The organism is Prauserella flavalba, from assembly GCF_003202235.1.
In the GTDB taxonomy this organism is placed as follows: Bacteria; Actinomycetota; Actinomycetes; order Mycobacteriales; family Pseudonocardiaceae; genus Prauserella_A; species Prauserella_A flavalba.
Genome location: NZ_MASU01000013.1, coordinates 680953 through 735710 on the forward strand (window position 1 = coordinate 680953; position 54758 = coordinate 735710).

General features: G+C 72.3%; 59 protein-coding genes (2 of these 59 only partly in view). 28 read left to right on the plus strand and 31 right to left on the minus strand.

Annotation, left to right across the window (positions count from 1 at the left end):
- Positions 1-669 carry the 3' portion of a sugar phosphate isomerase/epimerase family protein gene (locus tag BA062_RS30505; RefSeq protein WP_110342518.1) on the plus strand. 219 nt of this gene lie to the left of the window's left edge, so 669 of the gene's 888 nt are visible here — the last part of the coding sequence; the start codon falls outside the window, past its left edge; its stop codon occupies positions 667-669.
- A gap of 114 nt (positions 670-783) precedes the next feature.
- On the opposite strand, the gene BA062_RS30510 is transcribed toward BA062_RS30505, so the two are convergent.
- The 12 genes from BA062_RS30510 to BA062_RS30565 all read right to left on the minus strand — a co-directional run bounded on the left by BA062_RS30510 (position 784) and on the right by BA062_RS30565 (position 12780).
- A complete protein-coding gene (locus BA062_RS30510) occupies positions 784-1686 on the minus strand; it encodes a prenyltransferase/squalene oxidase repeat-containing protein (RefSeq protein WP_245960074.1) in 903 nt (300 codons plus the stop codon).
- A 92-nt stretch (positions 1687-1778) separates the two neighbouring features.
- Positions 1779-2207, minus strand: coding sequence for a hypothetical protein (locus tag BA062_RS30515; RefSeq protein ID WP_110342519.1), 429 nt, complete (start codon positions 2205-2207; stop codon positions 1779-1781).
- Positions 2208-2248: 41 nt separating this feature from the next.
- Positions 2249-2620 carry an STAS domain-containing protein gene (locus BA062_RS30520; RefSeq protein ID WP_110342520.1) on the minus strand — a complete coding sequence of 124 codons (372 nt, stop codon included), beginning with the start codon at positions 2618-2620 and terminating at the stop codon, positions 2249-2251.
- A gap of 167 nt (positions 2621-2787) precedes the next feature.
- On the minus strand, positions 2788-4074 hold the full coding sequence (locus BA062_RS30525) for a UDP-glucose dehydrogenase family protein (protein ID WP_110342521.1): 1287 nt from the start codon (positions 4072-4074) through the stop codon (positions 2788-2790).
- The gene (locus tag BA062_RS30530) at positions 4067-4999 is read right to left on the minus strand and encodes a glycosyltransferase family 9 protein (RefSeq protein WP_110342522.1); all 933 of its coding nucleotides are present in this window, start codon (positions 4997-4999) and stop codon (positions 4067-4069) included. Before BA062_RS30530 ends, BA062_RS30525 begins: the two co-directional genes overlap by 8 nt.
- Positions 4990-5664 (minus strand): SDR family oxidoreductase, encoded by a 675-nt coding sequence (locus BA062_RS30535; protein ID WP_110342523.1) that lies wholly within the window; start codon positions 5662-5664, stop codon positions 4990-4992. Before BA062_RS30535 ends, BA062_RS30530 begins: the two co-directional genes overlap by 10 nt.
- On the minus strand, positions 5661-7022 hold the full coding sequence (locus BA062_RS30540) for a PfkB family carbohydrate kinase (protein ID WP_110342524.1): 1362 nt from the start codon (positions 7020-7022) through the stop codon (positions 5661-5663). Before BA062_RS30540 ends, BA062_RS30535 begins: the two co-directional genes overlap by 4 nt.
- Positions 7019-7582, minus strand: coding sequence for a D-sedoheptulose-7-phosphate isomerase (locus tag BA062_RS30545; RefSeq protein ID WP_110342525.1), 564 nt, complete (start codon positions 7580-7582; stop codon positions 7019-7021). The genes BA062_RS30540 and BA062_RS30545 overlap by 4 nt, the downstream gene beginning before the upstream one ends.
- Positions 7579-8586 (minus strand): glycosyltransferase family 9 protein, encoded by a 1008-nt coding sequence (locus BA062_RS30550; RefSeq protein WP_110342526.1) that lies wholly within the window; start codon positions 8584-8586, stop codon positions 7579-7581. Before BA062_RS30550 ends, BA062_RS30545 begins: the two co-directional genes overlap by 4 nt.
- Positions 8583-10070 (minus strand): HAD-IIIA family hydrolase, encoded by a 1488-nt coding sequence (locus tag BA062_RS30555; RefSeq protein WP_110342527.1) that lies wholly within the window; start codon positions 10068-10070, stop codon positions 8583-8585. Before BA062_RS30555 ends, BA062_RS30550 begins: the two co-directional genes overlap by 4 nt.
- Complete coding sequence (locus BA062_RS30560; RefSeq protein WP_110342528.1) at positions 10070-11701, minus strand: carbamoyltransferase family protein; 1632 nt, start codon at positions 11699-11701, stop codon at positions 10070-10072. The genes BA062_RS30555 and BA062_RS30560 overlap by 1 nt, the downstream gene beginning before the upstream one ends.
- Positions 11702-11823: 122 nt before the next feature.
- A complete protein-coding gene (locus BA062_RS30565; protein WP_110342529.1) occupies positions 11824-12780 on the minus strand; it encodes a UDP-glucuronic acid decarboxylase family protein in 957 nt (318 codons plus the stop codon).
- A 60-nt stretch (positions 12781-12840) separates the two neighbouring features.
- Between BA062_RS30565 and BA062_RS30570 the strand changes: the two genes are divergently transcribed.
- The 4 genes from BA062_RS30570 (at position 12841) to BA062_RS30585 (ending at position 18018) form a co-directional block, all read left to right on the plus strand.
- Positions 12841-13707 (plus strand): polysaccharide pyruvyl transferase family protein, encoded by an 867-nt coding sequence (locus BA062_RS30570; RefSeq protein ID WP_110342530.1) that lies wholly within the window; start codon positions 12841-12843, stop codon positions 13705-13707.
- Positions 13704-14534: a glycosyltransferase family 2 protein gene (locus BA062_RS30575; protein WP_110342531.1), complete on the plus strand. Its 831-nt coding sequence runs from the start codon at positions 13704-13706 to the stop codon at positions 14532-14534. The genes BA062_RS30570 and BA062_RS30575 overlap by 4 nt, the downstream gene beginning before the upstream one ends.
- A complete protein-coding gene (locus BA062_RS30580) occupies positions 14531-15421 on the plus strand; it encodes a glycosyltransferase family 2 protein (RefSeq protein WP_110342532.1) in 891 nt (296 codons plus the stop codon). The genes BA062_RS30575 and BA062_RS30580 overlap by 4 nt, the downstream gene beginning before the upstream one ends.
- A 65-nt stretch (positions 15422-15486) precedes the next feature.
- The gene (locus BA062_RS30585; RefSeq protein WP_110342533.1) at positions 15487-18018 is read left to right on the plus strand and encodes an ATP-dependent Clp protease ATP-binding subunit; all 2532 of its coding nucleotides are present in this window, start codon (positions 15487-15489) and stop codon (positions 18016-18018) included.
- Between the two features lie 281 nt (positions 18019-18299).
- Here the strand turns inward: BA062_RS30585 and BA062_RS30590 are convergent, their stop codons facing one another.
- From BA062_RS30590 to BA062_RS30610, 5 genes are read right to left on the minus strand one after another with little or no spacing between them, the layout of a single operon-like run.
- Positions 18300-19508 carry a glycosyltransferase gene (locus tag BA062_RS30590; protein ID WP_110342534.1) on the minus strand — a complete coding sequence of 403 codons (1209 nt, stop codon included), beginning with the start codon at positions 19506-19508 and terminating at the stop codon, positions 18300-18302.
- A 17-nt stretch (positions 19509-19525) separates the two neighbouring features.
- Positions 19526-20470, minus strand: coding sequence for a glycosyltransferase (locus BA062_RS30595; RefSeq protein ID WP_110342535.1), 945 nt, complete (start codon positions 20468-20470; stop codon positions 19526-19528).
- A 36-nt stretch (positions 20471-20506) separates the two neighbouring features.
- On the minus strand, positions 20507-20938 hold the full coding sequence (locus tag BA062_RS30600; RefSeq protein WP_110342536.1) for a DUF4383 domain-containing protein: 432 nt from the start codon (positions 20936-20938) through the stop codon (positions 20507-20509).
- Positions 20935-21759 (minus strand): SDR family oxidoreductase, encoded by an 825-nt coding sequence (locus BA062_RS30605; RefSeq protein ID WP_110342537.1) that lies wholly within the window; start codon positions 21757-21759, stop codon positions 20935-20937. Before BA062_RS30605 ends, BA062_RS30600 begins: the two co-directional genes overlap by 4 nt.
- A gap of 42 nt (positions 21760-21801) precedes the next feature.
- A complete protein-coding gene (locus BA062_RS30610) occupies positions 21802-22245 on the minus strand; it encodes an ATP-binding protein (RefSeq protein WP_110342538.1) in 444 nt (147 codons plus the stop codon).
- A 126-nt stretch (positions 22246-22371) separates the two neighbouring features.
- On the opposite strand from BA062_RS30610, the gene BA062_RS30615 reads away from it, so the two are divergent.
- The 5 genes from BA062_RS30615 to BA062_RS30635 are packed head-to-tail and all read left to right on the plus strand — an operon-like array spanning position 22372 to position 24241.
- Positions 22372-22788, plus strand: coding sequence for a phage holin family protein (locus BA062_RS30615; RefSeq protein WP_110342539.1), 417 nt, complete (start codon positions 22372-22374; stop codon positions 22786-22788).
- A complete protein-coding gene (locus BA062_RS30620; RefSeq protein ID WP_110342540.1) occupies positions 22785-23141 on the plus strand; it encodes a DUF3618 domain-containing protein in 357 nt (118 codons plus the stop codon). The genes BA062_RS30615 and BA062_RS30620 overlap by 4 nt, the downstream gene beginning before the upstream one ends.
- A complete protein-coding gene (locus tag BA062_RS30625; RefSeq protein ID WP_110342541.1) occupies positions 23141-23404 on the plus strand; it encodes a DUF4235 domain-containing protein in 264 nt (87 codons plus the stop codon). Before BA062_RS30620 ends, BA062_RS30625 begins: the two co-directional genes overlap by 1 nt.
- Before the next feature lie 5 nt (positions 23405-23409).
- A complete protein-coding gene (locus BA062_RS30630; RefSeq protein ID WP_110342542.1) occupies positions 23410-24060 on the plus strand; it encodes a HemK2/MTQ2 family protein methyltransferase in 651 nt (216 codons plus the stop codon).
- Positions 24029-24241 (plus strand): CDGSH iron-sulfur domain-containing protein, encoded by a 213-nt coding sequence (locus BA062_RS30635; protein ID WP_110342543.1) that lies wholly within the window; start codon positions 24029-24031, stop codon positions 24239-24241. The genes BA062_RS30630 and BA062_RS30635 overlap by 32 nt, the downstream gene beginning before the upstream one ends.
- Positions 24242-24330: 89 nt before the next feature.
- Here the strand turns inward: BA062_RS30635 and BA062_RS30640 are convergent, their stop codons facing one another.
- Both BA062_RS30640 and BA062_RS30645 read right to left on the minus strand, forming a co-directional pair.
- Complete coding sequence (locus tag BA062_RS30640) at positions 24331-24804, minus strand: carboxymuconolactone decarboxylase family protein (RefSeq protein WP_110342544.1); 474 nt, start codon at positions 24802-24804, stop codon at positions 24331-24333.
- Positions 24805-24904: 100 nt separating this feature from the next.
- A complete protein-coding gene (locus tag BA062_RS30645) occupies positions 24905-25906 on the minus strand; it encodes an iron-containing redox enzyme family protein (protein WP_110342545.1) in 1002 nt (333 codons plus the stop codon).
- A gap of 114 nt (positions 25907-26020) precedes the next feature.
- Here BA062_RS30645 and BA062_RS30650 point away from each other — a divergent pair, with 114 nt between their 5' ends.
- From BA062_RS30650 to BA062_RS30670, 5 genes are all read left to right on the plus strand, one after another.
- Positions 26021-26905: an RNA polymerase sigma-70 factor gene (locus BA062_RS30650; RefSeq protein WP_110342546.1), complete on the plus strand. Its 885-nt coding sequence runs from the start codon at positions 26021-26023 to the stop codon at positions 26903-26905.
- Between the two features lie 83 nt (positions 26906-26988).
- Positions 26989-28119 (plus strand): NAD(P)/FAD-dependent oxidoreductase, encoded by a 1131-nt coding sequence (locus BA062_RS30655; RefSeq protein WP_210407035.1) that lies wholly within the window; start codon positions 26989-26991, stop codon positions 28117-28119.
- A 41-nt stretch (positions 28120-28160) separates the two neighbouring features.
- Positions 28161-29690, plus strand: a complete 1530-nt coding sequence (locus BA062_RS30660; protein WP_110342547.1) for a phytoene desaturase family protein — start codon at positions 28161-28163, stop codon at positions 29688-29690.
- Positions 29691-29704: 14 nt separating this feature from the next.
- Positions 29705-30478, plus strand: a complete 774-nt coding sequence (locus BA062_RS30665; protein ID WP_110342548.1) for a cyclase family protein — start codon at positions 29705-29707, stop codon at positions 30476-30478.
- Complete coding sequence (locus BA062_RS30670) at positions 30475-32106, plus strand: thiamine pyrophosphate-binding protein (protein WP_110342549.1); 1632 nt, start codon at positions 30475-30477, stop codon at positions 32104-32106. Before BA062_RS30665 ends, BA062_RS30670 begins: the two co-directional genes overlap by 4 nt.
- Positions 32107-32110: 4 nt before the next feature.
- Here BA062_RS30670 and BA062_RS30675 read toward each other — a convergent pair whose 3' ends face one another.
- Both BA062_RS30675 and BA062_RS30680 read right to left on the minus strand, forming a co-directional pair.
- Positions 32111-32638, minus strand: coding sequence for a hypothetical protein (locus tag BA062_RS30675; RefSeq protein ID WP_110342550.1), 528 nt, complete (start codon positions 32636-32638; stop codon positions 32111-32113).
- A 221-nt stretch (positions 32639-32859) separates the two neighbouring features.
- The gene (locus BA062_RS30680; protein WP_110342551.1) at positions 32860-33666 is read right to left on the minus strand and encodes an alpha/beta fold hydrolase; all 807 of its coding nucleotides are present in this window, start codon (positions 33664-33666) and stop codon (positions 32860-32862) included.
- A gap of 69 nt (positions 33667-33735) precedes the next feature.
- Here BA062_RS30680 and BA062_RS30685 point away from each other — a divergent pair, with 69 nt between their 5' ends.
- The 3 genes from BA062_RS30685 to BA062_RS30695 all read left to right on the plus strand — a co-directional run bounded on the left by BA062_RS30685 (position 33736) and on the right by BA062_RS30695 (position 35917).
- Entirely contained in the window at positions 33736-35061 is a 1326-nt protein-coding gene (locus BA062_RS30685) for an aminotransferase-like domain-containing protein (RefSeq protein ID WP_110342552.1), read from the plus strand.
- 51 nt (positions 35062-35112) lie between these two features.
- Positions 35113-35433 carry a DUF2795 domain-containing protein gene (locus tag BA062_RS30690; RefSeq protein ID WP_110342553.1) on the plus strand — a complete coding sequence of 107 codons (321 nt, stop codon included), beginning with the start codon at positions 35113-35115 and terminating at the stop codon, positions 35431-35433.
- Positions 35434-35521: 88 nt separating this feature from the next.
- Entirely contained in the window at positions 35522-35917 is a 396-nt protein-coding gene (locus BA062_RS30695; protein WP_110342554.1) for a hypothetical protein, read from the plus strand.
- 11 nt (positions 35918-35928) lie between these two features.
- On the opposite strand, the gene BA062_RS30700 is transcribed toward BA062_RS30695, so the two are convergent.
- The 3 genes from BA062_RS30700 to BA062_RS30710 form a co-directional block, all read right to left on the minus strand.
- Positions 35929-36996, minus strand: coding sequence for an NAD-dependent epimerase/dehydratase family protein (locus BA062_RS30700; protein ID WP_210407036.1), 1068 nt, complete (start codon positions 36994-36996; stop codon positions 35929-35931).
- Positions 36993-37427 (minus strand): SRPBCC family protein, encoded by a 435-nt coding sequence (locus BA062_RS30705; protein ID WP_110342555.1) that lies wholly within the window; start codon positions 37425-37427, stop codon positions 36993-36995. Before BA062_RS30705 ends, BA062_RS30700 begins: the two co-directional genes overlap by 4 nt.
- A 155-nt stretch (positions 37428-37582) precedes the next feature.
- A complete protein-coding gene (locus tag BA062_RS30710; RefSeq protein WP_110342556.1) occupies positions 37583-38017 on the minus strand; it encodes an Hsp20/alpha crystallin family protein in 435 nt (144 codons plus the stop codon).
- A gap of 151 nt (positions 38018-38168) precedes the next feature.
- Here BA062_RS30710 and BA062_RS30715 point away from each other — a divergent pair, with 151 nt between their 5' ends.
- Positions 38169-38786: a DinB family protein gene (locus BA062_RS30715; RefSeq protein WP_146240104.1), complete on the plus strand. Its 618-nt coding sequence runs from the start codon at positions 38169-38171 to the stop codon at positions 38784-38786.
- Between the two features lie 55 nt (positions 38787-38841).
- Here BA062_RS30715 and BA062_RS30720 read toward each other — a convergent pair whose 3' ends face one another.
- The 6 genes from BA062_RS30720 to BA062_RS30745 are packed head-to-tail and all read right to left on the minus strand — an operon-like array spanning position 38842 to position 45494.
- Positions 38842-39807 (minus strand): ABC transporter substrate-binding protein, encoded by a 966-nt coding sequence (locus tag BA062_RS30720; protein ID WP_110342558.1) that lies wholly within the window; start codon positions 39805-39807, stop codon positions 38842-38844.
- 40 nt (positions 39808-39847) lie between these two features.
- On the minus strand, positions 39848-40855 hold the full coding sequence (locus tag BA062_RS30725) for an ABC transporter permease (RefSeq protein ID WP_110342559.1): 1008 nt from the start codon (positions 40853-40855) through the stop codon (positions 39848-39850).
- Positions 40852-42426, minus strand: coding sequence for a sugar ABC transporter ATP-binding protein (locus tag BA062_RS30730; RefSeq protein WP_110342560.1), 1575 nt, complete (start codon positions 42424-42426; stop codon positions 40852-40854). Before BA062_RS30730 ends, BA062_RS30725 begins: the two co-directional genes overlap by 4 nt.
- On the minus strand, positions 42423-43271 hold the full coding sequence (locus BA062_RS30735) for an amidohydrolase family protein (protein WP_110342561.1): 849 nt from the start codon (positions 43269-43271) through the stop codon (positions 42423-42425). Before BA062_RS30735 ends, BA062_RS30730 begins: the two co-directional genes overlap by 4 nt.
- Positions 43268-44224: an aldo/keto reductase gene (locus BA062_RS30740; protein ID WP_110342562.1), complete on the minus strand. Its 957-nt coding sequence runs from the start codon at positions 44222-44224 to the stop codon at positions 43268-43270. The genes BA062_RS30735 and BA062_RS30740 overlap by 4 nt, the downstream gene beginning before the upstream one ends.
- The gene (locus BA062_RS30745; RefSeq protein WP_110342563.1) at positions 44217-45494 is read right to left on the minus strand and encodes an enolase C-terminal domain-like protein; all 1278 of its coding nucleotides are present in this window, start codon (positions 45492-45494) and stop codon (positions 44217-44219) included. The genes BA062_RS30740 and BA062_RS30745 overlap by 8 nt, the downstream gene beginning before the upstream one ends.
- Before the next feature lie 178 nt (positions 45495-45672).
- On the opposite strand from BA062_RS30745, the gene BA062_RS30750 reads away from it, so the two are divergent.
- Positions 45673-46521: a fumarylacetoacetate hydrolase family protein gene (locus BA062_RS30750; protein ID WP_110342564.1), complete on the plus strand. Its 849-nt coding sequence runs from the start codon at positions 45673-45675 to the stop codon at positions 46519-46521.
- 23 nt (positions 46522-46544) lie between these two features.
- Positions 46545-47297 (plus strand): SDR family NAD(P)-dependent oxidoreductase, encoded by a 753-nt coding sequence (locus tag BA062_RS30755; protein WP_110342565.1) that lies wholly within the window; start codon positions 46545-46547, stop codon positions 47295-47297.
- Positions 47298-47368: 71 nt separating this feature from the next.
- Here the strand turns inward: BA062_RS30755 and BA062_RS30760 are convergent, their stop codons facing one another.
- Entirely contained in the window at positions 47369-48049 is a 681-nt protein-coding gene (locus BA062_RS30760; protein ID WP_110342566.1) for a FadR/GntR family transcriptional regulator, read from the minus strand.
- 116 nt (positions 48050-48165) lie between these two features.
- Here BA062_RS30760 and BA062_RS30765 point away from each other — a divergent pair, with 116 nt between their 5' ends.
- From BA062_RS30765 to BA062_RS30795, 7 genes are all read left to right on the plus strand, one after another.
- A complete protein-coding gene (locus BA062_RS30765) occupies positions 48166-48777 on the plus strand; it encodes a TetR/AcrR family transcriptional regulator (protein WP_110342567.1) in 612 nt (203 codons plus the stop codon).
- Between the two features lie 115 nt (positions 48778-48892).
- Positions 48893-49174: a metal-sensitive transcriptional regulator gene (locus BA062_RS30770; RefSeq protein WP_110342568.1), complete on the plus strand. Its 282-nt coding sequence runs from the start codon at positions 48893-48895 to the stop codon at positions 49172-49174.
- A gap of 36 nt (positions 49175-49210) precedes the next feature.
- Positions 49211-49417 (plus strand): heavy-metal-associated domain-containing protein, encoded by a 207-nt coding sequence (locus BA062_RS30775; protein ID WP_110342569.1) that lies wholly within the window; start codon positions 49211-49213, stop codon positions 49415-49417.
- A 31-nt stretch (positions 49418-49448) separates the two neighbouring features.
- Complete coding sequence (locus BA062_RS30780) at positions 49449-50330, plus strand: hypothetical protein (protein WP_110342570.1); 882 nt, start codon at positions 49449-49451, stop codon at positions 50328-50330.
- Positions 50327-52570 carry a heavy metal translocating P-type ATPase gene (locus tag BA062_RS30785; RefSeq protein WP_110342571.1) on the plus strand — a complete coding sequence of 748 codons (2244 nt, stop codon included), beginning with the start codon at positions 50327-50329 and terminating at the stop codon, positions 52568-52570. Before BA062_RS30780 ends, BA062_RS30785 begins: the two co-directional genes overlap by 4 nt.
- A 184-nt stretch (positions 52571-52754) precedes the next feature.
- On the plus strand, positions 52755-53867 hold the full coding sequence (locus tag BA062_RS30790) for a heme/hemin ABC transporter substrate-binding protein (RefSeq protein WP_245960075.1): 1113 nt from the start codon (positions 52755-52757) through the stop codon (positions 53865-53867).
- A protein-coding gene (locus BA062_RS30795) for a FecCD family ABC transporter permease (RefSeq protein WP_245960076.1) crosses the window boundary here: on the plus strand, positions 53864-54758 show its 5' portion. Its footprint extends 203 nt past the window's final position; the window shows 895 of its 1098 coding nt (coding positions 1-895); the start codon lies at positions 53864-53866; the stop codon falls past the right edge of the window. The genes BA062_RS30790 and BA062_RS30795 overlap by 4 nt, the downstream gene beginning before the upstream one ends.

The following is a 54758-nucleotide window of genomic DNA, read 5'->3' on the forward strand; positions in this document are numbered from 1 at the left end:
GGCACGCTCGGGGCGCTGTCCGACATCGGCTACCGCAACGTCGAGCTGGCCGGAACCTACGGGCGGAGCGCGAAGGAGTTCCGCGGGCTGCTCGACAGGTACCGGCTGAGGGCGGTCTCGGCGCACGTCGACTTCCGGGGCGCGGACGTCGACCAGCTCATCGACGACGCGAGGATCCTCGGCTACCACGTGGCCGACTGCGCGTACGCCAACTTCGGGACGATCGCCGAATGGGCCTCCTTCGCGCAGGACCTGGAGGCGGCGGGCAAGGCGTTCCGCAAGGCCGGGATCGCCTACGGCTACCACAACCACGCGCACGAGTTCCAGGCGATCGACGGCGTCCGGCCGTTCGACGTCATCGCGCGCACCACCACCCGCCGCAACATCCACTTCGAGTACGACCTCTATTGGCTCGTCGTAGCGGGTGCCGACCCGGTGCGGGAGTTCTACCGGCAGTTCGGCCGGGTGCGGCAGTTCCACGTGAAGGACCGCGCCGACGACGGCAGCTTCGCCGACCTCGGCACGGGCAACATCGACTTCGCGCGGATCTTCCGTGAGACGTGGGCGGGCGGCGCGGTGCTGCACTACATCGTCGAGCACGACCAGCCCACCGACCCGCTCAAGACCGCCGAAGTGGGCTACGACTACCTGCGCGACCTCCGCTTCTGACCTTTCCCCAAGGCCACCTTTGTTGCGTTCAACGCAACAAAGGTGGCCTTGGGGGCTGTTGGCTGACCGCAGTGAAGGCCACCTTGCCTGCGTTGGACGCAGTGAGGGTGGCCTTCACTGCGCGTGGGCGGCGGCCTGGAGGATCCGGACCGCGTTGACCGTGCGGTAGCCGCGCCACTCCAGGGTCGCCTGCGGGGAGTAGCTGTCGAAGTCGACTCGCCAGCCGCCGTCGTCCTGCTGGCCCTCGGCGAGCCTGCGCAGCTCGGCGTCGAGCACCTCGGGGGCGAACAACTTCCGCGCCGGGCGGCCCGGCAGCGGGGCGAAGTCCAGCGGCCGCATCGTCTCGCCCTCGGCGCCGCCCTCCACCGGCACGAGCCCGTCGGCGGGGACGTACCGGGCGAGGCGGTCCAGCAGCTCCGCCGCCTCGGGGCTGGTGTCCGACGCGGCGTCGAGGAACCCCACCGCGAACGCGAGCACGAGCGCGTGCGGCCTGCCGTCGAGCGTGCGGATGGCCGACAGGCAGTAGTCGCTCGCCCGCGCGAGCCACGGGTGCTCCGCGACGGCGGGGTCGTGCGCGGCGACGCGCAGCGCGTTGGCGGTGGTGATCGCGGTGATCTGCAGCGACGACTCCGCGGGGTCGGCCTTCACCCAGAAGGGCGCGCACCCCGACGGCGACGTCACGGGCAGCGCGAACGGAATCCCGCCGTCGGGCAGGGTCACCGACTCCAGCCAGTCGCACAGGGCCGCCGCGTGCGGGCTGGTGACCGGACCGACCTCGGCGAACACCTCGAAGGCGTGCAGCGCCGGACCGGTCTGGCTCTCCGGGGAGCGCAGGTCCGGTTCCAGGCCGTGGCCGTACCCGCCGTCGGCGTTGCGGTAGGCCGCGAGCGCGGCGAGGGTCGCCTCCGCGTCACCCGAACCGGTGAGCAGCTCGAACCGGCGCTGGTCGAGCAGCCGGGCGTGCGTGCGCTGGAAGACCGCCGCCGCGGCGAGATCGAAGGACAGCTCGTGAGACATGCCGTCCATGCTCTACCCCCGCCTGCCGCCGCGTCTTGAACGGACCGGACATCACCCGGACGTTGTCCTGACCGGGCCGGGGCAGGACCCGGTCAGGACAACTGCGTGCGCCGCGGGAGACGGGCGCGCAGGGCCCTGGCGAAGAACTCGGGATCGTCGACGGTGACCGTGAAGTCGCGGTGCCGCACGCCGATCGGCTCGTGCCCGTGCACCGGCTCGCGGAAGGTGATGCACACCTTGCCGCCGGTGGTGGTCACGTCGGCGATGTTGGTCAGCGGCGTTTCGAAGCGCCAGTGCCCGTAGCTGACCTGGAGGCAGTCGCGGATCACGCGCACCCGCGAGTTGCCGCGGTACACGCCGAACAGCGGCAGCACGCTATGCAGGGGCCCGTCGAAGGTGAACCCGGAGGCGAGCAGGCCCTCCTGGTTCGGCAGATGGGTCTCGGCCGCGCGCCACGGATCGCCCGAGCTGCGGCACTCCCTGCGGAGCTGCGCTGCGAAACGGCGGTTGTACGAAGTCACGACGTCGATGTACCCACTATGGTGCCGCGCGAACCGGCGGCTCAGTGCGCGTGCGCGAGGGCGTCTTCCACCGTGGCGTAGAGCCGGAGCGTGTCCGTCAGCCCGACCACCTCGACCGGGCGGGTGACCGCCCGCTGCCCGGCGACGATGTGGAGGCTGCTGCCCTTGTTCTCGGCGGCTTCGTGCAGCCGCAGCAGCAGGGCGAGACCGCAGGAGCCGATGAACGCGACACCGGACAGGTCCACCACGAGCGGCTCGGGCGGCCGGATGCCGGCGACGGCGTGCTGGAGGTGCTGTTCGAGCCGGGGCCCGGTGCTCAGATCGACCTCACCCTCCACGCGCACCACGACGGTGCTCCCGTGGTGCTCGTCCGCGACGTGGAGCAGCGGACTCGGTGCGGGCAACTCGGGCACGTGACCTCCAGCGGGGGACCGCCTGACGGTCCGAGCCTAGCTCTGCCCGCGACCAGTGCAAGCACCTCTCGCGGCGCCGGGTAGCCCGGATCGGGCACCGGACAGCCCGTCCGTGGCCCCGAACCGGTGAGAACTCCTGGTGACGGTGAGGTTGCACACCGTTTCGATCAGCACCGGCCGAGACCGAAATAGGTGAAACCCGCTTGGGCGAGTTCACCCGGTTCGAGGAGGTTGCGGCAGTCCACCACGGTGGCCCGTTCAGCCAGCTGGGCGAGCTGCGGCCAGTCCAGCTCGCGGAACTCCGGCCACTCCGTGAGCAGCACGAGCCCGGCCGCGTCCTTGGCGACGAGCGACGGTTCGTCCACCAGCTGCACCTCGCCGAGATCGGCGGCGCGGCGCACGCCGGGGTCGTACCCGGTCAGCTGCGCGCCCTCGGCCGCGAGCCGGGCGGCGATCGCGAGCGCCGGCGACTCGCGCAGGTCGTCGGTGCCCGCCTTGAACGTCAGCCCGAGCAGGCCGAGCCGCACGCCGGAAAGCGAGCCGTCGTCGGAGCCGGTCACCGCCTGGCGGACCTTGGCCACCACGCGGTCGAGCTGGCGCGCGTTGGCGGTGACGGCGTCGGCGAGCACCGTGAAGTCGACCCCGGCCTCGGCGGCGGCGTGCAGCAGCGCCCGCGTGTCCTTGGGCAGGCACGAGCCGCCCCAGCCCGGCCCCGGTGACAGGAAAGCCGAGCCGATCCGCTCGTCGAGGCCCATCGTCCCGGTCACGTCGGTGACGTCGGCGCCGAGCCGCTCGCACAGTTCCGCCAGCTCGTTCACGTACGACACCTTGAGCGCGAGAAACGCGTTGCTCGCGTACTTCGCCAGCTCCGCGCTCGCCGGATCGGTGTGCAGGCGGGGCGCGTCGAGCCCGTCGTACAGCGCGTCCGCCACCTCGCGGGCCCGTTCGTCGCAGGCGCCGATCACGATCCGGTCGGGATGCAGGAAGTCGTGCACCGCGTGGCCCTCGCGCAGGAACTCGGGGTTGCTCACCACGGGGCGGCCGAGCGCGGCGGCGGCCCGCTCGGCGGTGCCGACAGGGACCGTCGACTTGATCACCACGACGCAGTGGGGGGAGACGGTGTCGCGCAGTGTCGTCAGCGCCAAGTCGAACGCGCTCAGGTCAGCGGTGCCGGCCTGACCGGTCGGGGTCGGCAGGCACAGCAGCACCACGTCGACGTCGCGCAGGGCGGCGTGCTCGGTGGTGAACGCGAGCCTGCCCGCCGCGAGGCTGTTCCCGACCAGCTCGGGCAGTCCCGGTTCGTGGATGGGGATCTCGGCCTCGCGCAGCCGCCCGACCTTCTCCGCGTCCACGTCGACGCACGTGATGGTGTGCCCCAGTTCGGCGAGGCACGCCGCGCTCGTCAGGCCGACGTAGCCCGCGCCGACCACACCCACACGCAGTCGTTCACGCATTGGTCGCCTCCGGGAGCAGCATCCGTGCCGCGGCGAGCACCTCGGCCTCGGTGATCCGCAGCAGCCCCGGGTCCGGCCGGTCCGCGAACGGGTCGCCCCTGCGGCCCGCCCACAGCACCTTGTGCCGCGAACGGTTCCCTGGCGGGCCCCAGCGGCTCGGCGGCGTGGGGCCGAACAGCAGCACCGACGGGGTGCCGAACGCGGTCGCGAGATGGCCGACGCCGGTGTCGCCGCACACGACCAGCGCGGCGTCGGCGACCACGGCGGCCAGCCCGGCGAGGTCGGTGCGGCCCGCGAGCACGGCGTCCTCGGCGAGCCCGGCCGCCTCGGCGACCTCCCTGGCGAGCCCTTCCTCTCCCGCGCCGCCCGTCACCACCACGCGGTGCCCGGCGAGCGCGCGGGCCACCGCCGCGAAACGGTGAGCGGGCCACCGGCGCGACGGGAACGCCGCGCCCGGGTGCAGCACCACCGCACCCGGCGCCGGGTTCGGCCCCTTCGGCGCGGGCAGGGCGAGATCGTCCGGCTCGGCTGGGATGCCCGCCGAGCCCAGCAGGTCGCACCAGCGCCGCACCTCGTGCACGTCCTCGCGCCACGCGGGGCCCCGCACTTCGGGCAGGTCCGGATGCCGGTGCGTGAGCAGCTCGCCGGGCCGTGTCGCCAGCAGGTCGGTGCTGCTCTCCGGGCCGCTGCCGTGCAGGTTCACCGCCAGCGCGGGCGGCTCGCCGGGCCAGTGGAGCTCACCGAGCCCCGGCGTCGGCAGCACCTCGTCCACCGCCCCGCTCAGCTCGGCGAGCGGCGCGAGCGGAGCGGGCGCGGCCAGCACGATCCGGTCGCCGGGGCGGGCCGCGCGCAGCGCGCGCAGGGCGGGCACGGCCGTGAGCAGGTCACCGAGGCCGAGCGCCCGCAGCACGAGTGTCACGGCCATGAGCCCTCTTCCTCGTGGCACACCACGAGCTCGCGCACCTGGCAGCCGGGAGGCTGGCGCAGGGCGTAGAGCACCGTCTGCGCGACGTCCTCCGGCCGGTTCAGCTTGGCGCCGGGCGGCGGCTTGTACTGCTCGTCACGGTTGTCGAAGAACTTCGTGTGCATCCCGCCCGGCACGAGCAGCGTCACGCCGACACGGCCCGCCGTCTCGGCGGCCAGCGCGCGGGTGAAGCCGACGACACCGGCCTTCGCGGCGCAGTACGCGGTCGCGTCACTCACCGAGCGCAGGCCCAGCGTCGAGGCGACCGTGACGAGCGTGCCCCGCGACCGTTCCAGGTAGGGCAGCGCGGCCCTGGCGACCGCGGCCGTGCCGAGCAGGTTCACCTGCACCACGCGCTCCCACTCCTTGGCGGGCACGTCGGTGAGCTTGCCGGGGTGGTCGATGCCCGCGGCCGTGAACACGGCGTCGAGCCCGCCCGCCCGGTCGGCCAGCTCCCGCACGGCGTTCTCGGCGGCGGGGGAGTCGGCGAGGTCGGCGAGTTCGTAATCCACGTCGGACTCGGGCGCGACGCGGTCGAGCACGAGCGGCGTGTCGCCCTGCTCGCGCAGCGCGGCCACGGTCGCGGCACCGAGTCCTGAGGAGCCGCCGGTGATCAGGACCTTCATCGAGACATCGCCTCCTGTACGAGTCGGGTGGTGGAGTAGCCCTCGACGGTGGGGACGAGCACGATCTCGCCGCCGTGCGCGCGGACGACGCTCGCCTCGGGCAGCTCCGCGCCCGCGTAGTCGCCGCCCTTGACCCACACGTCGGGGCGCAGCCTGCCGAGCAGCGGCGCCGGGGACGGCTCGTCGAACACCACCACGGCGTCGACGGACTCCAGCTCCTCCAGCAGCCGCACGCGGTCGCCGGCGGACACGATCGGCCTGCCAGGGCCCTTGAGCCGCCGCACGGAGTCGTCCGAGTTGACGCACACCACGAGCGCGTCGCCCAGTGCCCTGGCCTGCCGCAGCAGGCTGATGTGCCCGGGGTGGAGCAGGTCGAAGCAGCCGCCGGTGGCGACGAGCCTGCCGCCCTGCCTGCGCACGCGCTCGGCGAGGTCGAAGGCCGACGCGGCGGGCCCTGCCGAGGGCACGCCGTCGACCGACAGCGCGGCGGCGCCGCCCGCCGCGACGAACCGCGCGGCGGCGTCGACGGCGGAGGAGACGGCGGCGGGCACGTCGGCGCCCTCCAGCAGCGCGGCGGCGGCGGCACTGGCGAACCGGTCGCCCGCGCCGCACGTGTCGGGCCGCGACCGCCCGGTGACCGCCGCCTTGGCGGGGACGGGCACACGCACGACGTCGTCGCCGCCGGGCCCGGACAGCAGCGCGCCGCGCGCGCCGACCGTCACCGCCGCGGCCTCGCAGGACCACTCACGGCGCAGTGTCGTCGCGGCCTCGGCAGGGTCGGCGCAGTGCGTGAAGCCCAGCGCCTCCTTGTCGTTCGGCGTCACGAGCGTCGCGCCCGGCGCCGGGGCGGGCCCGCGCGGATGCGGGTCCCACACCACGGGGACGTTCAGCTCGGCCAGAGCCGCGCGCACCTCGGGATGCGCCGCGACCCCTCGGCCGTAGTCGGACACGAGCACCGCGCCCGCCGAGCGCAGCGCGCGCACGGCCCGCTGCGGCAACGGGGCTTCGGCGGCGCGCCCGCCCCCGGTGTCCACGCGCACGAGCGACTGTCCCTGTGCGCGCACGCGGGTCTTGCGCACCGTCGCGCCGTCGAGCGGCAGCCGCACCACCTGCACGTCCTGGCCGAGCAGCGCGGCGAGCCTCCGGCCCGCGTCGTCGTCGCCGAGCGCGGTGACGAGCACGACCTCGGGCGCGGTGCGCGTGGCGAGCAGCGCCGCCGCGAGCCCGGCCCCGCCGGGCCGCAACCACTCGCCGCTCACGTCCACCACCGGCACCGGCGCCTCGGGGCACAGGCGCTCGGCCCTGCCCTCGAGGTCGACGTCGAGCAGCGCGTCCCCGATCACCACGAGCGGCTTCACGCGGGCACACCCAGCGTCTCGTCGAGCGTGGCGCACAGCGCGTGGACGATGGCGAGGTGCACCTCCTGGACGGTGGCGGTGCTCGGCGCGTCCACCGCGATCACGTCGTCGGCCAGCGCGGCGAGCGGGTTGGGCTCCGGCCCGGTCAGCGCCCATGTGGTGAGGCCGAGCTCGTGGGCGGTCTTCACCGCCGCCACCACGTTCTGGCTGCGCCCGCTCGTGGACAGCGCCACGAGCACGTCGCCGGGACGGCCGTGCGCGCGCACCTGCCGCGCGTACAGCTCGTGCTCGCCGTAGTCGTTGACGATCGCCGTGGCCGCCGAGGTCTCGGCGTGCAGCGCGATCGCCGACAGCGGCTGCCGGTCGTGCAGGAACTTGCCGACGAGCTCGCCGGTGAGGTGCTGGGCCTCGGCGGCGCTGCCGCCGTTGCCGCACGCGAGCAGCCTCCCGCCCCCGGTCAGCACCGCGGCCAGGTGTGTTCCCCACCGGTCGATCGTGGGCGCCGCTGACTGGACGCGGCCGAGCGCGCCGCTGAGTGCGGCGAAGTGCTCTTCGATCACGAGACACCTCCTGAGAGTTCGTGGACGGACCTGACGACATCGGCCGGATCGATCGCGAGGCACGGGTGTCCCTCGACGGGACACCGCCGCGCCCGCGTGTTCCGGCACGGCGCCTGCTGGTCGCCCAGCACGACGGTGGGCACCCCGTACGGGGCCCACCGCGCCGAGGGGACGACGGGGGCGAACAGCGACACCACGGGCGTGCCGACGGCCGCGGCCAGGTGAGCGGGCCCGGTGTTGGGGGCCACCACCACGCGCGCGCCGGCGAGTACGGCGGCCAGCTCGGGCAGCCCGGTCACGCCGCCGAGGTCGAGCGCGACGTCACCGGCGACCTCGGCGGTGAGCCGCCGCTCGGCGGGGGCGCCGGTGACGAGCACGCGATGGCCCGCCTCGGCCAGCGCGCGCACGATCGCGCGCGACCGCTCGGCCGTCGGCTGCCGCGCGGGCACCGAGGCCGCCGGGTGAACCACCACGTAGCCCGGTTCGCCGGTGAGCCCGGTGGTGTCGGGAAGCGGGCCGCGCAGGGCGAGCCGCCCGTCGTCGCCGTCGGACAGGGTGAACCCGGCCGCGGTCGCCAGCGACAGCGCGCGCTCGGACTCGGGCGGGTCACCCTCGACGCGGTGGCGAAGGTCGAGCAGCGAGCCCGGGTAGTCCTCACTGATGGCGCCGATCCACGGCACCCCGGCCATGCGCAGCACGAGCGCGAGCGGCAGCGGCGACTGGTGGAACGACGTGAGGACCAGCGCCGCGTCGAGCCGCAGGTCACGCAGCTGCTTGGCGAGCGCCTCGACGGACTCCTGCGTCAGCTCGGGCGGCTCCGGGTCGATCCAGGGCGCGCACCACTCGATCACCTCGTCCACGCCGGGCAGCAGTTCGGCACCGGCCCTTCCGCGCGGACCGGCGAGCAGCACGACCTCGTCGGAGTGCGCGGCGACGGCCCGCACGCACGGACCGGCGAGCAGCACGTCGCCGACGTTGTCGAGCCGGGCCACGAGTGTCCTCATAGGACCTCCATGGCCAGCCGGACGGCGGACGGCAGATCCGGCGCCACCGCCGCTTCCCGCCGCGCGCGCTCGACCTCGCCGGGCAGCGTTCGCCGGGTCGGCACGAGGATCCCTTTCGCCCCGGCCGCGGTCGCGGCCTCCACGTCGGCGCCGATGTCGCCGACCACCACGCACCGGCTCACGTCCACGCCGAGCGCCTCGGCGGCGCGCAGTACGAGCCCAGGCTTGGGCTTGCGGCACGCGCACGCGTCGTCGGGGCCGTGCGGGCACCACTGCCACGTCTGGAAGGGACCGAGCAGCTCGTCGACGCGGGCGTTGACCCTTCGCACCTCGTCCTCGGTGAAATAGCCCCTGCCGACACCCGACTGGTTGCTCACCACGCCGAGCAGCACGCCCGCGTCCCGCAGCGCGCCGAGTGCGGCGTGTGCTCCGGGCATCGGGCGAACCTGCTCGGGGTCGGCGAGGTAGGGCACGTCCTCGATGAGCGTGTCGTCACGGTCGAACAGCACCGCGACCGGCTCCCTCGCCCGCAGCTCGCCGCGCAGGCGGTGGGCGCACGCGGCGGGCGGGATCAGCGCGCTCGTGACGGCCATGCGCGTGATCTCGGCGGGCGTGCGCGGTCCCGGGGCGATGCGGGACGCGGCGAACTGTGCGGTGAGCCCGGCCCAGGCGCCGCCCGCGAGCGCGGCGGCGCGGCGGCGTCCGGCGGCGAGCAGGCCGAGCGCGGCGGCGCCCGCGAGGGTGGTGAGCGCGTGCCTGCCGAGCCTGCCGGGGCCCTCCCCGGTCAGCTGCCGCCAGTGCCTGCCGTGCTTGGCGCGCATGAGCGCGTTGTCCGCGTTGCCCCGCTGCCTGCGCACGCTGGCGAGGAAGTCGCCGCGGCGCGCGGGATGCGTGGTGACGCGGCGGCCCTCGGCGATGCGGTAACCCGCCTGGCACACGCGCAACGCGAGATCGGCGTCCTCCCGGAACGCGCGCGGGAAGCGTTCGTCGAAACCGCCCACCTCCACCAGCGCGCTGCGCCGGTAGGCCATGTCGGCGGTGATCCACCTGGCGTGCGTGAGCGCGAGCGTGTCCCGTTCGTCGTCGGTGGGACGACGGTCCTCCGCCAGTGGCACAACGATCTTCGCGACCGACGCCGCGACGCCGGACCCGAGCCCGTCGAGGTCCTCCGACAGTCGCTGCGTCCAGTCCACATCGGTCAGCACGTCGTCGTCGAGGAACGCGATCCACTCGGTGCGCGCCAGGCGCCAGCCGACGTTGCGGGCTGCGGCCGGGCCGCGCCCGCCCGAGCGGACCTGCCTCAGCGGAAACCGGATTTCCGGCAGTGCCAGCGGATCGCCCTCCGGCCGGTCGTCCACGACGATCACCGCGGAAGGGTGTGGTCCGTGGGAGCCGTCGAGCGCCCGCAGCAGCATCGAGAGCTGGGCACGTCCCGTCGTCGGGATGACGATCGTGTAGCGCAGGGACTGCAGTGGGTGCACCATCAGGCGTTCCTCCACACGGCGAACGGCCCGATGGCGAGCAGGTCCACCGGGGCCGAACCGAAGCACTCGAGCGCGTCGCGCGGATCGTCCACCATCGGCCTGCCCGCGGTGTTGAGGCTGGTGTTGACCACCGTCGGCAGGCCGGTGCGTGACTCGAACCCGCGCAGCATCCGTGCCAGCACCGGCTCGTCATCGGGATCGACGGTCTGGATGCGGGCCGTTCCGTCCACATGCGTCACCGCGGGAATCCGGTCCCGCCACGGTTCGGCGACGTCATGCACGAACAGCATGTAGGGGCTCGGAACCGGGCCACGGCTGAACAGCTCGCCCGCGCGGTCGGCCAGTACCATCGGCGCCACCGGCCGGAACTGTTCGCGGCCCTTCACGTCGTTGAGACGCTCCAGGTTCTCCTTGCGGCCAGGATGAGCGAGCAGCGAGCGGTGCCCGAGCGCGCGCGGCCCGAACTCGGCTCGGCCCTGGAACCACGCGACCACGTGGTCGTCGGCGAGCGCGGCGGCCACCGTATCGGCGATGTCCGCGGGGCGCTCGTAGCTGATCCTGGCCCGCCGCAACCAGTTCTCCAGCTCCTCGTCGGTCCAGCCGCGGCCGAGGCCGGCTCCGCGCATCGGCGCGGCACGCTCACCGAAGTCGGCGGCCAGCTGCAGCGCGGCGCCCAGCGCGGTCCCGGCGTCGCCTGCGGCCGGCTGCACCCAGACGCGCTCGAACGGGCTTTCGGCGTGCAGGCGCGTGTTGGCGACGCAGTTGAGCGCCGTGCCCCCGGCGAGCGCGAGATCGGTCCGGCCGGTGCGCTCGTGCAGCCAGCGGGCCAGCTCGAGCAGCACGCCCTCCACCGCACGCTGGACGCTCGCGGCGAGGTCGGCGTGCTCGGGGAGCAGCTCGTCGGAGCTCGTGCGGGCCGGTGCGAACTCGCTCCAGTCGAGGGGATCGGTGCGGAATCCGCCGTCGCCGGTCGCCCGGATGTGTTCGGCCACAGTGGACAGAAAGCGGGGCTTGCCGTAGGAGGCGAGCGCCATCACCTTGTACTCGTCGCTGGAACGGTGGAAGCCGAGATGCTCGGTGAGCGACTCGTAGGCGAGGCCCAGCGAGTGCGGAAGCGGTTGGGACGCCAGCTCTTCGAGCTTGCCATCGCGGTACTCACCGGCCAGGTGGGACTCCGCCTCGCCGCGCCCGTCCGAGGTCAGCACCGCGCAGTCGCCGAACGGCGCGGCGAGTGCGGCCGACGCGGCGTGCGCGACGTGGTGGCGGACGAACCGGACGATGCCGGGGTCCACACCGGGCAGCGCGGTCTTCAGGAACGCGGGTGCGCGGCGGGCGTACAGCGTGCGCAGCCGCTCCCAGCCGCCCTCGTCGGTGCCGTCGGCGTCGTCGTCAGCGAGCGCGGGATCGTAGGAGTAGCCGATCGCGTCGAGATCGGCCGGGGTGAGCCCCGCCTTGTCCAGACACCATCTCGCGGCCTGCTCCGGCAATTCCCACGTTGAGAACGGCACGGGGGACTTCCCGTGCTTGCGGCGGCTGAAGCGTTCCTCCTCCGCCGCGGCGACGATCTCGCCGTCCACGACCAGGGCCGCGGCGGGGTCGTGGAAAACGGCGTTGATCCCGAGAATGCGCACCTCTCTACCTCCCGCCAGTGGTGGTCGCCTGCGGTGTCGAAGCCGGCACTAAGTCGCTACCCGGCGAAGCGGCTCTCAAACGGAATCGAGGGGAAAGACCAGGACGTCGCTACTCAGCGTGGTTACGCTGCGGCGCCGCTTCCCGCGGCGAACCAGGCGATTGTCCTGCGAAGCCCCTCACGAAGGGTCACCCCCGGGCGCCAGCCGAGTTCCCGCTGCGCCAGGGAGATGTCGGGGCAGCGGCGCCGCGGGTCGTCGACGGCGCCAGGAATCTGCCGCACGGTGGATGCCGTCCCGGTGAGCGTGCGGATCTCGTCGGCCACCTGCCACACCGGCAGTTCGCGCGGATTGCCGATGTTCACCGGTCCGGTCAACGTGCTGCGGGCGAGCGCGAGCAGGCCGGAGACCGTGTCGTCCACGTAACACAGCGAGCGCGTCTGGTTACCGGATCCGGCGATCGTGAGTGGTTCACCCGCGAGCGCCTGCGAGATGAAGTTCGGGATCATGCGGCCGTCGTCGGCACGCATGCGCGGCCCGTAGGTGTTGAAGATGCGGGCGATCGCGACGTCGGTGCCGTGCTGCCGGTGATGGGCCATCGTCAGCGCCTCGGCGTAGCGCTTCGCCTCGTCGTACACGCTGCGCGGGCCGACGGGGTTCACGTTGCCCCAGTAGTCCTCGCGCTGCGGGTGCTCCAGCGGGTCGCCGTACACCTCACTCGTGGACGTGAGCAGGAACCGGGCCCCGTGCCGCTGCGCGAAGGCCAGCGCGTTGCGCGTGCCCAGCGCGCCCGTCTCCAGCGTCTCGATGGGCAGCCGCAGGTAGTCCCGGGGTGACGCCGCCGACGCGAGATGCAGCACCAGCCGGGTGTCGCCGAGATCCGGAAAGGACCGGGTCACGTCGTGTTCGAGCACCGTGAACCCGTTGTGCCGCCTGAGTTCGGCGACACCGTCGGGGTCGCTCGTCGCGAAACTGTCCATACAGGTCACTCGATGACCCTCGCGTAGCAACCGTTCGCATAGATGCGAGCCGACGAAGCCCGCGCCGCCGGTGACCAGCACGTGTTCCGACTCAGCGACCATGCCGGTCGGTTACCCGGCAGAGTCGGTGTGAAACGGTGAGGCAGCGGGTACCAGCGGCCCATGCGTGTTCTGGTCACCGGCTGGCCGAGCTTCCTGCACGGCGAGGCGACCGCGGGCGACGTGCTCAGCATGCGCCGGATCGGCTCCGCGCTCGCCGATGCGGGTGTCGACACCGAATCGGCGTGGAGCCCCCGTTTTCGTCCCGGCGCTCTGCATCTCGACGACGCCGACCCCGGTCGCTACACCCATCTGGTCTTCGCCTGCGGCCCCGCGCACGGCGAGCAGGTACGTGGGCTGCACGAGCGTTACGCGTCATGCCGGCGGATCGCCGTCGGCGTGTCCGTGGTCGACCCCGCCGACCCCGCCGTGACCGGCTTCCACCGGGTGCTCGCGCGCGACGGTGCCGGACCACCGCGGCCCGACCTGGCCGCGTCGGAGCCCACCGCGGCAGTACCCGTGGCCGGGATCGTGCTGGCACCGGGGCAACACGAGTACGGCGAGCGGCGCAGGCACGAGCAGGTGCACAAGGCGCTGCTCGCGTGGGCGGCCGGGCTCGACTGCGCGCGCGTCGCACTCGACTCGCGGCTGGATTCCGCCGACTGGCGGCACTGCGCCACCGGTGACCAGTTCGTCGCGCTCCTCGGCAGGCTCGATGTCGTGCTCACCACCCGCCTGCACGGCCTCGTACTCGCCCTGCGCGCCGGGGTTCCCGCGCTCGCCGTGGACCCGGTCGCGGGCGGGGGCAAGGTCTCCGCGCAGGCGAGGGCGCTCGGCTGGCCCGCGGTGCTCACCGCCGAGGACGTCACGGACGAGCGGCTCGACCGGTGGTTGCGCTGGTGCCTCTCGCCGTCCGCCCGGCAGCACGCCGCGACCCGCGACGACTCCTCACCGCTCGTGACCGCGCTGCTGACCGAGGTGGGCGCGTGAACACCACGGTCGTCATCGCCACCCGCAACCGCTCCGCCGAGCTCGCGCGCACGCTCGGGAACCTGGCCGCGTTGCGCCCCGCGCCGCCGGTGATCGTGGTCGACAACGCCTCCACCGACGACACCGCCGCGAGGGTCCGCAGCGAGCACCCCGGCGTGCGCCTGCTCACCTCGCCGGTGAACGCCGCGGCCGCCGCCCGCAACCTCGGCGTTCAGGCCGCCGGCACCCCGTACGTCGCGTTCAGCGACGACGACTCGTGGTGGGCGCCCGGCGCGCTGTCCCGCGCGGAGGCGGTCTTCGCGGACTGTCCCCGGCTCGGCCTGCTCGCGGCCCGCACCCTCGTGGGCGAGCGCGAGGAGCCCGATCCCGTGTGCGCCGTGATGGCCGGCAGCCCGCTCGGCTCCGAACCCGGGCTGCCGGGGCCGAAGGTGCTCGGCTTCCTCGCGTGCTCGGCGATCGTGCGCAGGGAGGCCTTCCTCGACGTCGGCGGGTTCAGCCGCCTGCTGCACTTCGGCGCTGAAGAAAGACTCCTCGCCTACGACCTCGCGGCCCGCGGCTGGGCGCTCTGCTACGTCGAGGACGTCGTGGCGCACCACCACCCGTCCAGCAGCAGGCCGCCGTCGGCGTGGCGGCACCGCATGGAGACCCGCAACAACGCGCTCATCGCCTTGCTCCGGCGCCCGGCGGCGGAGTGCGTGCGAGCGGCCACCCCGTTGCTGCGGCATCCCGGTGCCGCGGCCGGTGCCCTGCGCAGGCTGCCGCGCGCGCTGGCCGGAAGGCAGCGCCTGCCGTCTTCCGTCGAACGGCAGATCAGGGAGCTGGCATGAGCCGCACGACCGTGGTGATGATCACCCACAACCGGCGGGCGGAGGCGCTGCGCACGCTGGAGCACATGACGAACCTGCCCGACGGGGCGCCGATCATCGTCGCCGACAATGCCTCGTCCGACGGCACCGCCGAGGCGGTGTCCCGGCACTTTCCCGGCGTTGAACTGCTGTGCTGCGACCGCAACCTCGGCGCGCTGGCCCGCAACCTGGCCGTGCGGCACGTGCGCACGCCGTACGTCTCGTTCTGCGACGACGACACCCGCTGGCAGCCCGGTTCGCTGCGCAGGGCCGCCGAGCTGCTCGACGAGCACCCCGGGCTCGGCTCCGTGACGGGCCGCTGCCTCGTGGAGCCCGAGCTGACGGAGGACCCGATCACCCCGGAGCTGCGGCAGTCGCCGGTGCCCGGCCCGGACTGGCTGCCCGGCCCCGCGCTGATGGGCGTGATGGCGGGGCTGACGACGTTCCGCGTCGAGGCGTTCCGCGAGGTCGGCGGGTTCTCTCCGCGCATGTGGCTCGGGGGCGAGGAGGAACTGCTCGCGATCGACCTCGCCGCGCACGGCTGGTGGATGTGCTGGGCCGAGGACGTGGTGATCCACCACGCGCCGTCGACACAGCGCGACCCCCGGCGCCGCCGCCAGCTCGGCATCCGCAACACGCTGTGGACGCTGTGGCTGCGCAGGCCCGTGCGCAGCGCGGCGCGGCGCACGGCCGCCGTCCTGCGGTCCGCGCCGGCCGACCTGGCCACGTTCTCGGCCGCGTGGGAGGCGCTGCGCGGGCTGCCGTGGGTGCTGCGCGAGCGGAGGGTCGTCCCGGAGCGCGTGGAGAACGGGCTGCGCTCGCTCGAGCACTCCCAGCGCCGGTCGGTGGCCCGGCGCTACGTGGGTTGACGCGCCGTCGCACCGGGTAGGCCCCGGGGACGGACTTTCCCGATCCGCGCAGAGGGAGGCTGCCCATGACCGGCTTCTTCGGTGATCCCGGCCCCAGCCCGTTCGACCAGCTGCTCGCCCAGTTCTTCGGCAACGCGATGCCGGGGCGGCAACCGTATGCCGTCGGCATCACCCGGCTGATGAGCGAGCAGGCGCTGGCGCTGGTGTCGGCGGCCGTCCGGCGGGTCGGCGAGTGGGGCGGCAACGAGCTCGACTCGGTACACCTGCTCTGGGGCGCCACGCAGGTCTCGGGCAGCAGGGAGCTGATCCAGCGGGCCGGTGGCGACCCGGACGCGATCGCCCAGCGCATCGAGCGCGACGCCCCGCACCCGCAGAGCCCGCCCACCGCGACCCCGACACTCACGCCGGGCGCCAAACGGATCCTGCTCGACGCGCACCAGATCTCGCGGCAGCTGCGCTCGTCCTACATCGGTCCCGAGCACGTGCTGCTCGCGCTCGTGGCGCACCAGGACTCGCCCGCGGGCAGGCTGCTCGGCGGCGCCGGGGTGACCCCGGAGACCGTGCGCAGGGCCGTGGCGGGACCGGCCGTGGGCGCGCCGCAGGGGCAGGCCCGCCGCCAGCCGCAGCCCCCGAGCGGGACGGAGACGCTCGACAGCTACGGCCGGGACCTCACCGCGATGGCCCGCGAGGGCGAGATCGACCCGGTGGTCGGCCGCGACGACGAGATCGAGCAGACCGTCGAGGTGCTCTCGCGGCGCACCAAGAACAACCCGGTGCTGATCGGCGAGGCCGGGGTCGGCAAGACCGCGATCGTCGAGGGCCTCGCCCAGCGCATCGCCGACGGCCAGGTGCCCGTGTCGCTCGAAGGCAGGCGGCTCGTGCAGCTCGACGTCACCGCGATGGTGGCGGGCACCCGGTACCGCGGTGACTTCGAGGAGCGCATGACCAAGCTGCTGGAGGAGATCCGCGAACACAGCGACGAGCTGATCGTCTTCATCGACGAGCTGCACACCGTGGTCGGGGCCGGTTCCTCGGAGGGATCGATGGGCGCGGGCAACATGCTCAAGCCCGCGCTCGCCAGGGGCGAGCTGCACATCGTCGGTGCCACCACGCTCGACGAGTACCGCACCAACATCGAGACCGACCCCGCGTTCGAGCGGCGGTTCCAGCCGATCCTCGTGCCTGAGCCCAACGTGGAGGACACGCTCGCGATCCTGCACGGCCTGCGCGACCAGTACGAGGCACACCACCAGGTGCGGTTCACCGACGAGGCGCTCTCGGCCGCCGCGACGCTCTCCGACCGCTACATCACCGACCGGCACCTGCCCGACAAGGCGATCGACCTCGTCGACCAAGCGGGCGCGCGCGTGCGCATGCGCACGGCCAAGCGGCCGGAGGGCCTGCGCGACCTGGAGGCCAGGCTGGAGCAGCTGTGCCGCGACCGCGACCAGGCCGTGAGCGAGGAGCACTACGAGCGGGCCTCCGCGCTGCGCGACGAGATCAACGAGCTGCGCACCCGCATCGCCGACACCCGCAGCGACGACACGCCGGCCGGTGTGCCCGAGGTGGGCACCGTCGACATCGCCGAGGTCGTCGCCCGCAGCACCGGCATCCCCGTCGCGCGGCTGACGCAGGAGGAGCGCGAGCGGCTGCTGCACCTGGAGGATCACCTGCACGGGCGGGTCGTCGGCCAGGACGAGGCCGTGCAGGCCGTCGCCGAGGCGGTGCGCCGCACTCGTGCCGGGCTCGCCGAACCCGACCGGCCCTCGGGCAGCTTCCTGTTCCTCGGGCCCACGGGTGTCGGCAAGACCGAGCTGGCGCGGGCGCTGGCGGAGGCGTTGTTCGGCGGGCAGGACCACATGGTGCGGCTCGATATGTCCGAGTACGGCGAGCGGCACACGGTGTCGCGGCTGATCGGCGCGCCGCCCGGGTACGTCGGCTACGAGGAGGCGGGGCAGCTGACCGAGGCGGTGCGGCGCAGGCCGTACTCCGTGGTGCTGCTCGACGAGATCGAGAAGGCGCACCCCGAGGTGTTCAACGTCCTGCTGCAGGTGCTCGACGACGGCAGGCTCACCGACGGGCGGGGCCGCACGGTCAACTTCACCAACACGGTGCTGATCATGACCAGCAACATCGGCTCCGAGCTGGTGCTCAGCGGTACCCAGGGCGCGCTGGGCTTCTCCCCGGCGCGGGAGACCGACACCGAGCAGCCGCTGCGCGAGCGGCTCATGCGCAGGCTGCGTGAGTCGTTCCGCCCCGAGTTCCTCAACCGGATCGACGAGATCATCGTGTTCCGCAAGCTCACGGAGGAACAGCTCGAGCGGGTGACGTCGCTGCTGCTGGAGGAGACGCGCCGCAAGGCGCAGGCGCAGGACGTGGAGGTGGACGTCACTCCCGAGGCGGTCCGCTGGCTCTCGGAGGCCGGTTACCAGCCCGAGTACGGTGCCCGTCCGCTGCGGCGCACCATCCAGCGCGAGGTGGACAACGTGCTCTCCCGCATGCTCCTCGGCGGCGACGTCACGTCCGGTTCCCGCGTCCGCGTCGGCGTGGAGGACGGCAGGCTCTCCTTCGACGTGAGCACCCCGGCGAAGGTCTAGGCGCGAGTCGTGCGCTCAGGCTCGCGAGTCGTGCGTTCAGGTTCGCGAGTCGTGCGTTCGGGACCGCGAGTCGTGCGCTCAGGACCGCGAGTCGTGCGTTCGGGCCGCCAGTCGCTGGGCTCCGTGCGAGCAGGTGCCCCGGAACGCAAGACTCGCCGTCGGGAACGCACGACTCGCTGTCGGGAACGCACGACTCGCTGTCGGGAACGCCCGACTCGCGCCCGGGAACGCCCGACTCGCGCCCGGGAACGCACGACTCGCGGGCTGGGCCGGCGTGGGCCTCAGCCCGTTTCCTCCGCGGTCACCAGTGCCGGGACGGCGCGTTCGTACACCCGGTACGTGTCGGCGGCGACGCGGTCCCACGAGTAGCGGCAACGGGCGCGGTCGGCGCCGGCGATGCCGTAGGCCTCCCGCAGCGTGGAGTCGGCGAGCAGCCTGCGCAGCGCCGCTGCCAGCGCGTCGGGACGGCGCGGCGGCACGTGGGTACCGGTCACGCCGTCCACCACCGTGTCGGTCAGCCCACCCACGGCTGAGGCGACCACCGGGACACCGCAGGCCATTGCCTCCAGCGGCACGATCCCGAACGGCTCGTACCACGGCGTGCACACCACGACGTCGGCGGAACGCAGCAGTGTGGGCATCTCGGCGCGGCCGACCTGCCCGAGCAGCCGCACCCGATCCGCGACGCCCAGCTCCTCGGCGCGGGCCACCAGCCGCCGCGCCTCCTCGTCGTCGGCGAGGCGCCCCTCCTGCGGTCCGCCCGCGATCACGAGCTCGGTGTTGGGCAACGACGGCAGCGCGGCGATCGCGATGTCGAAACCCTTACGCGGCACGAGCCTGCCCACGGACACGATCCGCTGCCGCACGCCCAGTGAGGCGCACGCGCCGTCCGGGGTGAACCGCTCCAGGTCCACCCCGCACGGCACCACCGACATCCGGTCCCTCGGCAGCCCCAGCCGCACCAGTTCGAAGACCTCGTCCGAGCACGTCGCCGCCACGCGGGCGGCGCTGCGCCCCACCAGCCGCTCCAGCCGGATGCGGTCGGCCGGGCTCGTGTCCTTGGCCCCCTGGTGGCGACGCTTCACCACGCCCAGCGCGTGGAACGTCTGCACCACGGGAACGTCCACCGCGCGCGCCGCGATGACCGACGCGAGCCCCGACATCCAGAAATGCGCGTGCACCACGTCCGGCCGCCGGGCGACCCACTCGTGCTCGAGGAACCGTGCGAACTCGCCCATGTGCGGCAGCAGCTCGTCCTTCGGCACGTGGCGCGGCGGTCCTGCCGGCACGTGCACGACGCGATAACCCGCCGGTGCCATGACCTCGTCGGGCAGCTCCTCATCGTCGCGTCGCGTGTAGACGGTCACGTCGTGGCCGGCGCGCGTGAGCCCAGCCGACAGCTCGGCGACGTGGACGTTCTGCCCTCCGGCATCGACCTCACCCAAAGCGGCGAGCGGATTGGCGTGCTCGGAAACCATCGAGATCTTCACGTTTCCTCCAGGTCGATTCAGGGCAGCACGCGGTGCAGCAGGGTGTCCCAGTTCCGCAGGAACGCGTCGAGGCCGTAGTGGGTGAGCGCGAACTCCCGCGCCGACTTGCCCATCCGCACGGCCAGTTCCGGCTGCTCCAGCAGGGTCCGGACGCCTTCGGCCAGCACCGGCACGTCGGTGGAGACGAAACCGGCCTCCGCGGGTACGGCCGTGGCCACCTCGGTGCTCGCCACCGCCGCCACCGGCATGCCCAGGTGCATGGCCTCCAGCAGCGACAGCCCGAGCGACGTCCATCGCGCGGTGTGCAGGTACACCCTGCGCCGCGCCATCTCCCGGTGCAGCGCGGCCTGCCCGAGGTCACCGATCGGGGTGACGCCGGGGAGGTCGAGCCCGTCGAGGCCCATGCCGTACAAGTCGACGGGCGCGGCCTGTGCGAACACGGGCAGCAGGTCGGTGCCGACGATCCGGTTGCGCCGTACGGGTTCGTTGATGAGGACGGCACCGCGCGCGAGCTCGCCGGTGTACTGGTAACCGGGGTCCACGATGCCATGTGGGATCACCACCGTTGGCGCGATCCCGTTGTCCCACATCAGCTCGTTGAAATGCGTGACGTGGGCGAGCACGATGTCGTCGCGGCCGGCCAGCGGATGCCGCGTGGTGGCCGCGTGCTCACGCGGAGCGTTGTGCTCGACGTACACGGCGGGCACGTCGATCCCCGGCCGCCTGCCGAGCCAGCGTTCGGTCAGCTCGATCTCCTCGGGCCGCTGCAGCACGACGACGTCGATGTTCTTGTCCCGCAAGGAATCCACCGGGACGTCGATGGCGTTGTCCGGCCAGTCCCGGCCACAACGCCCCCGCCCCCACGGGTCATTTCCGTCCACATAGGGCAGTAGGTGGGTGTGCCCGCCCTGGACGAACGACGTGCTCCAGGAACCGTGTACGTGCCAGACGAGCAACTGCATAACGGGTAGTTGCCCGCACGCGCAGACGGCTAAACACTATGGACGCCGCGTGCGGACCCCGCCGAGTGCGAGCACGAGGCCGATGAGGCACGTCGCGCCGTACAGCCACGCGTTGGCGGCCTTGACGTTCACGAGGTCGCCCCATTCGTCGAGCACGGTCGCGAGAATGCTGTATGCGGTCAGCCCCGCGAAGGCGAAGAAGCTCGCCCACCCGAACAGGCGCGCCGTCACGGCCTTGCGGGTGGCGATCAGCGCGAGCACACCCACCGCGGTGTGCATGATGTTGAGCAGCGTGCTGACCCCGAAAACCCAGACGGTGCGTGACGATTCCGGCCCCATGCCGTCGTGCAGCGCGAATCCGGTGATGCCCACGACCAGATACCAGAGAGCGACGACGCCGACCACGACCTGTGGCCACGACAGCCGCGCCACCAGTCCTCGGCCGGTCGCGGAGGACGCCGTGCTCATACGCGCCTCCAGTCGTCGCCGGTCAGCGCGGCGCTGGCCTGCGGTCCCATCTGCGACATGCCGCCGTCGACCAGCCACGAGGCACCGGTGACGTACCCGGCGGCTGGCGTGGCGAGGAAGGCCACCACGGCTGCCACTTCCTTGGCGTGGCCCGGCCTGCCCAGCGGCACGCCGGGCCTGCGCTGCTCGGCGGGATCGGCGTTGTCCTGCCCCGTCATCGGCGTCGAGATCTCGCCGGGTGCCACGGAGTTGACCGTGATTCCGTGCTCGGCGAGCTCCAGGGCGAGCACTTTGGTGAGCGCGCCGAGACCGGCCTTGGCGGCGCAGTACGGCGCGGCGCCGACCTTCGGATAGTGCTCGTGCACGCTGGTGATGTTGATGATCCGGCCGCCACGCCCCGCGTCGATCATGTGCCGGGCCGCCCGCTGCGCGCAGGCGAACGCGCCGTCGAGATCCACGGAGACGACCTCGCGCCATGCGTCGAAGTCCAGGTTCATCACCGGTGTCGCCTCGCCGGTGCCCGCGCAGTTGACCAACACGTCGATCCCGCCCAGCTCCTCGGCGAGGTCGTCGATCACGGCGGCCTCGGTGGGCAGGTCACGCAGGTCGAGGCGACGGACGGCGGCCGTGGCACCCTGCGCCTTGACCTCCTCGGCAGTGTTCGCGGCGCCCTGCTCGTCGGCGTGGTACGTGACGCCGACGTCGAGGCCGCCACCCGCGAGCGCCACCGCGATCGCCCTGCCAATACCGGAGTCGGATCCCGTCACGACGGCGGTCCTCGGCCGGTCGGTCTGCTCGGGCAATGGTGCGGGTCGGGTCACTGAGGACACCTCCGTCACGGATATGCCTGGTCTGTTCAGCGGCTACCCGCGCGGACGTGCGGCAAACCGTTTCGCGAACCGGATGTGCACCACCCGGTCGACGCTGCGCTGGGGATCGTGTTCGTACCGCCAGGCCGCCAGGGTGTCGGTCATCGTGTCCAGCACCCGCCAGCCGAGCGCGTGCGGGCCCGGGACGCAGCCCCGCAGCGTCGTGGTGGATACGCTCACGGTGAGTGTGCCGAAGGCGAACACGAGGCGGCACGTCAGCATCGCGCCCGGCGCCGACCAGCGGATGAGGCACGTGCACGCCGCGTCCACGGCCACCAGCAGGTCGGTCAGCTCGTTCTCGGTGAACCCCTCGCGACCGCCGAAGTCGCGGGCGACCGTCCGGAGCATCGCGAGATGCCGTGCCTGTGCGGGCACCCGTAGCTCGACCGGGCCGGCCGCCCCCGGTCCGGCCCATTCGGCGAGTTCCTCTCTGTGCATGATCCTCCCGAATACCCGGCGGAATCGCGGGCATACCTGCGGCGGGACGGCTTTTCGGGTGCGCCTCGATGTTTGTGGGACGAGTGCTGAGGGCAAACCGGTGACCAGCGCCGAGTTGGAGGAATCATGGTCTACGACGAACACCGCGACGTCGTGGTGGAGGACCGTTCCGTGGCACAGCTGGTCAGCGATCTTTCCGAGCAGACCAGCAGGCTCGTCAGGGACGAGATGAAGCTCGCCGTCGCGGAGATGCAGGACAAGGGCAAGCGGTTCGGGATGGGTGCCGGTCTCGCCGGCGGTGCCGCCGTGGTCGCGTGGTTCGGCGCGGGCGCGCTGGTCGCGGCCGCCGTGCTGGCCCTCGCACTGGTGCTGCCGGGCTGGGCGTCGGCGTTGATCATCGGTGGTGCGCTGCTGGTGGTCGCCGGTCTGCTGGGGCTCCTCGGCAAGAGCCAGGTCCAGCGTGCGACGCCGCCGGTGCCGAGTGAGGCGACCGAGAGCGTCCGGCAGGACGTCGAGACGGTGAAGGAGAAGATGCGCCGATGAGCACCCCGAAGGAGAGCCCCAAGGAAAGTCCCGAGGAGAGCGAGGAGTTCCCCCGGAGTCCGGAGGAGGCCCGGGTCGACATCGAGCTCACCCGGCAGGAGCTGGGTGACACCGCGCAGGCGCTCGCGCACAAGCTGAACGTTCCGGCGCGGGCGAAGGAGCAGGCGCAGCAGCGCGCGGCCCAGGTCAAGGGCCAGGCGCAGCAGCGCGCCACGCAGGTGAAGGGACAGCTCAAGCACGGCACGGCCAAGGCGACCGAGATCGTGCGGGGCAACCCGGTGCCCTTCATCGTCTCCGGTGCCGTCGTGGCGGTCGCGGTCGGAGGTGTGATCACGTGGAAGGTCAGGCATTGATGAAGGCGCTCTACAAGCCGCTCAGCCTGGTGGTGAGCACCGGCGGGGCGTTGCTCGCGAGCACGGTCTTCAAGCAGGTGTGGCAGCGCGTGAGCGGCGAGTCCGACGCGCCGGACGCCACGGACAGGAAGTACGCGCTGTGGCAGGTGGTCGCGGCCGCGGCCGTGCAGGGCGCGATCTTCGGAGCGGTGAAGGCCGCCGTCGACCGGGCGGGAGCGGCCGGTTACGAGAAGGCGACCGGCGCCTGGCCCGGCGACGAGTAGCCGTCATGTGGTTGTTGCGGCCTCCTGGGGTGTATCGCCCGCAGGAGGACACGAACCTGCTCACCGAAGCCGTGCGAACGGCGTCGGTGCCGGTGGGTGCGCGCGTGCTCGACGCGTGCACGGGCACGGGTGCGCTCGCGCTCGCCGCCGCCCGCGCCGGAGCCGGTGCCGTTACCGCGGTCGACGTGTCACGGCGTGCGCTGGCGGCGGCGTGGTGTAACGCCCGGCTGCGGCGGGTGCCGCTGAGCGTGCGCAGGGGTGACGTGACGGCCCTGGCCGGGCTGGGGCGCTTCGACGTCGTGCTCGCGAACCCGCCGTACGTGCCGTGCGAGCGCACGTCGGTCGCGAAATGGGACGCCGGGGCAGACGGCCGGTCTGTGCTCGATCCACTGTGTACGTTCGCGCCGGAGCTGCTGAACTGGCAAGGGTTCCTGCTGCTGGTGCAGTCGGAGCTGAGCGGGGTGGACGAGACGATGGGTGCCCTGCGGACGGCGGGACTCAAGACCTCGATCGTCGCGCGACGGCGGATCCCGTTCGGCCCGGTCCTGCGTGGCCGGGCCCGTTTTCTGGAGGAGCGCGGCCTGATCGAACCGGGCCGGCGGGATGAGGAACTGGTGGTGATCCGTGCCGACCGGGCAGAGCGAGCCGCGGCGTGAGCCGCGCAGGGTGACGGTGGTGCCGGGCGGGCCGATCCTCGTGGAGGGCCCGGTGGAGCTGACGCTCGACGACGGCCGCACCGTCAGCTCGGACCGCTTCCAGGTCGCGGTGTGCGCCTGCCGCCGCAGCAAGGCCTACCCCTTCTGCGACGCCAGCCACCGCAGGCGCACCCGCGGCTGACCGACCGCAGTGAAGGCCACCATCACTGCGTTCAACGCAGTGATGGTGGCCTTCACTGCAGTCCGCAGTCCGCAGTCCGCAGGCCTGCGTCAGCCGAACTGGCCGGGCTGGTAGTCGCCTGCAGGCTGCTGGACCATGACGTTCATGCGGTTGAAGGTGTTGATGAGCGCGATGATCGACACCAGCGCCCCGAGCTGCTCCTCGTCGTAGTGCTTGGCGGCGTTGGTCCAGACCTCGTCGCTGACCCCGCCCGCCGCGTCCGCGATGCGCGTGCCCTGCTCCGCCAGTTCCAGCGCGGCGCGCTCGGCTTCGGTGAACACCGTGGCCTCCCGCCAGCCCGCGACGAGGTGCAGGCGCGTCGCGCTCTCCCCGGCCTTCGCGGCGTCCTTGGTGTGCATGTCGATGCAGAAGGCGCAGCCGTTGATCTGGCTCGCCCGGATCTTCACCAGTTCCTGCGTCGCGGCGGGCAGTGTCGAGTCCGCGGCCACCTTGCCAGCCGAGACGATGTGCTTCAGGAACTTGCCGGTGACCGGGTTGCCGAAGAGGTTCACGCGGGCGTCCATCGTGGACTCCTTGCCGTTGTCGTGGATGGGTACACCTCTTCGACTCGGCAGCCCGGCACGATGTGACAGGTCTGGACGTGACGTGCGTCTCTCGAACGGCTCAGCTCAGTGGTTGCCGCAGCGCGGAGCGGCCCGCCTCCCATGCACCGAGCACGTGCGCGGCGAGACGGTCCTCCAGCAGCCCGGTCGCCTGGATGCCGAAGACGACGTCCGGCGCCAGCTCGGGTTCGCGCTCGAGCAGGTCGCCGATCACCTCACGGCGCATCACCTGCTCGTGCACGGCGTCGGCCTCGACGTGCTCGTCGAAGAAGCGCACGCACGCGTCATCGGCTCCGACCCGGCGCAGTGCCTCGGCCAGCCGTCGGGCGCTCGGCGCCGTGGTGATCTCGGCGGCCGCGAAGTGCCCGACCAGCGCACCGCGCAGACTCCGGTGCAGGCCGAACATCGACATCAGGTTCACCGGCGCGAACGCGTGCGCGGTGGCGTGCTCGGCGTAGTGCAGGTAGCCGGAGTCGAGCCCGGCGGCGTCCAGCAGGTCGGCGTAGAGGCGTGAGTGCATGCGCTCGTAACGCCCGCCGCCGTACTCGTCGAACTCGACGGCCACCAGCGCCGCCTTGGCCTGTCCGCGCAGCCGTGGGATGGCGAAGGCGTGCGGGTCGGCCTCCTTGAGGTGGTAGATCGAGCGCAGCACGAAGTACTCGCGCAGGTGCTCCCACGTGCCGTTGTCGCGCAGCCAATGTGAGACGCCGGTGCCGTCGACGGGCTCCACGAGCAGCTCCTCGAGCGCGCCCCGCACGTCGTCGCCGCCCGTGACGTCGCGCCGCAGGCCGGCGAGGAACTGTCGCTCGAGTGCGTTGCGGGTCTGGATCAGGTCGGGCTGCCACTCCCATTCGGAATCGACGCCCTCGAAGCCCCGGTAGTGCAGCTCGTAACAAACCTGCAGTGCCAGCTGGAGGTCCTCGCCGTAGGGCTCGGCCTTGCCGGCGTGGTGGGGCAGTCCCTGCGGCTGGTGCGGGTCGTCGTGCAGCGCCCTGGCGACCACCTCGGAGAACGGGCCCCGTGGGCGCGGGAGCACTGCCACGTCACGTGTCGTCGTCTGCACGCTCGCCGGTTACCCGGGCCGACGGGGTTCACACACCTGGTCACCTGCCCCCAAGGCCACCTTTGTTGCGTTGAGCGCAACAAAGGTGGCCTTGGGGGCGGTTAGGCTCGGGGCATGTCGATCGCGGCCGGGGAGGTCCGGGAATTCGAACGGCAGCGGCCGCGGTTGTTCGCGATCGCCTACCGACTGCTCGGTTCCGCGAGCGAGGCCGAGGACGCCGTGCAGGACATGTACCTGCGCTGGAGCGCCGCCGACCACGCGAGCGTGCGGACCCCGGGCGCGTGGCTGACGAAGGCGCTCACCAACCTCTGCCTCACCCGGCTCACCTCGGCGCGCGCCCGCAGGGAGACCTACGTGGGGCCGTGGCTGCCCGAACCCGTCGACACCTCCGGTTCCACGCTCGGTCCGCTCGACACCGCCGAGCAGCGCGAGTCGGTGTCGCTCGCCCTGCTGGTCCTGCTGGAACGGCTGACCCCGCCCGAGCGTGCCGTGTTCGTGCTGCGTGAGGCGTTCGGCTACGGCCACGCCGAGATCGCCGAGATCCTCGACCTGACCGAGGCGAACTGCCAGCAGCTGTACCGCCGCGCCCGGCAGCACGTCGCGAGCGAGCGCCCGCGCTTCACCCCGTCGACGGGGGACCGCGAGCGGATCACCCGGCGGTTCCTCGACGCCGCCCGCGGCGGCGATCTCGACGGGCTGCGGAGCCTGCTCGCCGACGACGTCGTGTCGTGGGCCGACGGCGGCGGCAAGGTACACGCCGCCCGCAAGCCGGTCCGCGGTGCCGAGCGTGTCGCGCAGTACCTGTGCCGGCTGGCGGGTGAGGCGGCGGGCGTCGGCTTCGTCGTCACCGAGCTGAACGGCCAGCCCGGCATCGTCGCGACCGTCGGCGGAGCAGTGCTGCTCGCGGTGGTGCTCGACATCGTCGACGGCCGGGTCGCGACGGTCCGCCTCGTCGCCAACCCCGACAAGCTCGGCTTCCTCGGCACGCAGCTGGTGTGACCGACGGCACGCCGCGGGGTTGTCAGCTATCGCGGGGTCACGCGGTTCAGGAGGTGATCTCACCCTCCTGGAAGGAGAATCCCGTGACACACCGCATCGTGGTACTCGGCGGCGGCTACTCGGGGCTGATCGCGGCGAACCGGATCGCCCGCAGGCTGAGCGGAGCCGACGTCATGCTGGTCAACGAGCGGCCGAGGTTCGTCGAACGCGTGCGCCTGCATCAGGTCGCGGCCGGACAGCGACCCGTGGAGCACCTGCTCGCCGACCGCGTCCGGCCCGGCGTGAGGCTCTCCATCGGACGGGTCACCGCGCTCGACCCCGACCGGCGCGAGGTACGTGTCGGCGACGACGCCCTCGGCTACGACACCCTCGTCTACGCACTCGGCAGCGGCGCGGTGGTTCCCGAGTCCGCGGCGGGCGCGCTGACGGCCGCCGGGGCCGAGAGCGCCGAGGAGGCGAGCAAGCGGATCGCGGACCTGGCGGCGGAGAACGGGGTTCTCGCGGTGGTCGGCGGTGGGCTCACCGGCATCGAGACCGCGGCCGAGCTCGCGGAGAGCCACCCTGGGCTGCGCGTGCGGATGCTGACCTCCGGCGAGCCGGGCGGGTTCCTGTCGCCACGCGGGAAGGCGCACGTGCGGCGGGTGTTCGACCGGCTCGGTGTCGAGGTGCTGACCGATGCCGACGTGGAGGAGGTTCGCGAGGACGCCGTGGTGCTGCGGGACGGGCGCGCGGTCGGCGCGGCGCTCACGGTCTGGTCCACCGGTTTCGCCGTGCCCGCGCTCGCCGGGCGCTCCGGGCTCGCGGTGGACGCGCACGGCCGGATCAGGGTCGATGCGACGCTACGGTCGCTGTCGCACCCCGAGGTCTACGCCGTGGGTGACAGCGCGGCCGCGACGAGACAGAACGGGCGTGAGCTGCGCATGGCGTGCGCGACCGGGATCCCGGCGGCGTACTGCGCGGCCGACGCGATCGCGGCGCGGCTCACGGGCAGGGAGGCGAGGCCGCTGCGGTTCCGCTACGTCAACCAGTGCGTGAGCCTCGGCCGCCGCGACGGTCTGGTCCAGTACGTCGACGCCGACGACAATCCACATCGGACGGTGCTGACGGGAAGGCTCGCCGCCCGCTACAAGGAGGCCATCGTGCGCGGCGCACTGTTCGTCACGGCGAAATCGGGTCCCTATTCGTTGGCGCGTCCAAGGTCCGTACTTCGCTAGAGTGCCCTTGGGGGCCCAGGCCGAGTGCGGAGGTACGCGCGATGACCGTCGACGCGATCGTCGTCGGAGCGGGGATCAACGGTCTCGTCGCCGCCGCCGAACTCGGCAAGGCGGGCTGGTCGGTCGCGGTGGTCGAGGCCACTGGAAGGCTCGGTGGGTTCATCGACTCGGCCGAGCGCACGCTGCCAGGGTACGTCCACGACACGTTCTCCTCGTGGCACCCGCTGTTCGTCTCCGGTGCCGCCTACGCCGCGCTCGGCGCGGATCTGCACCGGCACGGGTTGCGTTACCGCAACACCGACGAGCTCGTGACGGCGAGCGTCGCACGCGGTGACCGCGTGGTGGTGGCGTACCGGGACGTGCGCAGGACCGCGGAGGCGTTGGAGCATCCCGGGGACCGGGACCGGTACCTGCGCATGGCGCGCGACGTCGACCCCGCCGTGCTGGGTGCGTTGCTCGGCAGCGAGCCGGGGGTGCGCCCGATCCTGCGCGTGCTGCGTCGCAAACGCTTGCGAGGACTGGAAACGCTGGCCAGGGACCTCGCCACGAGCGGGCGCGGCTACGTCCGCCGTGAGTACGCGGGCTGGGAGGTGGACCAGCTGTGGACGCCGTGGCTGCTGCATGCCGGGCTCGGTCCGGACCACGCGTCGGGCGGGTTCCTGCTGCCGGTGTTCGCGGCCACGCTGCACGCCCACGGCCTGCCCGTGGTGGAGGGCGGGGCGGGCGAGTTCGTCGCCGCGTTCCGGGGGCTGCTCGGTGAGCTGGGGGTCCAGGTGCACGTGGACAGCCCCGTCGAGCGCGTGGTCGTGGAGGGCCGCAGGGCCACGGGTGTGGTGGTGAACGGCGCGACCCTGCGGGCGCGGCGGGCCGTGCTCACCTCGGTGACGCCGACCGCGCTCTACGGCGGCCTCCTGCGCGACGTCCCGCAGCCGCGGCCCTTTCGCCACGGCCGCGCGGCGATGCAGGTGCACCTCGCGTTGTCGGCGCCGCCGCGCTGGCGGGACCAGCGCCTCGCGCGGGTGCCGCTGATCCACCTCGGCGACGGCGCCGCGCACACCGGGATCGCCTGCGCGGAGGCGGAGGCCGGGCTGCTGCCGAGGCGCCCGACCATCGTCGTGGGCCAGCAGTACGTGCTCGACCCCGGCCGCGTGCCCGAGGGCGCGGCGAGCCTGTGGATCCAGCTGCAGGAGGTGCCGTTCGCGCCGAGGGGCGACGCGGCGGGCGAGCTGGACGTCTCCGGCGGCTGGACCCGCGAGCTCGGGCACGCGTTCGCCAACCGCGTGCTCACCCGCATCACCGAGCATGCGCCGGGCCTGCCACGGCTGGTGCGGCACCTCGATGTGCTCACACCCGCCGACCTGCTCGCGGCGAACCCGAACGCGCTCGGTGGCGACCCGTACGGCGGTTCCACCGAGCTGGACCAGAGCTTCCGCTGGCGCGCGCCGCACAAGACGCCGGTGCCCGGGTTGTGGCACATTGGCTCCTCGACGCACCCCGGCGCGGGGCTCGGCGGCGGTTCGGGTCACCTCGTCGCCACCGGGCTCCTGCGGCGGCAACGCAGGCGCCGCTGACGAGAGGACCCGCCATGCCCTTGCTCACGGAACTGCTCGGGGCGATCGGCGCGAACCGGATCGAGGTCGTGGACCTCACCGCGCCGCTCACCGAGAGCACCCCGATCCTCCAGTTGCCGGAACCGTTCGCCAACACGATCCCGTTCCGGCTCGAGCAGATCAGCCGCTACGACGACGCGGGCCCCGCGTGGTACTGGAACGACATCCACACCGGCGAGCACACCGGCACCCACCTCGACGCGCCCGTGCACTGGGTCACCGGCAGGGAAGGCCACGACGTCTCGCAGGTCCCGCTGAGCACCCTCGTCGCGCCCGCCGTGGTGCTGGACGTCTCCGAGCGCGTGGCCGCCGAACCCGACTTCCTGGTGGAGGTTCCCGACGTACGCGCGTGGGAAGCCGAGCACGGCGCGCTGCCCGAGGGCGGCTGGCTGCTGTTGCGCACCGGCTGGGACGAGCGCTCCACCGACGCCGAGCGGTTCCTCAACGCCGACGCGAACGGTTCCCACACGCCGGGAGTCTCCGCCGACTGCGCGCGCTGGCTGGCCGAGGAGACCCCGCTCGCCGGCCTCGGCGTGGAGACGGTCGGCACCGACGCCGGCGCCGCCGCCGGATTCGACCCGCCTTTCCCGTGCCACCACTACTTCCTGGGCGCGGGCAAGTGCGGGCTGACCCAGCTGCGGAACCTCGCCCGCCTGCCGGCGACGGGCGCCGTGCTGGTGGTCGCGCCGCTGCCGATCGTGGGCGGTTCGGGCAGCCCGGCGCGCGTGTTCGCGCTGGTGGAGCGATGAGGGTCGCCGAACACGTCGGGCGGGTGCTGGCCGATCTCGGGGTGGCGCACGCGTTCGGCGTGGTGGGCAGCGGCAACTTCGAGGTGACCAACGCGCTGCGTGCGTACGGGGTTCCGTTCACCGCCGCCCGGCACGAGTGCGGCGCGGCGACGATGGCCGACGCCTACGCGCGCCTGAGCGGCAGGCTCACCGTCGCCACCGTGCACCAGGGCTGCGGGCTCACCAACGCGCTCACCGGCATCGGGGAGGCGGCGAAGAGCCGCACGCCGATGCTCGTACTGGCCGCCGACACGGCGGGCTCGTCGGTCCGCTCGAACTTCCGCATCGACCAGGACGCGGCGGTCACCGCGGTGGGTGCGGTCGCCGAGCGCGTGCACTCGGCGGGCAGCGCCGTCGCCGACACGGTACGGGCCTACCGCGCCGCGGTGCACGAGCGGCGCACGGTGGTGCTGAACCTGCCGTTGGACGTGCAGGCGATGGAGGTATCCGAGCCCGGCCCGGTCGCGGTTCCCCCTGCGCCGCAACCGGTCCGGCCGCATCCGGAGTCGGTCACCGAGCTGGCCGGGCTGCTGTCGTCGGCGCGGCGCCCGGTGTTCGTCGCCGGGCGGGGAGCGCGGGGCGCGGCGGCGGAGCTACGGGAGCTGGGCGAGCGCGCTGGTGCGCTGCTCGCGACGTCGGCCGTCGCGAACGGGCTCTTCACCGACGATCCGTGGTCGCTGGGGATCTCCGGCGGGTTCGCCTCACCTCTCGCGGCCGAGCTGATCGCGGGCGCGGACGTGCTCGTCGGCTGGGGTTGCGCGCTCAACATGTGGACGATGCGGCACGGGGCGCTCATCGGCCACGACACCACGGTGGTGCAGGTGGACGTCGACGCCTCGGCGCTCGGCGCGCACCGGCCCGTCGACCTCGGCGTGGTGGGCGATACCGCGCTGACCGCGCGCGACGTCGCCGCCGTGGCCGAACCGCGCGAGGGTTACCGCACCGGCGGTGTGCGCAGGCGCATCGCGCAGCGCATCCGCTGGCGCGACGAGTCCTATGTGGACTTATCGCCCGGCGGCCGCATCGACGCGCGCACGCTGAGTGCCCGCCTCGACGACCTGCTGCCCGCCGAGCGCGTGGTCGCGGTCGACTCGGGCAACTTCATGGGCTACCCGAGCGCGTACCTCTCCGTGCCCGACGAGAACGGTTTCTGCTTCACGCAGGCCTTCCAGTCGATCGGCCTCGGTCTGGCGAGCGCGATCGGCGCCGCGCTCGCGCGGCCGGACCGGCTGCCCGTGGCCGCGCTCGGCGACGGCGGCGGGCTGATGAGCGTCGCGGAGCTGGAGACCGTGGCGCGGCTGGGTCTGCCGATGGTGATCGTGGTCTACAACGACGCGGGCTACGGCGCCGAGGTGCACCACTTCGCGGGTCCCGGCGTGGATCTGGACGCCGTGCGGTTTCCCGACACCGACTTCGCTGCGATCGCGCGCGGCTTCGGCTGCGACGCCGTCACGGTGCGCGGCGAACCGGACCTCGGCGGGGTGTCCGGCTGGCTCGCCGGGCCGAGGGACCGGCCGCTGCTGATCGACGCGAAGATCGCCGACGACGGCGGGTCCTGGTGGCTCGCGGAGGCGTTCCGCGGCCACTGAGCCGTCAGCAGAAGATCCAGAACCAGCAGTCGTCGTCCTCGGGCGGCGTCGTGGTCGTGGTCGTGGTCGGTGCGTGCGAGGACGAGGACGACGGCGGCGACGGTGGTGGCTCCTCCGGTGAGGACGGATCCGGGGTGTCCTCGTCGGTCGGCTCCGGCTCCGGCTCCGTGGTCGTGGTGGTCGGCTCGGTCGTCGTGGTGGTCTCGTCGGTGGTCGTGGTCTGCTCCGACGTCTCCGGCTCGCCGGGGTCCACGGCGGTGGGGGAGTAGGTGATCTCGCGCGTGGGCGTGGTGTCCGGGCCGGAGATCCCCGAGGTGCGGGTGGGCAGCGCGATCACCACGGCGTCGTCCGGATCGGGGGCGGGCTCGTCGTCGCCGCCCTCGGTGGTCACGAAGAACGCGGCGACACCGCAGCCGATCACGACGGCGCCCATCACGGCGAGGACGCGGAGCCGGGACCGCGGGCCCGGGGGAACCCGGTCGTTCCAGCGGTCGTCGTCGGACAGCCGAGTCACCGACACGTCGTCGTACACCGGGTAAGCCTTTCGGGCGGGGAAGGCAGCTGCGGACCGGCAAGTTGTGACTCGCAGTGGTCCAGCGGAGCCTTTTTACCCTAGAACGGCACCCGATGGGACTACATCGGGGGATTGTTCTCACGGAATCGATACGCTGTGGCAAAATCACTGCCCTTTTGTCACCTCGCCCTAACGCGCCGCGATCACCACCCCGCCCCCGGCCGCAGTGAAGGTGGCCTTCACCGCAGTGGGGCCGACCTGGTGAGGAAGTCCAGCACCGCGTCGTCGAACGCCACCTCGCGTTCCAGGTTCGGCAGGTGCGCCGCACCCTCGATCACGGTCAGCTCCGCCCCGGGAATGCGCTCGCACAGGAACTTCGCGACCTCCACCGGCGTGTACTCGTCCTCGTCGCCGACCACAACGAGCGTGGGCACGGCGATGTCCGCCAGCATCGGCACGTAGTCAGTGCGTTCCGCGCGTCCGCGCAGCGCCGCCGCCGCGCCCTCGGGGGAGGTGCCCGTCATCATCCGGAGGACGTGCTTCGCCGTGGCCGGCAGCGCGCGGATGTTGTGCGGTGCCAGCATCTTCGGCAGCACCTCGTGCGCGTACGGGCCGAGTCCTTCGCGCAGCAGCCGTTCCGCCAGTTCGCGCCGGGCGGCCCTGCCCCCGGGCGGCTCGGCGTGCGGTGTGGTGTCGGCGAGCAGCAGGCCGCGGACCCGGTGGGGGAACTGGCGCAGGCACTCCAGCACGATCTGCCCGCCCATCGACAGTCCACCGAGGACGAACCGCTCGACGCCGAGCGCGTCGAGCAGTGCCCCGATGTCCCGCGCGAACGTCCCCAGCGGCGTGCTGCCGGGGACCACGGTGCTCTCGCCGTATCCGCGTAGGTCCGGGGTGATCACGCGCCAGCCCTCGCGCGCGAAGCGTACGGCCTGCGGGCGCCACATCGTGCGGTCGAACGGGTGCCCGTGCACGAGGACCAGCGGCGTTCCGCTGCCGGTGTCGTCGAAGCCGACCGTGATGCCGTTGACGGGAAGTGTGCTCACGGCTCGACGCTATCCAGTGCAATATCTCGGTGCAATGAAAACATTGACCTCGGTGCAATAATGTCCGGCATGGACGACTACCGGGCCATCGCCGACGCCGTCGCCGCCGATATCGCGGCGGGCAGGCTCCAGCCGGGCCAGCGGCTCCCACCCCAGCGCCGCTTCGCCCGCACCCGTGGCATCGCCGCCTCCACGGCCGCACGCGTGTACACGGAGCTGACCCGGCGCGGGCTCGTCGCCGGCGAGGTCGGCAGGGGCACGTTCGTGCGCGCCGGCCTGCCGCTCGTCGAGCCCGCGCTGGTCGAACCCGCCACCGCGCGCGTGGACCTCGAGCGGAACTTTCCCGTGTTGCCGGGCCAGGCCGACCAGCTCGCGGCCTCGCTCACCGGCCTGCTGCGCGCCGACGCGCTCGGTGCGGCACTGCGCCCGGTCGGCGTGTCCGGCACGCAGACCGCCCGCACGGCGGCGGCGCGCCTGCTGTCGCGCGCGGGCTGGTCGCCCGAGCCCGAGCGGATCCTGTTCTCCGGCAACGGAAGGCAGGCCATCGCGGCGGCCATCTCCGCACTGGTGCCGGTCGGTGGCAGGCTCGGCGTCGAGGCGCTGACCTACCCCGTGGTGAAGGGGATCGCCCCGCGCCTCGGCTGCACGCTCGTTGCGCTGCCCACCGACGACGAGGGAATCGTGCCGGACGCGCTGCGCACGGCGAACGTGCACGCCGTCTACGTCCAGCCGGTACTGCACAATCCGCTCGGCATCACGATGCCCGCCCGGCGCCGCGGCGAACTCGGCGCGGTCGTGCGGGCGCTCGACCTGCCCGTCGTGGAGGACGCCGTCTACGCCTTCCTGCGCGACGAGCCGCCACTCGCCGCCGAGGCGCCGGAGCACACGGTGGTGACCGACAGCCTCTCCAAACGGCTGGCACCGGAGCTGACCCTCGGCTTCGTCGTCCCGCCCGCCCGGCTCGCCGACCGCGTCGCCTCCGCGCTGCGATCGGGAGCCTGGACCGCGCAGGGGTTCGCGATCGACGCCGCGACCCGCTGGATCGGCGACGGCACCGCCGAGGCCGTCCAGACCGCCAAACGCGCCGATGCCGCACGCAGGCAGGAGCTGGTGCGCGAGCGCCTGGCGGCGTTCGCCGTGCGGGCCGATCCCGCCGCCTACCACTGCTGGTGGGAGCTGCCCGCGCAGTGGCGGGCGGAGACGTTCGTCGCGGCCGCCGCGCGCAGGGGCATCGCCGTGAGCCCGGCGGGAGCGTTCACGGTCGGCTCGGGTCACGCGCCCAGCGCCGTGCGGCTCGCCCTCGCCTCACCACCGGAGCCGGTGCTCGCCGCCGCGCTCGGCACCCTCGCCGGGCTCGCCGCCGCGGCACCGGAGGACGAGACGGCCATCAGCTGAGCCGTTTCGGTGGAAAGCGACGGGGGTATCTCGCGCCCGGAGGTGACACACATGGCGACGACGACCACCGCCGAGCGGGTACGCGCCGTGCTGTCCGATGCGGACTTCCCCGCGGAGAAGGCCGATCTGGTGCGCTGCGCCGAGAACGCCGAGGCCGACACGGACACCATCAAGGCGCTGGGCGCCATGCCGCCCGTCACGTACGCGAACCTCGCCGAGGTGATGCGGTCGGTGCCGCTCGACCAGGGGCAGAGCGCGGCCGAGGAGGCTGCCCGGCGGCGGGAGCACGACAAGCCCGGACTGGCGCAGCGGGAGAAGGACGTCTCCGGGCACCCGATCGTCGACGAGCTGGGCGAGAACCGGGGCAGTTGAGCGGCTTCGCGGCGCGGGCGGTTTCGGTTTCCGGCCATCCGGGTAGCTTCCTGGCGCGAGTCCGCTTCACCGACAGGACGTCCCCATCATGGATCTGACCGGTAACCGCGACGTGGACACCACGGCCGCAGCCCTGGCCGCCCGCGCCGAAGACGCCGCCCGCGCCCTCTACCAGCGCACCGCGGGCCAGGCAGAGGAAGAGAGCATCGCCGATGCCGACGAGGTGCACCGCATGCTCGGTTCACTCAAGCTCGTGGTCGAGAACCTCGCCCGCTGCCTTCCGGAGCTGAACACGTGGCTGGAACAGCGCATGTGGTCCGGAACGCTCGGCAAGGGCGACGACGCGTCGTTCGACGAGCTGACCAAGTCGACCTTCGAGGTCGCCGCCGCGCTGGCCAGGGCCCACCGTATGAGCGCACAGCTGGGCCGGGAACTCCAGGCCGCGCAGACCGCGAGCCGCGAACTCGCGGCGAAGACGACGTAACACCGCTCTGCTCAAGGCTTCTTGCCGACACCCGTCGCCAGTTCGCCGAGCCGTCCGCCGGCCACCGAGGACGCCAGCGGGGGAGTGGCCATGCCCTCTCGCTCGCGCAGTCCGGTGAGGAACTCGGCGAGCGCGTCGGCCGCCGAGTAGCGCGCGGTCCACGCCAGGTCCGTCCTGGCCCTGGTGGTGTCCATCAGCGGCAGCCGCAGCACCGCGTCGAACAGCCCCGGTGACGCGGGCACCGCGTGCAGCTTCCAGGCCGCGGCGACCGCGGTGCGTGCCACGACCGCGGGCAGCGGAACGGTGCGGGCACCGAGCAATTCGGCGATCAGCTTCGGGTCGACCACCGGATCCGCGGCGAGGTTGAACGCGCCCCGCACGGGATTCAGCGTCGCGAGGCGGAACGCCTCACCGACGTCGGCGGAGTGCACGGCCTGCATCGTGAGCCCGGGAACGTCCGGCACCACCGGAACCAGACCGGGCCGCACGAGGCTCGCCGGCACGAGCGGTCCCGCGAACAGCCTCCGCTGCTCGGAGGCGGCCTCACGCTTGAAGACGAACGCGGGCCGCATCCGCACCACGCGAATGTGCGGATGGGTGCGCGTGAACGCGTCGAGCACCCGCTCCAGGTACGCCTTCTCGCGCGTGTAGGCGGCGCCGGGCCAGCCGTGCGTCGGCCACTGCTCGTCGACCGTGCGGTCCTTCGGTCCCGGCGAGTACGCCCCCACCGACGACGCGTACAGCAGTGCGGGCACCTCGCAGCGGGCGACGGCGTCGAACACACGCACGCTGCCGAGCACGTTCGCGTCCCACGTCGTGGCCGGGTCGCGGGTCGGCTGGAACAGCCACGCCAGATGAATCACCACGTCGGCGCCGGTGAGGATCCGGTCCAGTTCATCATCGGTCGCCTGCGGCAGGTCGAGTGTCTCGATCGCGAGCTTGGGGCGCGTCCATTCCGGCTCCCTGCGGGCGATGCCGGTGATCGACGTGACGCGCGGGTCCTCCGACAGCGCCTCGACCACGCTCGTGCCGAGGTTGCCGGTGGCGCCGGTGACGACGACGCGCAGCTGCTGGTTCATGCCCACCGCCCTCCGGTCTGCTCGGTCACCAGCGCGGCGAGCCGGTCGAGCGCTTCCTCGATCCTGCGGTCGGCCTCCTCGCTCACCTCGCCGCCGAGCGCCTCGGCCTGCTCGCCCGCGAAGGTGAGGTGCATGGTGGCGACGCTGCCGGACCGGTCGTCGGCGGGGTCGATCTGCAGCCAGCCGTCGTAGTGCTCGTCGCCGGAACCGCCCCAGGACAGCCTGCGCCGCTCGCGGTCGACGTCGATGAACCCGGTGGCGTCGTGGACCTCGCTGCCGCTGGCCACCCACGCGTGCAGCGCGCCCTCCCCGGCGGGCTCCACGTCGACGCCCTCGGGCGTCCAGGCGTTCAGCGTGCCCGGGCCGGCGGCGATGTCGAACGCGGTCGCCGGATCTGCGGAAATGGTGCGCTGGTGCTCGAACTCGGACATGTCCGAGACGTACCCACCCCTGAAGCGGATATGCGCACCCACCTGAGGAGTGCCGACCCCTCAGGAGCGCCAACCGCAGTGAAGGCCACCTTCACTGCGTTGAACGCAGGCAGGGTGGCCTTCACTGCAGCCGGGTCGGCTTGAATCGGGGTGGTTCACTTCTCGGTGATCTCGATGCGGCGCGGGGTGGCCGAGGCGCTCTTGGGCACCCGTACCGTCAGCACGCCGTCGGCGAGCTCGGCCGCGATCGCGTCCTGCTCCACGCCGCGCGGCAGCGTGACGGCGTAGCGGAACTGACCGGTGCGGCGAGTGCGGTGGCGCAGGCTGCCCTCGCGCCCCGTCTCGGCGACCTCACCGCTGACCGTCAGCCTGTTCGCGGCGACGTCGACGCTGATGTTCTCCCTCGCGACACCCGGCACCTCGATCTCGACCACGTAGGCGTCGTCGGTCTCGGACACGTCCGCGGCGGGCACCCACGCGCGGGGCTGGTCGGCGCGGACGAGACCCAGCCGTCGGTACAGGTCGTCGAAGTCCCGGAACGGGTCCCAGCTGGCGAGCGGACGAGAGGTCCGAACAGCGGGCAGTGTCATGGCTCCTACCTCCTGGAAGCTCCCTGGCCCCCTGGCGGGGACATCACCTCCTCAAACGGACTTGAGTCGAGGTTTGTTCCCTAAGTTGAGTGCAGTGAGCTCAAATTATTGAGGCCGGGAACTGGCCGGTATGCCAGCTAGCGTCGGCGGCATGCCTGACGTGAAGGAGCGGACGATGATTCCCGAGGCCGAGGTCTTCCTGCTCGCCGACCAGGCGGCGATGCACGTGCTCACCCGGATCCCGGGGGAGCGCCTGGACACCCTCCTGCCACCGGTGTTCGACATGCCCGGCGCCGACCGGCCGACGCCGCTGCGCGAGGTGGTCGCCCACCTCGCCTACGACGAGGCGTGGATCCCGGACCTGCTCGCCGGGCGGAGCATGGACGAGGTGGGCAAGGACGCGTACGACGGCGACCTGCTCGGCGACGACCCCGCCGGCAACCTCACGCGCCTCGGCGAGGCGGCACGGGCGGCGGCGCGCACGGTGACCGACCGCGAGGCGCCGGTGCACTGCTCCTACGGCGTCTGCGCGACATGGGACTACTTCTGGCAGCTCAATGTCGCGCGCACGCTCACCGCACACGACGTGGCCGCCCACCTCGGCCTGGGGTCGCCGCTGTCGGAGGAGCTCTCGCGCCGCATGTACGACGGCAGCGTTCCGCTGGCGCCGAGGTGGCGGGAGATCGGCGTCTTCCGCGAGCCCGTGCCGGTCGCAGGCGATGCCTCCTGGCGCACCCGCTACCTCGCCCTCACCGGCAGGCGCGCCTGATCGCAGTGAAGGCCACCGCGGGCAAGGTGGCCTTCACTGCAGACTGCGGAAGGGGCTACTGGTAGAGGACGGCCTTGATCTTCGGGTCGTCCACGTTCGACTTGTCGTACCAGTAGTAGTTGGTGTCGATGGTCTTCGGCAGCTGCTCGCCGTCGATGGCCTTGATCGCCGAGTCGACGAGCTGCCTGCCCATGTCGATCGGGTCCTGGGTCACCGCGCCGGCCATCACGCCGCTCCTGATCGCGTCGATCTGGGCCTTGCCGGAGTCGAACCCGACCACCGTCACGCCCTTGCGGCCGCTCTCCTGCACGCCCTTGATCACGCCGATCGCCGAGCCCTCGTTGGACGCGTAGATGCCCTTGAGGTCCGGGTTCGCCGACAGGATCGACTTGGTGATGTTGGCGGATTCCAGCTGGTCGCCGCCGCCGTACTGCGGTTGCAGCACCGTGATCCCCGGCGCGTTCTGCTTCATCCACTCCAGGAAGCCGTCGCGGCGGTCGATGCCGGAGCGGCTGGTCTGGTCGTGCACGACGAGCGCGACCTTGCCCTTGCCGCCGATCTGCTCGGAGAGGTGCTTTGCTGCCTCGGCCGCCGCGGCCTTGTTGTCGGTGGCCACGGTGGTCACCGGGATGTCACTGTCCACTCCGGAGTCGAACGCGATCACCGGGATGTTCTGCGACTGGGCCTGTTGCAGCAGGGGAGCGGCGGCCCTCGAGTCGAGTGCGGCGAAGCCGACCGCCTGCGGAGACTTGGCGAGCTCGTTGGTGAGCATGTTCATCTGCTCTTCCACGTCCTGCTCGGTGGCGGGGCCGACGAAGGTCACCCGCGCGCCGCGCTCGGCGGCCTCCTGTTCGGCGCCCTTCTTCACCGCCTGCCAGAACTGGTGCTGGAACCCCTTCGACACGATCGCGATGAACGGTCCGTCCCCGCCACCGCCGGAGCCGCCGTCGGAGCCACACGCGGCGAGCGTCAGCGCGAGCGCGCCGCCCGCGAGCGCCGCGACGACCTTCCTCATTCTCATCACCAGATCTCCTTTGTTCTGGTCGTGGTCTCCTGGGCTGTCACGTTGTTTCCTTCTTCCGGATCCGGTCCGTGTAGACGGCGACGAGGATGACGCAGCCGAGGATGACGTTCTGCCATTCCTGGGGAATCGACATGATCTGCAGGCCGTTGTTCAGCACCGAGATGATCAGCGCGCCGATCAGGGTGCCGACGATCGAGCCCTTGCCACCGGACAGCGACGTGCCGCCGATGACCACCGCCGCGATCGCCTGCAGCTCGTAGCCCATGCCCGTCGCGGGCTGGGCCGAGCCGAGCCGGGCCGAGATCATCACGCCCGCGAGCCCGATGAACAGCCCGGCGAAGGCGTAGATCGCGATCTTCCACTTGCGCACGTCGATGCCGGACAGCGAGGTGGCCTCCTCGTTGCTGCCGATCGAGTACGTGTAGCGCCCGAGCACGCTCTTGGTGAGCAGCACACCGGCGATCAGCGCGATCGCGAGCAGCACCAGCACCGCGTTCGGGAAGTTCACGCCCGGGATGAGGTTCCCCGTGGAGATGTCGGTGTAGCCCGGCACGTCGTTGAAGTAGATCGGCGTGCTGTCGGAGAGTACGAGGGCGAGCCCCTCGGCGACGAGCATCATCGCGAGCGTGGCGATGAACGGGGGGATCTTCAGCAGCGCCACGTTGATCCCGTTGACGAGCCCCATCACCCCGCCGAACAGGATCGCCGCGGGCACGCCGAGCCACAGCGGCAGCCCGAGCTTCACCAGGAACACCCCGGACATCACCGCGCACAGCGCCATGCCGGTGCCGATGGAGAGGTCGATGCCGCCCGCGATGATCACGAACGTGGTGCCGATCGCGAGCGTGCCGATGACCACCGTGGAGAACAGGATCGCCGTGAAGTTGCCGTAGGAGAAGAAGAACGGGCTCGCGAACGAGAAGAACGCGTAGATGACGATGAGACTGGCGAACGCCAGCAGCTGCTGCAGGCGGCCCTTCACCGCCGCCGCGATCCCGCCGCTCGCCTGTGCCCGGTCCCGGGCCGGGGCTTTGACCGCTGTCATGGCTGCCCTGCTTTCCCTACCTCGATGCCGAGCTCCGCGGCGTCGGCCGGATTCTCGTCCGGGCGCAGTGTCGCGAAGTGCATGATGTTCTCCTGGCCCGCTTCCGCCGCGTCGAGCACGCGCGTGACCCTGCCCTCGCTCATCACCACGACCCGGTGTGACATGCGCAGGATCTCCGGCAGCTCCGACGAGATCATGATGATCGACTTGCCCTGCGCGGCCAGCTCGTTGAGCAGCTGGTAGATCTCCTCCTTCGCGCCGACGTCGATGCCGCGCGTCGGCTCGTCGAACACGAGGACGTCGCAGTCCTTCGCGAGCCACTTGGCGATGACCACCTTCTGCTGGTTGCCGCCGGAGAGGTGCTTGACGGTCTGCTCCAGTGACGGTGTCTTGATGCGCAGCGTGCCGACGTACTCGCGTGCCTTCTCCCTCGCCGCGCGGTCGCGCACGAACCCGGCACTGGTGAACTGGTCGCGCAGGGCGCCGAGCGCGATGTTGGCGCGCACGTCCTGTTCGAGCAGCAGCCCGAAGCGCTTGCGGTCCTCGGAGAGGTAACCGATGCCGTGCCGGGCGGCCTCGGCGGGGTTGGCGACGCGGATTCGCTTGCCCCGCAACGTGATCGTGCCACCGTCGAGCCGGTCGGCGCCGACGAGCGCCCTGCCCACCTCGGTGCGCCCCGCGCCCATCAGCCCGGCGAAGCCGAGGATCTCGCCCTCGCGCAGGTCGAACGAAACGTCCTTGAGCAGCGCCTTGGTGGACAGGCCCTCGACGCTCAGCACCACGTCGCGGTCGGGCCGCACGTTCTCCGGTTTCGCGCCGGTGTCGATGGCCCTGCCCACCATCAGCGCGATGATCTCCGGCGTGCTCGCGCTCGCCATGTCGAGCGTGTCGATGTACTCGCCGTCGCGGATCACCGTCACGCGGTCGGCGATCCGCTTGATCTCCTCCATGCGGTGCGAGATGTAGATGACGCCCGTGCCGGGGCGCACGAACCGGCGGATCAGCTCGTGCAGCGTCTCCACCTCGGCCTCGTTGAGCGCCGCCGTCGGCTCGTCCATGATCAGCACCCGCGGCTCGTAGGACAGCGCCTTGGCGATCTCCACCATCTGCTGGTTGGCGACGGTCAGCTCGCCGACCACGGCCTTCGGGTCCAGCGGCAGGTGCAGGCGCTCCAGCAGGGCCGCGGTGTCGGCGCCCAGCCTGCGCTCGTCGAGCAGCAGGCGCCCGCGTCTCGGCTCCCGCCCGATGAACACGTTCTGCGCCACGGTCAGGTGCGGCACCAGGTTGAACTCCTGGTGGATGATGCTGATGCCCAGCTCCAGCGCGTGCCGGGGGCTCGCCGCCTCGAACGGCTCGCCGCCGAGCCGGAACCGCCCCGTGTCGGCGGTGTGGATGCCCGAGAGCAGCTTCATGAGCGTGGACTTGCCCGCCCCGTTCTCGCCCACCAGCGCGAGGACCTCGCCGGAGCGCAGCTCCAGCCGCATGTCGTGCAGCGCGCGCACGCCAGGGAAGCTCTTGTCGACGCCCTCGACCTCGAGCAGCGGCTCCGTCATCGTCGCGGCTCCTGTCATCGCACCGGCTCCGGCACTCCGTAGACCGCGCTCGCCGTGCCGTGGGTGACGCTCGCGCGCTCGTCCGGCGCCAGCTCGCCGATCAGCTCGGCCAGCACCCGCCACGTGGGCTGGTAGCCGCCGAACGGCACGGTCATCGGCCAGTCCCCGCCGTACATCAGCCGGCGAGGGCCGAAGCACTCGAGCGCGGTGTCGACCACGGGGCGCAGCGCGGCGACCGTCAGCGGCTCGCCCGGCACCTGCAGTCCGGAGACCTTCCCGACCGTGTTGGGCCGTGCGGCCACCTCGCGCAGGGCGGCACGCCACGCGTCGTAGTCCGCGCTTCCCCGCGGCGGTTTGCCGAGGTGGTCCACCACGATCGTCAGCTCCGGCACCGCCTCGGCCAGCTCGGCGAGACCCGCGAGGTGGCGTGGCCACGCGTCGGGCACGTCGAACGGGAGCCCGCGCTCGGCGAGCAGTCCCAGCGACCGGCGCACGGCGGGCAGCGCGAGGAAGTCGTCGCGCGGGTCGTCGTGCACGAGGTGCCGGATGCCGCGCAGTGCCGGGTGCTCCTGCCAGCGGTCGAGCTGGTGCCGTGCCGTCTCGGGGTGGTCGAGGCGGACCCAGCCGACCACGCCGGTGATCCAGTCGTGCGCGCTCGCCTGTCCGAGGAGGAACTCCGTGTCTGCCTCGGAGTCCTCGGCCTGCACGAGGATCGCGGTGGATACGCCCGCCCCGGTCAGCTCGGCCAGCGCCGTCTCGGCGGTGAACGTCGCGTGCAGCGGCGAGCCCTGCGGCAGCCACGCGTACTCGCTGACCGTGAGGTCCCACAGGTGCAGGTGCGTGTCGACGGCGGGCGCGCTCATGACCGGGTCAGTCCTTTGTCTCGCAGGGTCGTCCACAGCTCGTCCGGCACGGACGAGCGCAGGCGCTCGTGGTTTTCGCGGACCTCCCGCGCCGACGCGGCACCCGCCACGACGGTGCGCACCACGGGGTCCCGCAGCGAGAAATGCAGCGCGGCCGTGGGCAGGTCGGTGCCGAACGCGGCGCAGACATCGGCGATCGCCCTCGCCTTGGCGAGCACGGCGGGCGGCACCGTGCCGTACTCGTAGCGGCTCCGCGCCGACGGAACCGGCGTGGCGAGCAGGCCCGAGTTGAACACCGCGGCGTTGACGACCCCGGCCGAGCGCGCCCGGCACTCGGGGAGCACCGCGTCGAGCGCGGGCTGTTCGAGCAGCGTGTACCGGCCCGCGATCATCAGCAGGTCGAGCATCCCGGTGCGGGCACCGGCGAGCAGCGCCTCCGTGGACTTGGAGCCGAGACCGACGGCGTTGACCACGCCCTGCTCGCGCAGCGCCGCGACCGCCGGCACGCCCTCGGCCAGTGCGGGGGCGAGGTCGTACTCGTCGGGGTCGTGCAGGTACACGATGTCGACGGCGTCGAGGCCGAGCCGCTCCAGCGAGGCGGCGAGGCCGCGGCGCACACCGTCGGCGCTGAAGTCCCACACCCTGCGGTGGCCGGCGGGAACGGCGTAGTGGTGGGCGTCGTCGAGCCGGCCCGCACCGGCCGGATCGGGCACGAGCAGCCTGCCGACCTTGGTGGAGACGACGTAGTCCTCGCGCGGCTTGTCGGCGAGGAACGCACCGAGGCGGCGTTCGGCCAGGCCCAGCCCGTAGTGCGGGGCGGTGTCGAAATAGCGGATGCCGCAGTCCCACGCGGCGGCGAGCACGGAGTGCGCGGTCTCGTCGCTCATGGGCTCGTAGAGGTTGCCCAGGCTCGCGGTGCCGAGCCCGAACCGGCCGAGCGCCGGGCTAGCCATGCTCGTACTCCACAATGGACTTCCCGAGCATCTCCGTGCCCGCGCCGGGCGACTTGGGTGCGTGGTAGCGGCCGTCTCGCACGTCGACCGGGGTCACGAAGTGCTCGTGCAGGTGATCGACGAACTCGATCAGGCGGCCCTCGGTGGTGCCGGAGACGGCGACGTAGTCGAACATCGCGAGGTGCTGCACGGCCTCGCACAGGCCGACGCCGCCGGCGTGCGGGCACACGGGTACCCCGAACTTGGCCGCCAGCAACAGGATCGCGATGTTCTCGTTGACCCCGGCCACGCGCGTGGCGTCGAGCTGGAGGATACCGAGGGCTTTCGCCTGGAGGAACTGCTTGAACAGCACGCGGTTGGCGGTGTGCTCGCCCGTGGCGACCGGCACCGGCGCCACGGCTTTCGCGATCGCGGCGTGCGCGAGCACGTCGTCGGGGCTCGTCGGCTCCTCGATCCAGGCGAGGTCGAACTCCTTCAGCGCCTCGATCCAACGCACGGCGTCGGCGACGCCCCAGCGCTGGTTGGCGTCGACGGCGATCCGCACGTCCGGCCCGCACACCTCGCGCGCGATGCGCAGCCTGCGCACGTCGTCGTCCAGATCGCCGCCCACCTTGAGCTTGATCTGCGTGAATCCCTCGGCCACGGCGTCGCGGCACAGCCGGGCGAGCTTGTCGTCGTCGTATCCGAGCCAGCCGGGGGTGGTGGTGTAGGCCGGGTAGCCCTCGCGCAGCAGCGTGGCCTCGCGCTCGGCGCGGCCCGGCTCCGCCACGCGCAGGAGCGCGAGCGCCTCCTCCCGCGTGAGCGCGTCGGTGAGGTAGCGGAAGTCGACGAGGTCGACGATCTCCTCGGGCGTCATGCCGGACAGCAGCTGCCACAACGGTTTTCCCGCCCGCTTGGCCTTGAGGTCCCACAGCGCGTTCACGGCCGCGCCGATGGCCATGTGCATGATGCCCTTCTCCGGGCCGAGCCAGCGCAGCTGCGAATCGTGCACGAGCTCGCGCCACACGGCGCCGAGGTCCGCGAGCGTCTCGTCGACGTCGCGGCCGACGAGGTGCTCCTCCAGCGCCCGCAGCGCGGCGACCTGCACGTCGTTGCCGCGGCCGATGGTGAAGACGAAGCCGTGTCCCTCCAGGCCGTCGCCCGCGTCCGTGCGCAGTCGCAGGTAGGCCGCTGAGTAGTCGGGATCCGGGTTCATGGCGTCGGATCCGTCGAGGGTCTGCGAGGTCGGAAAGCGCACGTCGTGCGTCTGCAACGCGATGAGGCGAGCCACGGTGCTCCTGTCGTATGAGCTACGTCACCGCCGAACGATAGACATCCGATGTCTGTACCGTCAAGGCTCGATGTCGAGGCAGATTATGCCTACCATCCGCAATACCTGTCGCCGTTTTCGCTGATGATCTACAGTCGGCCCGGCAGAGACACCCGACCACTGGCGTGAGGAGTGCACCGTGAAACTGGCCCGGCTCGGACCCGTCGGTGAGGAGCGGCCCGTCCTGCTCGACGGCGGGCGGACCTACGACCTGAGCGGTCTCACCGCCGACCTCGACGGCGCTTTCCTCGCCGGAGACGGGCTCGGCACGGTGCGCACCGCGTTCGAGGCGGGCGAGCTTCCGGAGCTGAAAGACTTTGGGGCACAACGGATCGGGGCGCCGATCGCCCGCCCGAGCGCGGTCGTGTGCGTGGGCATGAACTACGCGGCGCACGCCGCCGAGTCGGGCTCACAGCCGCCCGAGACGCCGATCCTGTTCCTCAAGACGCCCAACACCGTCGCCGGTCCCGACGACGCCGTCACCATCCCGCCGGGCAGCGAGCGCACCGACTGGGAGGTGGAGCTCGGCGTCGTGATCGGGACGCGGGCGGCCTACCTGGACTCGCCCGCCGACAGCATGGCTCACGTCGCGGGCTTCGTGCTCGGCAACGACGTGTCGGAGCGGCAGTACCAGCTCGTCGACTCCGGCGGGCAGTGGAGCAAGGGCAAGTGCGCGCCCGGCTTCAACCCCGTCGGCCCGTGGCTCGTCACCCCCGACGAGGTGGACCACACCTCGCTGCGGCTGCGCAGCTGGGTCAACGGCGAGCCCCGCCAGGACTCCACCACGGCCGATCTGATCTTCGGCGTCGAGTTCCTGGTGTGGCACATCAGCAGGTACCTGACGCTGGAGCCGGGCGACCTGATCATGACCGGCACGCCACAGGGGGTCGCGCTGTCGGGGAAGTTCCCGTACCTCACGGCGGGAGACGTGGTGGAGCTGGAGATCGAGGGGCTCGGCCGCCAGCGCCAGGAATTCGTCGCGTACTAGTACGTCTCAGGAAGGCAGGCAGCATGGCGGAGTTCGACGGCCTCGTCGCCGCGGTCACCGGCGGAGCGTCCGGCATCGGTGCCGCGGTGGTGGCCGCGCTGCGCGAGCGCGGGGCGCGGGTCGCGGCGCTGGACCTGCGGGCGGCGCCCGAGGCCGACGGGGTGCTCGGCGTGCAGGCCGACGTCACCGACGACGCGTCGGTGCGGGAGGCGATCGGCACGGTGGCCGACCGGTTCGGCGGGCTCGACATCCTGGTCAACAACGCGGGTATCGGGGCACAGGGCACGGTCGCCGACAACGACGACGCGGAGTGGCTGCGGGTGCTCGACGTCAACGTGCTCGGCATGGTGCGCACCGCCCGCGCGGCGCTGCCGTACCTGCGGCGGTCGGACTCGGCGGCGATCGTCAACGTCGGCTCGATCGCGGCGACGGCGGGGTTGCCGCAGCGGGCGCTCTACAGCGCGTCGAAGGGTGCGGTGCTCGCGTTGTCCCGGGCGATGGCGGCCGACCACCTGCGCGAGGGGATCCGCGTCAACTGCGTCAACCCGGGCACCGCCGACACCCCGTGGATCGGCAGGCTGCTCGACAGGGCCGACGATCCCGAGGCGGAGCGGGCCGCGCTCTGCGCGCGGCAGCCGCACGGCCGCCTCGTCTCGCCCGAGGAGGTCGCACACGCGGTGGTCTACCTCGCGAGCCCCGTTGCCGGTTCCACGAGCGGCGTCGGCCTCGCCGTCGACGGCGGCATGCAGGACCTCCGCCTCCGCCCGGTGACCTGATCGCTCCCCAAGGCCACCTTTGTTGCGTTCAACGCAACAAAGGTGGCCTTGGGGGCCAGTTGGGTGCGGGGTCAGCTTTCCACCAGGGTTTGGCGGATCCATTGCTCCACGCCGGCGATGTGGACCGTGGCCCAGGCGCGCGCGACGTCGGGCTGGCCCGCCGCGAGCGCCTGCTGGATCGCGCGGTGCTCGGCCAGCGTGCGCTCCACCGCCGCCTCCTGCGTGATACCCCGCCACGTCCGCGCGCGCTGCGTCCGGCCCGAGACACTCTCCACCAGCGACGACAGCACCTGGTTGCCCGAGCCCGCGGCGATCCGGCGGTGGAACTCGAGGTCGTTCGCGACGAGTTGTTCGACGGTGGGCTTGTCGCCGAGCGAGTCGATGAGCCTCGCGAGGCCTCCGATGTCTTCCTGCGACATGTTGGTGGCGGCCATCGCGGTCGCCGCCGGTTCGAGGATGCGCCTCGCCTCGAGGAACTGCAGGACGGTGTCGTCGCGGTGGAAGTCCACGACGAAGCTCATGGCGTCCATGAGCAGTGCGGGCTCGAGGCTCGTCACGTAGGTACCGTCGCCCTGTTTGACGTCGAGTACGTGAATGAGCGACAGCGCCCGCACGGCTTCACGCAGCGAGTTCCTGGACAGTCCGAGCCGCTCGGCGAGGTCGGGCTCGCGGGGGAGCCGGTCGCCGGGGCGCAGTTCGCCGTCCACGATCATCTGCTTGATCGCCTCGATGGCGGCGTCGGTGACGGACATGGTTCTCCTCGCTGTTCCGGCCGCGCCGGGCGGCGGGCCGCGGCCGCGTCGGCGTCAGGATACATCGGATCTTTACTGTCCTTCGTTATGACGGTGCCGCAGAGTAAAATCCGCGTGTGGTGCCGCGGAACCGCGAGCTCGAACGAAGCGAGGCGGCGCGTCACGCCCTCGTTGTCGCCGCGGTGGACCTGTTCACGGAGAAGGGTTTCGCCGACACGGCCACGAGCGAGGTCGTCAACCGCGCCGGGCTGACCAGGGCCGCGTTCTACCACCACTTCACCGACAAGGAAACGCTGTTCGAGGCCGCCGCCGAGGCGGTGGAGGCCCGCGTGGGGGACCGCGTGCGCGCGGCGGCGGCCGGTCTGGACGGTGATCCGGCCGAGAGCCTGCGGGTGAGCGCGCAGGCGTTCCTCGACGCGTGCCTCGAACCGGAGGTGCGCAGGCTGCTCCTGCGCGAGGCGCCGTCGGTGCTGGGCTGGCAGTGGTGGAACGGCGCCGACCGCCCGCGCGGGCCGTGGGGCCTGCTCGTCGAGACGCTCGCGGCGGCGATCCGCGGCGGCGTACTGCCCGCACAGCCCGCCGAACCGCTCGCGCATCTGCTCCACGGCGCCCTGCTGCGGGCAGGCGTGGTCATGACCTCGGGCGCGCGCGGCGAGGGCGCCCGCGACGCGATGGCGGCAGCGGTGCGGCGGCTGGTCGACTCGCTGCTCGCCGGTGACCGTTCTTGACAATGCCCTACCCCCCTAGGGTATAAATCTCTCACCGGAGCACTCGGCGTGGCTTCAAGCCATACCGGTAGGGGGTACACTCGAGCTGATCCGGCGGTAGTGAGGGAGAAGAGCGATGCGGGGATACACCGGCGACAAGGACGCCTACCTCAAGCGGCTGCGCCGCGTCGAGGGACAGATCAGGGGACTGCAGCGGATGGTCGAGAACGACGAGTACTGCATCGACGTGCTCACCCAGATCGCCGCGGCCACCAAGGCACTGCAGGCGGTGTCCCTCGGGCTCATGGACGAGCACCTCAAGCACTGCGTGGCGCAGGCCATCGCCGAAGGCGGCGAGACCGCCGAGGAGAAGGTGCGCGAGGCAAGCGACGCGATCGCCCGGCTCGTCCGCTCCTGAGACAACGAGAACCGACAACCACAAAGGAGAACCGCGATGACCGAGACGACCTACACCGTCACCGGGATGACCTGCGAGCACTGCGCGCGCTCGGTGAGCGAGGAGGTCGGGGCCATCGACGGTGTCACCGGCGTGTCCGTCGACGTCCCGACGGGCGCGGTCACCGTCACCAGCGCGAAGGAGCTCGGCGTCGCCGACGTGCGAGCCGCGGTCGAGGAGGCCGGATACCAGCTCACGGCATAGCCGTCCGACACGAAGCGACGACAGGACCGACATGAACACAGCAGCGAAGCTGTCCGCCTACGGTGTCACGCTCGCCCTTCTCGCCACTGGCGCGTGGGCGATCGGGACCGCTGTCGGTCCCCTCACCAGCGAGGCTGGTGCCCCCGGTCAGGAGGAACACGCCGGGGGCGGGGACGAACACAGCGGCACCGTCGCGGAAGCCGAGCACGTCGACCAGCCCGAGGGACTGGCGTCGGCCAGGGGCGGATACACCCTCACGCCCACCCGCACGACGCTGACCCCGGGGACCACCGAGAGCTTCTCGTTCCGCATCACCGGCCCGGGCGGTGACCCCGTCACCCGCTTCGAGGTCGAGCACGAGAAGCGCATGCACCTCATCGTGGTGCGCCGCGACACCGCGGACTTCCAGCACATCCATCCCGAGATGACCGCCGACGGCACGTGGTCCGTGCCGCTGAACCTGCCCGATCCGGGCGCCTACCGCGTGTTCGCCGACTTCGCTCCATCGGGCGGCGAGGCCATGACACTCGGCGCCGACGTCTTCGCGCCGGGCGACTTCCAGCCGGTGACCCACGAGCCCTCGCGGGTCTCGCGCGTCGACGGCTACGAGGTCCGCCTCGACGGGCACCTGGTGGCAGGCGAAGCGTCGGAGGTGCGGCTCACCGTCAGCAAGGACGGCATGCCGCTCACCGACCTGCAGCCCTACCTCGGCGCCGACGGGCACCTCGTGGCGCTGCGGGGCGGCGACCTCGCCTACCTGCACGTCCACCCCGGCGGGGAGAACAGCGGCGGCCCGGCGATCCCGTTCATCGCCGAGGTGCCCTCGGCGGGTACCTACCGCCTCTTCCTGGACTTCCAGCACGACGGCGTGGTGCGCACGGCCGAGTTCACCGTGGAAGGGGAGCGGTCATGACGGCCGGAGTGCGCGACACCGTCGCGGGGCACGAGATCGAGCTCGAGATCGGCGGCATGACGTGCGCCTCGTGCGCCATGCGCGTGGAGCGCAAGCTCAACAAGCTCGACGGCGTCACCGCCACGGTCAACTACGCGACCGAGAAGGCCAGGGTCAGCTACGCCGACGGCGTCGAGCCGGAGCAGCTCGTCGCGCAGGTGGAGGCCGCCGGGTACACGGCGACGCTGCCGCCGGAGCCCACGGAGCAACCCGGCGAGCCGCAGGACGAGGACGATCCACTGCGTGGTCCGCGCCAGCGGCTCATCGCGTCGATCGTGCTGTCGGTGCCGGTGATCGTGCTGGCGATGGTCCCGGCCTGGCAGTTCGAGTACTGGCAGTGGATCTCGCTGACGCTGGCCGCGCCGGTGGTGGTGTGGGGCGCGTGGCCGTTCCACAAGGCCGCGTGGGCGAACCTGCGGCACGGCGCCGCGACGATGGACACGCTCATCTCGATGGGCACGCTCGCCGCGCTCGGCTGGTCGTTGTACGCGCTGCTGCTGGGCGACGCGGGCATGCCGGGCATGACGCACGGGTTCGAGTTCACGCTCGAGCGCGGCGGCGGCCAGGACTCCATCTACCTGGAGGTCGCGGCCGGGGTCACCACGTTCATCCTCGCCGGACGGTACTTCGAGGCCCGTTCGAAGCGGCGCGCCGGCGCGGCACTGCGGGCGCTGCTGGAGCTCGGCGCCAAGGACGTCGGGGTGCTGCGTGACGGCCGCGAGGTGCGCGTTCCCGTCGGGCAGCTGGCGGTCGGCGACCGGTTCGTGGTGCGGCCCGGCGAGAAGATCGCCACCGACGGCGTGGTCGAGGAAGGCAGCTCGGCGGTCGACGCGAGCATGCTCACCGGCGAGTCGGTACCGGTCGAGGTCGGCGAAGGCGACACCGTCACCGGCGCCACCGTCAACGCGGGCGGCAGGCTCGTCGTGCGGGCCACCCGCGTCGGCTCCGACACGCAGCTGGCTCAGATGGCGAAGCTGGTCGAGGACGCGCAGACGGGCAAGGCGGCCGTGCAACGGCTGGCCGACCGGATCTCGGCGGTGTTCGTGCCGATCGTCATCGCGCTTGCCCTGGGCACGCTGATGTTCTGGCTCGGTGCCGGTGTTCCGGCGGCGGAGGCGTTCACGGCGGCGGTCGCGGTGCTGATCATCGCCTGCCCGTGCGCGCTGGGGCTCGCGACACCCACGGCGCTGCTCGTCGGCACCGGGCGGGGCGCGCAGCTCGGCATCCTGATCAAGGGTCCCGAGGTGCTGGAGTCCACCCGACGCGTCGACACGGTCGTGCTCGACAAGACCGGCACGGTCACCACCGGCACGATGGCGCTCGCGGACGTGCACACGGCCGAGGGCGTGGACGACACCGACGCGCTGCGGCTCGCGGGAGCGCTGGAGAACGCCTCCGAGCACCCGATCGCCAAGGCCATCGCCCGCGGCGCGCGGGAGAAGGTCGGCGAGCTGCCCGAGGTGGAGGAGTTCACCAACGTCGAGGGGCTCGGCGTGCAGGGTGTCGTCGAAGGTCACGCCGTCGTGGCCGGGCGGCCCGCGCTGCTCGAACAGTGGGGCCTGCACCTGCCGGACGGGCTCGCCGAGGTCAAGGCCGAGGCGGAGGCTAGGGGCCGCACGGCGGTGGCGGTCGGCTGGGACGGCGAGGTCCGTGCGGTGCTGGAGGTCGCCGACACCGTGAAGCCGACCTCGGCCGAGGCGGTGACGCGGCTGCGGAAGCTGGGTCTCACGCCGGTGTTGCTCACGGGCGACAACGAGGCCGTGGCCAGGACCGTGGCCGCCGAGGTGGGCATCGACGAGGTGATCGCCGAGGTCCTGCCCAAGGACAAGGTGGACGTGGTCAAGCGGCTGCAGGCCGAGGGCAGGGTCGTCGCGATGGTCGGCGACGGGGTCAACGACGCGGCGGCGCTCGCGCAGGCCGACCTCGGGCTGGCGATGGGCACGGGCACCGACGTGGCGATCGAGGCGGGCGACCTGACGCTGGTGCGGGGTGACCTGCGGGTCGCCGCCGACGCGATCAGGCTCTCGCGGAGCACGTTGCGCACCATCAAGCACAACCTGTTCTGGGCGTTCGCCTACAACGTCGCGGCGCTGCCGCTCGCGGCCGCCGGGCTGCTGAACCCGATGCTGGCGGGTGCCGCGATGGCGCTCAGTTCCGTGTTCGTGGTGAGCAACAGCCTGCGGCTGAGGCGGTTCCGCTAGCGGGAGTGGTGATCGAGCCCCCGGGTGAGCAAAACCGACGAGCTGCTCGCGTTCGCTGTCCGACAGCGGCGCGAGCAGCTCGTCCTGTATCCGGCCACCCGCCGCCGTGATGGATCGGTAACGACTTAGTAAAGAAGGTTAGGCTTACTTACCCAAACGGATGAATTTGGTTAGCCTCACCTAAGTGTTCAGACGCTTGGGGTTACGGCGGGCCGCGCTCGCCGGGATGGCGCTGGTGCTCGCGGGCTGCGGCCCCGCGCCACAGCCGGGATCGCACGCCGAGGTGCCCGCCGGGATCGCCGAGCAGACGCCGCTCGGGGAACTGACCCCCGTCGCCGACCCGCGCGCCCACGAGGGGCCGTCCACGGCGGTGGTGGCACAGCCCGACATCCGGCCCATCGAGCCCGCGCCGGCCCCGCGGCTGCCCGCGACCGTCACCGACCACCAGGGCACGCGCGTCACCGTCACCGACACCAGCCGCATCCTCGCCCTCGACCGCTCCGGCACGCTCGCGGCGACGGTGTTCGGGCTCGGCCTCGGCGACCGCGTGGTCGGCAGGGACTCCTCGACCGGCTTCCCCGCCGCGGTCGACCTCCCCCTCGTGACGATCAACGGCCACCAGCTCAACCCCGAGGCCATCCTCGGCCTGCGGCCCAGCGTCGTCCTCACGGACACGACGCTCGGCCCGTGGAACGTGGTGCTGCAACTGCGGGACGCCGGTATTCCGGTGGTGGTCGTGACGCCGCAGCGCACGCTCGACAACAACGGCGACATCGTGCGCGCCGTCGCCGCCGCGCTCGGCGTCGAGCCGGCGGGGCGGCAGCTCGCCGACCGGCTCGACCGCGAGGTCGCGGCGAAGAAGAGCGAGATCGCGCAACTCGTGCCGGACGACGAGTCGCGCAGGCCCCGCGTCGTGTTCCTGTACCTGCGCGGTTCCGCGGGCGTCTACCACATGTTCGGCAGGGGCTCCGGCGCCGACGCCCTGATCTCCGCGCTCGGCGCCGTCGACGTCGCGAGCGAGGTGGGCGTCGACGGGATGCGGCCCATCAACCCCGAGGCGCTCGCCGAGGCCAAACCGGACGTGATCCTGCTGATGACCAAGGGGCTCGAGTCGGTCGGCGGCGTGGAGGGCGCGGCCAGGATCCCCGGCGTGGCGCAGACCCCGGCCGCGCAGCACCGTCGCTTCGTCGACATGAACGACTACCAGATCCTCGGCTTCGGCCCGCTCACTCCGTCGGTGCTCGACGCGCTCGCGCGGGCGCTCTACGCGCCGGACTCCCTCGAGGCGGCGCGGTGACCGCCACCGCGAGCCCGCCGGTGACCTCCGGCGGGGAGCTCGGGCCGCCCCCGGGGCGCGGGCCCGCGCGCGTGGCCGCGCTGTTCACCGTGCTCACCGTGGGACTGGTGGTCGTCAGCATCGTCTCCGCCGCCGTCGGCCAGTTCGGCATCCCCGCCTCGCAGGTCGTCGGCGCCGTGCTCGACCGGATCGGCATCGACGTGCTCGCCCCGCCGGCCGACCCGTTCGCCGAGGCGGCGCTGTGGGACGTGCGCTTTCCGCGCGTGGTGCTGGCCCTGCTCGTCGGCGGTGTGCTCGGCGTGTGCGGCGCGCTGATGCAGGGCTGTTTCGGCAACCCGCTCGCCGAACCCGGCGTGGTGGGCGTGTCCTCGGGCGCGGCCGTCGGCGCGTGTCTGTCCATTGTGTTCGGCTGGACGTTCCTCGGCGCGTTCACCACCCCGGCGCTCGCGTTCGGAACCGGGCTGGTCACCACGCTCGCGGTGTACGTGCTCGCGCGGTCGAAGGGCCGCGCGGGGGTGGTCACGATGATCCTCACCGGTGTCGCCGTCAACGCCGTCGCCAACGCCGCCATCGCGTTTCTCGTCTTCGCGGGCGACCAGGCCGCGCGCGAGCAGATCGTGTTCTGGCAGCTCGGTTCGCTCGCAGGCAGCCGCTGGGCCTACGTCGCCACGATCGCACCGCTCGTCGGGGTGTGCGTCGTCGTGTCGCTGCTTCTCGCCCGGAGGCTAGACCTGCTGGCGCTCGGTGATCGGCAGGCCCGGCACCTCGGCGTGGACGTCGAGTCGCTGCGGCTGGTGACGATCGTGGTGGTCGCCATCGCCGTCTCCGCGGCGGTGTCGTACTCGGGCATCATCAGCTTCGTCGGGCTCGTGGTGCCCCACCTGATCCGCA

Coding starts and splice junctions, on each gene's coding strand:
- BA062_RS30510 (WP_245960074.1), bottom strand. CDS start 1,686: ATGTCTCACGAGCTGTCCTTCGATCTCGCCGCGGCGGCGGTCTTCCAG.
- BA062_RS30525 (WP_110342521.1), bottom strand. CDS start 4,074: ATGCGTGAACGACTGCGTGTGGGTGTGGTCGGCGCGGGCTACGTCGGC.
- BA062_RS30530 (WP_110342522.1), bottom strand. CDS start 4,999: ATGGCCGTGACACTCGTGCTGCGGGCGCTCGGCCTCGGTGACCTGCTC.
- BA062_RS30535 (WP_110342523.1), bottom strand. CDS start 5,664: ATGAAGGTCCTGATCACCGGCGGCTCCTCAGGACTCGGTGCCGCGACC.
- BA062_RS30550 (WP_110342526.1), bottom strand. CDS start 8,586: ATGAGGACACTCGTGGCCCGGCTCGACAACGTCGGCGACGTGCTGCTC.
- BA062_RS30555 (WP_110342527.1), bottom strand. CDS start 10,070: ATGGTGCACCCACTGCAGTCCCTGCGCTACACGATCGTCATCCCGACG.
- BA062_RS30565 (WP_110342529.1), bottom strand. CDS start 12,780: ATGGTCGCTGAGTCGGAACACGTGCTGGTCACCGGCGGCGCGGGCTTC.
- BA062_RS30570 (WP_110342530.1), top strand. CDS start 12,841: ATGCGTGTTCTGGTCACCGGCTGGCCGAGCTTCCTGCACGGCGAGGCG.
- BA062_RS30580 (WP_110342532.1), top strand. CDS start 14,531: ATGAGCCGCACGACCGTGGTGATGATCACCCACAACCGGCGGGCGGAG.
- BA062_RS30585 (WP_110342533.1), top strand. CDS start 15,487: ATGACCGGCTTCTTCGGTGATCCCGGCCCCAGCCCGTTCGACCAGCTG.
- BA062_RS30595 (WP_110342535.1), bottom strand. CDS start 20,470: ATGCAGTTGCTCGTCTGGCACGTACACGGTTCCTGGAGCACGTCGTTC.
- BA062_RS30600 (WP_110342536.1), bottom strand. CDS start 20,938: ATGAGCACGGCGTCCTCCGCGACCGGCCGAGGACTGGTGGCGCGGCTG.
- BA062_RS30610 (WP_110342538.1), bottom strand. CDS start 22,245: ATGCACAGAGAGGAACTCGCCGAATGGGCCGGACCGGGGGCGGCCGGC.
- BA062_RS30615 (WP_110342539.1), top strand. CDS start 22,372: ATGGTCTACGACGAACACCGCGACGTCGTGGTGGAGGACCGTTCCGTG.
- BA062_RS30620 (WP_110342540.1), top strand. CDS start 22,785: ATGAGCACCCCGAAGGAGAGCCCCAAGGAAAGTCCCGAGGAGAGCGAG.
- BA062_RS30625 (WP_110342541.1), top strand. CDS start 23,141: ATGAAGGCGCTCTACAAGCCGCTCAGCCTGGTGGTGAGCACCGGCGGG.
- BA062_RS30630 (WP_110342542.1), top strand. CDS start 23,410: ATGTGGTTGTTGCGGCCTCCTGGGGTGTATCGCCCGCAGGAGGACACG.
- BA062_RS30640 (WP_110342544.1), bottom strand. CDS start 24,804: ATGGACGCCCGCGTGAACCTCTTCGGCAACCCGGTCACCGGCAAGTTC.
- BA062_RS30650 (WP_110342546.1), top strand. CDS start 26,021: ATGTCGATCGCGGCCGGGGAGGTCCGGGAATTCGAACGGCAGCGGCCG.
- BA062_RS30660 (WP_110342547.1), top strand. CDS start 28,161: ATGACCGTCGACGCGATCGTCGTCGGAGCGGGGATCAACGGTCTCGTC.
- BA062_RS30665 (WP_110342548.1), top strand. CDS start 29,705: ATGCCCTTGCTCACGGAACTGCTCGGGGCGATCGGCGCGAACCGGATC.
- BA062_RS30670 (WP_110342549.1), top strand. CDS start 30,475: ATGAGGGTCGCCGAACACGTCGGGCGGGTGCTGGCCGATCTCGGGGTG.
- BA062_RS30685 (WP_110342552.1), top strand. CDS start 33,736: ATGGACGACTACCGGGCCATCGCCGACGCCGTCGCCGCCGATATCGCG.
- BA062_RS30690 (WP_110342553.1), top strand. CDS start 35,113: ATGGCGACGACGACCACCGCCGAGCGGGTACGCGCCGTGCTGTCCGAT.
- BA062_RS30695 (WP_110342554.1), top strand. CDS start 35,522: ATGGATCTGACCGGTAACCGCGACGTGGACACCACGGCCGCAGCCCTG.
- BA062_RS30700 (WP_210407036.1), bottom strand. CDS start 36,996: ATGAACCAGCAGCTGCGCGTCGTCGTCACCGGCGCCACCGGCAACCTC.
- BA062_RS30705 (WP_110342555.1), bottom strand. CDS start 37,427: ATGTCCGAGTTCGAGCACCAGCGCACCATTTCCGCAGATCCGGCGACC.
- BA062_RS30710 (WP_110342556.1), bottom strand. CDS start 38,017: ATGACACTGCCCGCTGTTCGGACCTCTCGTCCGCTCGCCAGCTGGGAC.
- BA062_RS30715 (WP_146240104.1), top strand. CDS start 38,169: ATGCCTGACGTGAAGGAGCGGACGATGATTCCCGAGGCCGAGGTCTTC.
- BA062_RS30720 (WP_110342558.1), bottom strand. CDS start 39,807: ATGAGAATGAGGAAGGTCGTCGCGGCGCTCGCGGGCGGCGCGCTCGCG.
- BA062_RS30725 (WP_110342559.1), bottom strand. CDS start 40,855: ATGACAGCGGTCAAAGCCCCGGCCCGGGACCGGGCACAGGCGAGCGGC.
- BA062_RS30730 (WP_110342560.1), bottom strand. CDS start 42,426: ATGACAGGAGCCGCGACGATGACGGAGCCGCTGCTCGAGGTCGAGGGC.
- BA062_RS30735 (WP_110342561.1), bottom strand. CDS start 43,271: ATGAGCGCGCCCGCCGTCGACACGCACCTGCACCTGTGGGACCTCACG.
- BA062_RS30740 (WP_110342562.1), bottom strand. CDS start 44,224: ATGGCTAGCCCGGCGCTCGGCCGGTTCGGGCTCGGCACCGCGAGCCTG.
- BA062_RS30755 (WP_110342565.1), top strand. CDS start 46,545: ATGGCGGAGTTCGACGGCCTCGTCGCCGCGGTCACCGGCGGAGCGTCC.
- BA062_RS30760 (WP_110342566.1), bottom strand. CDS start 48,049: ATGTCCGTCACCGACGCCGCCATCGAGGCGATCAAGCAGATGATCGTG.
- BA062_RS30770 (WP_110342568.1), top strand. CDS start 48,893: ATGCGGGGATACACCGGCGACAAGGACGCCTACCTCAAGCGGCTGCGC.
- BA062_RS30775 (WP_110342569.1), top strand. CDS start 49,211: ATGACCGAGACGACCTACACCGTCACCGGGATGACCTGCGAGCACTGC.
- BA062_RS30780 (WP_110342570.1), top strand. CDS start 49,449: ATGAACACAGCAGCGAAGCTGTCCGCCTACGGTGTCACGCTCGCCCTT.
- BA062_RS30785 (WP_110342571.1), top strand. CDS start 50,327: ATGACGGCCGGAGTGCGCGACACCGTCGCGGGGCACGAGATCGAGCTC.